55 protein-coding genes (2 of these 55 cut by a window edge) are annotated in these 55,102 nt (G+C 64.9%); 34 read left to right on the top strand and 21 right to left on the bottom strand.

The window, feature by feature from the left end:
- On the bottom strand, positions 1-248 hold the 5' portion of the coding sequence (locus CK627_RS03390) for a YicC/YloC family endoribonuclease (protein ID WP_017781293.1). It extends 616 nt beyond the left edge of the window; only the first 248 of its 864 coding nucleotides appear in the window; the start codon lies at positions 246-248; the stop codon falls past the left edge of the window.
- 416 nt (positions 249-664) lie between these two features.
- On the opposite strand from CK627_RS03390, the gene rph reads away from it, so the two are divergent.
- From rph to CK627_RS03345, 9 genes are all read left to right on the top strand, one after another.
- Complete coding sequence (rph, locus tag CK627_RS03385) at positions 665-1,381, top strand: ribonuclease PH (RefSeq protein WP_005306873.1); 717 nt, start codon at positions 665-667, stop codon at positions 1,379-1,381.
- A gap of 75 nt (positions 1,382-1,456) precedes the next feature.
- On the top strand, positions 1,457-2,110 hold the full coding sequence (gene pyrE, locus CK627_RS03380) for an orotate phosphoribosyltransferase (RefSeq protein ID WP_042050022.1): 654 nt from the start codon (positions 1,457-1,459) through the stop codon (positions 2,108-2,110).
- Between the two features lie 176 nt (positions 2,111-2,286).
- Positions 2,287-4,719, top strand: coding sequence for a heavy metal translocating P-type ATPase (locus CK627_RS03375; protein WP_095591682.1), 2,433 nt, complete (start codon positions 2,287-2,289; stop codon positions 4,717-4,719).
- Positions 4,720-4,729: 10 nt separating this feature from the next.
- Entirely contained in the window at positions 4,730-5,119 is a 390-nt protein-coding gene (cueR, locus tag CK627_RS03370) for a Cu(I)-responsive transcriptional regulator (RefSeq protein ID WP_095591681.1), read from the top strand.
- Positions 5,120-5,245: 126 nt separating this feature from the next.
- Positions 5,246-6,400, top strand: a complete 1,155-nt coding sequence (locus tag CK627_RS03365) for a GGDEF domain-containing protein (protein ID WP_005306862.1) — start codon at positions 5,246-5,248, stop codon at positions 6,398-6,400.
- 30 nt (positions 6,401-6,430) lie between these two features.
- Complete coding sequence (locus tag CK627_RS03360) at positions 6,431-6,694, top strand: YihD family protein (RefSeq protein ID WP_005306857.1); 264 nt, start codon at positions 6,431-6,433, stop codon at positions 6,692-6,694.
- 198 nt (positions 6,695-6,892) lie between these two features.
- Positions 6,893-8,341 (top strand): cytochrome c oxidase accessory protein CcoG, encoded by a 1,449-nt coding sequence (gene ccoG / locus CK627_RS03355; RefSeq protein ID WP_005306854.1) that lies wholly within the window; start codon positions 6,893-6,895, stop codon positions 8,339-8,341.
- A 74-nt stretch (positions 8,342-8,415) separates the two neighbouring features.
- The gene (locus CK627_RS03350) at positions 8,416-9,405 is read left to right on the top strand and encodes a serine/threonine protein kinase (protein ID WP_095591680.1); all 990 of its coding nucleotides are present in this window, start codon (positions 8,416-8,418) and stop codon (positions 9,403-9,405) included.
- A gap of 227 nt (positions 9,406-9,632) precedes the next feature.
- Entirely contained in the window at positions 9,633-10,241 is a 609-nt protein-coding gene (locus CK627_RS03345) for a thiol:disulfide interchange protein DsbA/DsbL (RefSeq protein ID WP_005306845.1), read from the top strand.
- Between the two features lie 70 nt (positions 10,242-10,311).
- Here the strand turns inward: CK627_RS03345 and phnE are convergent, their stop codons facing one another.
- From phnE to CK627_RS03320, 5 genes are all read right to left on the bottom strand, one after another.
- Positions 10,312-11,859 (bottom strand): phosphonate ABC transporter, permease protein PhnE, encoded by a 1,548-nt coding sequence (phnE, locus tag CK627_RS03340; protein ID WP_095591679.1) that lies wholly within the window; start codon positions 11,857-11,859, stop codon positions 10,312-10,314.
- Positions 11,847-12,608, bottom strand: a complete 762-nt coding sequence (locus CK627_RS03335; RefSeq protein ID WP_095593447.1) for a phosphonate ABC transporter ATP-binding protein — start codon at positions 12,606-12,608, stop codon at positions 11,847-11,849. Before CK627_RS03335 ends, phnE begins: the two co-directional genes overlap by 13 nt.
- A complete protein-coding gene (locus CK627_RS03330) occupies positions 12,605-13,450 on the bottom strand; it encodes a putative selenate ABC transporter substrate-binding protein (RefSeq protein WP_010635703.1) in 846 nt (281 codons plus the stop codon). Before CK627_RS03330 ends, CK627_RS03335 begins: the two co-directional genes overlap by 4 nt.
- A gap of 124 nt (positions 13,451-13,574) precedes the next feature.
- A complete protein-coding gene (pncB, locus tag CK627_RS03325; RefSeq protein ID WP_095591678.1) occupies positions 13,575-14,753 on the bottom strand; it encodes a nicotinate phosphoribosyltransferase in 1,179 nt (392 codons plus the stop codon).
- 1 nt (position 14,754) lies between these two features.
- Entirely contained in the window at positions 14,755-15,390 is a 636-nt protein-coding gene (locus tag CK627_RS03320) for a nicotinamidase (RefSeq protein WP_017764914.1), read from the bottom strand.
- A gap of 75 nt (positions 15,391-15,465) precedes the next feature.
- On the opposite strand from CK627_RS03320, the gene CK627_RS03315 reads away from it, so the two are divergent.
- Both CK627_RS03315 and CK627_RS03310 read left to right on the top strand, forming a co-directional pair.
- Complete coding sequence (locus CK627_RS03315) at positions 15,466-16,116, top strand: NUDIX hydrolase (RefSeq protein ID WP_017764913.1); 651 nt, start codon at positions 15,466-15,468, stop codon at positions 16,114-16,116.
- A 100-nt stretch (positions 16,117-16,216) separates the two neighbouring features.
- Entirely contained in the window at positions 16,217-16,702 is a 486-nt protein-coding gene (locus CK627_RS03310; RefSeq protein WP_095591677.1) for a 2-thiouracil desulfurase family protein, read from the top strand.
- On the opposite strand, the gene yihG (CK627_RS03305) is transcribed toward CK627_RS03310, so the two are convergent.
- The 3 genes from yihG (CK627_RS03305) to CK627_RS03295 form a co-directional block, all read right to left on the bottom strand.
- Positions 16,648-17,601, bottom strand: a complete 954-nt coding sequence (yihG, locus tag CK627_RS03305; RefSeq protein ID WP_162518725.1) for a 1-acylglycerol-3-phosphate O-acyltransferase, YihG family — start codon at positions 17,599-17,601, stop codon at positions 16,648-16,650. The genes CK627_RS03310 and yihG (CK627_RS03305) overlap by 55 nt on opposite strands.
- Entirely contained in the window at positions 17,595-18,509 is a 915-nt protein-coding gene (gene yihG, locus CK627_RS03300) for a 1-acylglycerol-3-phosphate O-acyltransferase, YihG family (protein ID WP_017787026.1), read from the bottom strand. The genes yihG (CK627_RS03305) and yihG (CK627_RS03300) overlap by 7 nt, the downstream gene beginning before the upstream one ends.
- A gap of 115 nt (positions 18,510-18,624) precedes the next feature.
- The gene (locus CK627_RS03295) at positions 18,625-20,139 is read right to left on the bottom strand and encodes a YifB family Mg chelatase-like AAA ATPase (protein ID WP_017787027.1); all 1,515 of its coding nucleotides are present in this window, start codon (positions 20,137-20,139) and stop codon (positions 18,625-18,627) included.
- 384 nt (positions 20,140-20,523) lie between these two features.
- On the opposite strand from CK627_RS03295, the gene ilvG reads away from it, so the two are divergent.
- From ilvG to ompA, 6 genes are all read left to right on the top strand, one after another.
- The gene (ilvG, locus tag CK627_RS03290; protein ID WP_095591675.1) at positions 20,524-22,185 is read left to right on the top strand and encodes an acetolactate synthase 2 catalytic subunit; all 1,662 of its coding nucleotides are present in this window, start codon (positions 20,524-20,526) and stop codon (positions 22,183-22,185) included.
- Entirely contained in the window at positions 22,182-22,433 is a 252-nt protein-coding gene (gene ilvM / locus CK627_RS03285) for an acetolactate synthase 2 small subunit (protein ID WP_005306810.1), read from the top strand. Before ilvG ends, ilvM begins: the two co-directional genes overlap by 4 nt.
- Positions 22,434-22,445: 12 nt before the next feature.
- Positions 22,446-23,390 carry a branched-chain amino acid transaminase gene (locus tag CK627_RS03280; protein WP_095591674.1) on the top strand — a complete coding sequence of 315 codons (945 nt, stop codon included), beginning with the start codon at positions 22,446-22,448 and terminating at the stop codon, positions 23,388-23,390.
- A 146-nt stretch (positions 23,391-23,536) separates the two neighbouring features.
- Entirely contained in the window at positions 23,537-25,378 is a 1,842-nt protein-coding gene (gene ilvD, locus CK627_RS03275; RefSeq protein WP_042005587.1) for a dihydroxy-acid dehydratase, read from the top strand.
- 104 nt (positions 25,379-25,482) lie between these two features.
- Positions 25,483-27,003, top strand: a complete 1,521-nt coding sequence (ilvA, locus tag CK627_RS03270; protein WP_095591673.1) for a threonine ammonia-lyase, biosynthetic — start codon at positions 25,483-25,485, stop codon at positions 27,001-27,003.
- A 245-nt stretch (positions 27,004-27,248) separates the two neighbouring features.
- Positions 27,249-28,388 carry a porin OmpA gene (gene ompA, locus CK627_RS03265; RefSeq protein WP_095591672.1) on the top strand — a complete coding sequence of 380 codons (1,140 nt, stop codon included), beginning with the start codon at positions 27,249-27,251 and terminating at the stop codon, positions 28,386-28,388.
- 56 nt (positions 28,389-28,444) lie between these two features.
- Here the strand turns inward: ompA and CK627_RS03260 are convergent, their stop codons facing one another.
- Positions 28,445-28,900 (bottom strand): HPP family protein, encoded by a 456-nt coding sequence (locus tag CK627_RS03260; protein ID WP_095591671.1) that lies wholly within the window; start codon positions 28,898-28,900, stop codon positions 28,445-28,447.
- A gap of 80 nt (positions 28,901-28,980) precedes the next feature.
- Here CK627_RS03260 and CK627_RS03255 point away from each other — a divergent pair, with 80 nt between their 5' ends.
- On the top strand, positions 28,981-29,535 hold the full coding sequence (locus tag CK627_RS03255) for a TetR/AcrR family transcriptional regulator (protein ID WP_095591670.1): 555 nt from the start codon (positions 28,981-28,983) through the stop codon (positions 29,533-29,535).
- Between the two features lie 76 nt (positions 29,536-29,611).
- Positions 29,612-30,712 (top strand): SPM autocatalytic domain-containing protein, encoded by a 1,101-nt coding sequence (locus CK627_RS03250; protein WP_095593446.1) that lies wholly within the window; start codon positions 29,612-29,614, stop codon positions 30,710-30,712.
- A 79-nt stretch (positions 30,713-30,791) separates the two neighbouring features.
- Here CK627_RS03250 and priA read toward each other — a convergent pair whose 3' ends face one another.
- Entirely contained in the window at positions 30,792-32,999 is a 2,208-nt protein-coding gene (gene priA, locus CK627_RS03245) for a primosomal protein N' (protein WP_095591669.1), read from the bottom strand.
- 148 nt (positions 33,000-33,147) lie between these two features.
- Here priA and rpmE point away from each other — a divergent pair, with 148 nt between their 5' ends.
- From rpmE to CK627_RS03230, 3 genes are all read left to right on the top strand, one after another.
- A complete protein-coding gene (gene rpmE, locus CK627_RS03240) occupies positions 33,148-33,363 on the top strand; it encodes a 50S ribosomal protein L31 (protein WP_005306787.1) in 216 nt (71 codons plus the stop codon).
- A 127-nt stretch (positions 33,364-33,490) separates the two neighbouring features.
- On the top strand, positions 33,491-34,924 hold the full coding sequence (locus tag CK627_RS03235) for a DUF2867 domain-containing protein (RefSeq protein WP_095591668.1): 1,434 nt from the start codon (positions 33,491-33,493) through the stop codon (positions 34,922-34,924).
- A 180-nt stretch (positions 34,925-35,104) separates the two neighbouring features.
- A complete protein-coding gene (locus CK627_RS03230; RefSeq protein WP_010635721.1) occupies positions 35,105-36,361 on the top strand; it encodes a malic enzyme-like NAD(P)-binding protein in 1,257 nt (418 codons plus the stop codon).
- Between the two features lie 76 nt (positions 36,362-36,437).
- On the opposite strand, the gene CK627_RS03225 is transcribed toward CK627_RS03230, so the two are convergent.
- From CK627_RS03225 to trmA, 4 genes are all read right to left on the bottom strand, one after another.
- Positions 36,438-36,620 (bottom strand): hypothetical protein, encoded by a 183-nt coding sequence (locus tag CK627_RS03225; protein WP_010635722.1) that lies wholly within the window; start codon positions 36,618-36,620, stop codon positions 36,438-36,440.
- 54 nt (positions 36,621-36,674) lie between these two features.
- The gene (rstB, locus tag CK627_RS03220; RefSeq protein WP_095591667.1) at positions 36,675-38,000 is read right to left on the bottom strand and encodes a two-component system sensor histidine kinase RstB; all 1,326 of its coding nucleotides are present in this window, start codon (positions 37,998-38,000) and stop codon (positions 36,675-36,677) included.
- A 116-nt stretch (positions 38,001-38,116) separates the two neighbouring features.
- Positions 38,117-38,827 carry a two-component system response regulator RstA gene (gene rstA, locus CK627_RS03215; protein ID WP_010635724.1) on the bottom strand — a complete coding sequence of 237 codons (711 nt, stop codon included), beginning with the start codon at positions 38,825-38,827 and terminating at the stop codon, positions 38,117-38,119.
- 149 nt (positions 38,828-38,976) lie between these two features.
- Complete coding sequence (gene trmA / locus CK627_RS03210; RefSeq protein WP_095591666.1) at positions 38,977-40,110, bottom strand: tRNA (uridine(54)-C5)-methyltransferase TrmA; 1,134 nt, start codon at positions 40,108-40,110, stop codon at positions 38,977-38,979.
- A gap of 170 nt (positions 40,111-40,280) precedes the next feature.
- On the opposite strand from trmA, the gene CK627_RS03205 reads away from it, so the two are divergent.
- The 7 genes from CK627_RS03205 to CK627_RS03175 all read left to right on the top strand — a co-directional run bounded on the left by CK627_RS03205 (position 40,281) and on the right by CK627_RS03175 (position 46,556).
- Positions 40,281-41,423, top strand: a complete 1,143-nt coding sequence (locus tag CK627_RS03205; RefSeq protein WP_095591665.1) for a DUF5610 domain-containing protein — start codon at positions 40,281-40,283, stop codon at positions 41,421-41,423.
- A gap of 90 nt (positions 41,424-41,513) precedes the next feature.
- Complete coding sequence (locus CK627_RS03200; protein ID WP_095591664.1) at positions 41,514-42,047, top strand: cobalamin adenosyltransferase family protein; 534 nt, start codon at positions 41,514-41,516, stop codon at positions 42,045-42,047.
- 96 nt (positions 42,048-42,143) lie between these two features.
- On the top strand, positions 42,144-43,826 hold the full coding sequence (locus tag CK627_RS03195; RefSeq protein ID WP_167385254.1) for an HAD-IIIC family phosphatase: 1,683 nt from the start codon (positions 42,144-42,146) through the stop codon (positions 43,824-43,826).
- The gene (locus tag CK627_RS03190) at positions 43,819-44,043 is read left to right on the top strand and encodes an acyl carrier protein (RefSeq protein ID WP_019840338.1); all 225 of its coding nucleotides are present in this window, start codon (positions 43,819-43,821) and stop codon (positions 44,041-44,043) included. The genes CK627_RS03195 and CK627_RS03190 overlap by 8 nt, the downstream gene beginning before the upstream one ends.
- Positions 44,040-44,804: an AAC(3) family N-acetyltransferase gene (locus tag CK627_RS03185; RefSeq protein ID WP_095591663.1), complete on the top strand. Its 765-nt coding sequence runs from the start codon at positions 44,040-44,042 to the stop codon at positions 44,802-44,804. Before CK627_RS03190 ends, CK627_RS03185 begins: the two co-directional genes overlap by 4 nt.
- Complete coding sequence (locus CK627_RS03180) at positions 44,794-45,198, top strand: VOC family protein (protein ID WP_095591662.1); 405 nt, start codon at positions 44,794-44,796, stop codon at positions 45,196-45,198. Before CK627_RS03185 ends, CK627_RS03180 begins: the two co-directional genes overlap by 11 nt.
- Positions 45,195-46,556: a DUF4910 domain-containing protein gene (locus tag CK627_RS03175; RefSeq protein ID WP_095591661.1), complete on the top strand. Its 1,362-nt coding sequence runs from the start codon at positions 45,195-45,197 to the stop codon at positions 46,554-46,556. Before CK627_RS03180 ends, CK627_RS03175 begins: the two co-directional genes overlap by 4 nt.
- Here CK627_RS03175 and CK627_RS03170 read toward each other — a convergent pair.
- The 6 genes from CK627_RS03170 to pseF are packed head-to-tail and all read right to left on the bottom strand — an operon-like array spanning position 46,538 to position 51,823.
- Positions 46,538-47,284, bottom strand: coding sequence for a crotonobetainyl-CoA--carnitine CoA-transferase (locus tag CK627_RS03170; RefSeq protein WP_017779498.1), 747 nt, complete (start codon positions 47,282-47,284; stop codon positions 46,538-46,540). The genes CK627_RS03175 and CK627_RS03170 overlap by 19 nt on opposite strands.
- Positions 47,284-47,544 (bottom strand): hypothetical protein, encoded by a 261-nt coding sequence (locus CK627_RS03165; RefSeq protein ID WP_095591660.1) that lies wholly within the window; start codon positions 47,542-47,544, stop codon positions 47,284-47,286. Before CK627_RS03165 ends, CK627_RS03170 begins: the two co-directional genes overlap by 1 nt.
- Positions 47,541-48,836, bottom strand: coding sequence for a motility associated factor glycosyltransferase family protein (locus CK627_RS03160; protein ID WP_095591659.1), 1,296 nt, complete (start codon positions 48,834-48,836; stop codon positions 47,541-47,543). Before CK627_RS03160 ends, CK627_RS03165 begins: the two co-directional genes overlap by 4 nt.
- The gene (gene pseI, locus CK627_RS03155; protein WP_095591658.1) at positions 48,829-49,875 is read right to left on the bottom strand and encodes a pseudaminic acid synthase; all 1,047 of its coding nucleotides are present in this window, start codon (positions 49,873-49,875) and stop codon (positions 48,829-48,831) included. Before pseI ends, CK627_RS03160 begins: the two co-directional genes overlap by 8 nt.
- Before the next feature lie 6 nt (positions 49,876-49,881).
- A complete protein-coding gene (pseG, locus tag CK627_RS03150; RefSeq protein ID WP_095591657.1) occupies positions 49,882-51,138 on the bottom strand; it encodes a UDP-2,4-diacetamido-2,4,6-trideoxy-beta-L-altropyranose hydrolase in 1,257 nt (418 codons plus the stop codon).
- Positions 51,128-51,823: a pseudaminic acid cytidylyltransferase gene (gene pseF, locus CK627_RS03145; RefSeq protein ID WP_095591656.1), complete on the bottom strand. Its 696-nt coding sequence runs from the start codon at positions 51,821-51,823 to the stop codon at positions 51,128-51,130. Before pseF ends, pseG begins: the two co-directional genes overlap by 11 nt.
- 164 nt (positions 51,824-51,987) lie before the next feature.
- Between pseF and CK627_RS03140 the strand changes: the two genes are divergently transcribed.
- The 5 genes in view from CK627_RS03140 to CK627_RS03120 are tightly spaced (each overlapping or abutting the next) and all read left to right on the top strand, a layout consistent with a single transcriptional unit that may run on beyond the window.
- Positions 51,988-52,524: a GNAT family N-acetyltransferase gene (locus CK627_RS03140; protein ID WP_095591655.1), complete on the top strand. Its 537-nt coding sequence runs from the start codon at positions 51,988-51,990 to the stop codon at positions 52,522-52,524.
- Positions 52,521-52,754: an acyl carrier protein gene (locus tag CK627_RS03135; RefSeq protein ID WP_005306726.1), complete on the top strand. Its 234-nt coding sequence runs from the start codon at positions 52,521-52,523 to the stop codon at positions 52,752-52,754. Before CK627_RS03140 ends, CK627_RS03135 begins: the two co-directional genes overlap by 4 nt.
- Positions 52,754-53,503, top strand: a complete 750-nt coding sequence (locus CK627_RS03130) for an SDR family NAD(P)-dependent oxidoreductase (protein ID WP_095591654.1) — start codon at positions 52,754-52,756, stop codon at positions 53,501-53,503. The genes CK627_RS03135 and CK627_RS03130 overlap by 1 nt, the downstream gene beginning before the upstream one ends.
- Positions 53,503-54,873 (top strand): AMP-binding protein, encoded by a 1,371-nt coding sequence (locus CK627_RS03125; RefSeq protein ID WP_095591653.1) that lies wholly within the window; start codon positions 53,503-53,505, stop codon positions 54,871-54,873. Before CK627_RS03130 ends, CK627_RS03125 begins: the two co-directional genes overlap by 1 nt.
- Positions 54,873-55,102, top strand: partial view of a LuxE/PaaK family acyltransferase gene (locus CK627_RS03120; protein WP_095591652.1) — the start only. Its footprint extends 829 nt past the window's final position; 230 of the gene's 1,059 nt are visible here — the first part of the coding sequence; it begins with the start codon at positions 54,873-54,875; the stop codon falls past the right edge of the window. Before CK627_RS03125 ends, CK627_RS03120 begins: the two co-directional genes overlap by 1 nt.

The following is a 55,102-nucleotide window of genomic DNA, read 5'->3' as shown; positions in this document are numbered from 1 at the left end:
TCTTCATTGATGTGCAGCTGGCTGGCGGCAGCCTGCGCGGCCTCGAAGCGCAGGTTGCACTCCACCTTGCCGCGCTGCAGCTTGGCGCGGAAGCGCTCACGCAGAACCGGCTCCAGGCTGCGCAGTTGTTCCGGCAGGCGAATGTAGGTCTCCAGATAGCGCTGGTTGACCGAACGAATTTCCCAAACGGCTGTGCCCCAGTCGCCCTTGAGTTCCTTGCGGGCGTAGGCGGTCATGCTGTGAATCATTGATTGTTCCGGGCTTGATGAAGTGTGGGGCCAGTATACTCAGCCAGGCCTGCTCCGTCAGCCGACAGCGTGGTTTTAGCGGCTGATATTTGGGCTGGGATGGCTTAGGGTCTGCTGGTGCTTTGTCACGACCGCGACGGGGTCAGTTTTTGTGCTGGACTAGGCGCGAGGCGTGAAGTGTGGTCGTTCACATGAGCCGCCGAGTAACGACGTTACGCGCAAAAAACTGGCCCGTCCCTACGGGTTGCGCTGCAAATGACGTCATGCGTTGTTGCAGGGCTTGTCAAGGGAGTGGTGGCCATTGCCTGCGCCCCGCGCCTCGCTTGACGTCATTTGTCGCAGCAACGCGGCTTGCGCCAAAGCGCCAGCAGACCCTATACTCCTGCGCCAATTCAGCCAGCCCAGAGGTCCGTCCCATGTCACGTCCCAGCGATCGCACTGCCGCGCAGCTTCGTCCGGTCACCATTACCCGCCACTTCACCAAGCATGCTGAAGGGTCCGTGCTGGTGGAATTCGGCAACACCCGCGTGCTCTGCACCGCCAGCGTCGACACCAGCGTGCCGCGCTTCCTGAAAGGGAAGAATCAGGGCTGGGTCACTGCCGAGTACGGCATGCTGCCGCGCTCCACCCACTCCCGGATGAACCGCGAAGCGGCCTCCGGCAAGCAGAGCGGCCGCACCCTGGAGATCTCCCGCCTGATCGCCCGCTCCCTGCGCGCCGCGGTAGACCTGACCGCGCTGGGCGAGCACTCCATCACTGTTGACTGCGACGTGCTGCAGGCCGACGGTGGCACCCGTACCGCCGCCATCACTGGTGCCTGCGTGGCGCTGGTGGACGCGCTGAACTGGATGGTGGAGAAGGGCATGATCAAGCAGAGCCCGCTCAAGCAGATGATCGCCGCCGTCTCCGTCGGCATGTTCGAAGGGGAAGCCATCTGCGATCTGGAGTACATCGAAGACTCCGCCGCCGAGACCGACATGAACGTGGTGATGACCGAGGATGGTCGCATCATCGAGGTGCAGGGCACCGCGGAGGCCGAGCCCTTCACCCACGAAGAGCTGCTGGAGATGCTGGCGCTCGCCAAGGGCGGCATCGCCGACATCATTGCGCTGCAGAAGCAGTCGCTTGCATGATTTTAAAAACGCGGCATTGTCCGCGTTTTTTTATACCCCCACACCAGTAAACGACAAGCCAAGCAAGGAGCCAGAATGAAAGCCTACCAGCGTCAATTTATCGAATTCGCCCTGGAGAAACAGGTCCTCAAATTCGGTGAGTTCACCCTGAAATCCGGCCGCAAGAGCCCCTACTTCTTCAACGCCGGTCTGTTCAACAGCGGCCGCGATCTGGCCCGTCTCGGGCGTTTCTACGCCGCCGCCCTGATGGATGCCGGCATCGCGTTCGACGTGTTGTTTGGCCCGGCCTACAAGGGGATCCCCATCGCCTCCGCCACCGCCGTGCAGCTGGTGGAGCAGCACGACGTGGACGTGCCCTGGTGCTTTAACCGTAAGGAAGCCAAGGATCACGGCGAGGGCGGCAATCTGGTGGGCAGCCCGCTCAAGGGGCGCATCATGCTGGTGGATGACGTCATCACCGCCGGCACCGCCATCCGCGAGTCCATGGATCTGATCCAGGCCAACGGTGCCTCCCTGGCCGGCGTGCTGATCGCGCTGGACCGTCAGGAGAAGGGCAAGGGCGAGCTCTCCGCTATTCAGGAGGTGGAGCGTGACTACGGCGCCCACATCATCGCCATCATCCAGATGAGCGACCTGATCGCTTATCTGGAAGAGAAGCAGGCCGAGCAGCCGGAGCTGGCTACGCAACTGGCTGCCATGAAGGCGTACCGCGCCCAGTACGGCATCTGAGCCGATCACACCGCGCAATAGTTGAAGTCGGCGCCCGTTTGCTCCCTGGCAGCAAACGGGCGCCGTTTTTTCATCTGCAAAAAGTGAGTCAGATGGCTTGAGCTTACCCTTACAGTAAAGGTTAGGGTTTGCTGGTCGGCGCTCGTTCTGGCCGACGGGTTCCGGGGAGGAACAAGATGACCACTCATATTCAATTACCCATCCATCTGCAGTTGCCGCTCACAGGCATGAGCTGCGCCAACTGTGCCAGCCGCATCACGACCGCCCTCAACAAGCTGGAGGGGGTCGAGGCGACCGTCAACTTCGCGCTGGAACAGGCCGCCATCGACCTGGCCAGCCCCGACCGTTTGCCGGCGGTGCTGGAGAGCATTCAGGCACAGGGCTATGACTATGGCCACGAGACGCTCTCCTTCCAGATCAGCGGCATGACCTGTGCCGGTTGTTCGGCTCGTCTGAACAAGATGCTGGCCGCGCTGCCCGGCGTCATCTCAGCCGACGTCAACTTCTCGCTCGAGCAGGCCCGTATCGTGCTGGTGCCCGGGATGCAGACCCCCGCCGCATTGCGCGAGCAGATCGAAGCCCTCGGCTTTGGTGCCCAGCTGGCGCAGGGCTCGGCCAGTGGCCGCCGCCAGCAGTTGCTGGAACGGGAAGCGCAGGAGGCCGCCAGTGCCCGTCAGGCGCAGACCCGGGTCATCGTCTCGGCGCTGCTGACCCTGCCGCTGTTGGTGGGCATGTTCTCAATGGCCGGTCTGCTGCCCTGGCATCTGCCCGCCTGGCTGGAGCTGGTGCTCGCCACCCCGGTGCAGTTCTGGATCGGGGCCCGCTTCTATCGCGGTGCCTGGCTCGCCATCAAGAACCGCTCCGCCAACATGGACGTGCTGGTGGCGACCGGCACCAGTGCGGCCTACTTCTACAGCCTCTATCTGCTGCTGACCCTGGGGATGGCTGCCAGCGGCCAGCTCTATTTCGAGGCGAGCGCCATCATCATCACCCTGATCTCCCTCGGCAAGCTGCTGGAGGCCCGCGCCAGACGCAGCACCCAGTCTGCCATTCGCGAACTGATGGCGCTGCGGCCGGAAACCGCGACCGTCTGGCGCGGTGAGAGCTGGCAGAGCGTGGCCATCGACGAGGTGCTGCGCGGCGATCGGCTGCGGGTGCTGGTGGGTGAGCGGGTGCCGGTGGACGGCAAGATCCTGAGCGGCGAGAGCGAGCTGGACGAGTCGATCCTCACCGGCGAGAGCCTGCCGGTGCTACGCGGCGAGGGCGACAAGGTGCTGGGCGGTGCCATCAACCGCTCCGGCGTGCTGGAGATCGAGGCCACCACGGTGGGGGAGGACTCCAGCCTCAGCAAGATCATCGCCCTGGTGGAGAGCGCCCAGATGGGCAAGGCCCCGCTACAGCAGTTGGTGGACAAGGTCTCCGCCGTGTTCGTGCCGGTGGTGATGGCCATCGCCCTCTTTACCCTGCTGGTGTGGTACGCCATCGGCAACGACTTCGGTCAGGCGCTGCTGGCGGCGGTGGCGGTGCTGGTGATCGCCTGCCCCTGCGCGCTGGGACTGGCCACGCCGGCCGCCATCGTCACCGGCACCGGGGTGGCGGCGCGCTACGGCATTCTGATCAAAGATGTCGATACCCTGCAGAAGGCCCACGCCATCAAGGCGCTGATCTTCGACAAGACAGGTACGCTCACTCAGGGCCGGCCGGTGCTGGCGAGCTGGAGCGGCAACGACGAGCAGCTGCGCCTCGCCGCCGCTCTGCAGCAGGCGAGTGAGCACCCGCTGGCGCTGGCCATGCGCGAGGCGGCCGGCAAAGATGCCGTGCTGCCCCAGCCGGAGGCGGTGGAGGTGCGGGTCGGGGCTGGTATCCTCGGCCAGGTGGTGGATCATTCGGTCGCCATCGGCAATGCCAGTCTGCTGGCCCAGCTCGGCATTGACGTACCACAACAGGATGAACAAGCCGCCGACGGCGCGACCCGGGTCTGGGTGGCTATCGACGGCGTGGTGGCCGGCATAGCGGCCCTGGCCGATACCCTGAGACCGGAGAGCCCCGAGGCCATCGCTACCCTGCGCCAGCGCGGCATCGCCAGCTGGCTGGTGAGCGGTGATGCGCCGGCACCGGTGGCTCATATCGCTGCCAAGCTGGGGCTGGACGGGGCGTTTGACTCCGTGCTGCCGGCCGGCAAGGTGGAGAAGGTCGAGGCGCTGCGGGCGCAAACCCGCGGGCTGGTCGCCATGGTGGGGGACGGGGTGAACGATGCCCCGGCGCTGGCGGCGGCGGATGTGGGGATCGCCATGGGTTCCGGCTCCGACGTGGCGATGGAGACCGCCGCCATCACCCTCATGCGCTCTGATCCGCGGCTGGTGGCCGATGCCATCGACATCTCGGCGGCCACCTGGCGCACCATCCAGCAGAACCTGTTCTGGGCCTTCGTGTTCAACATCATCGGCATTCCGCTGGCGGCGCTGGGTTACCTCAGCCCCGAGCTGGCGGGGGCGGCCATGGCCCTGAGCAGCATCACCGTCTTGAGCAATTCCCTGTTACTGAAACGCTGGCAACCGCGGGCGCTCGCCCAGGCCAGCCACCATGTCAGCACTGAATCGAACCGTTAAGGAGTCATCCATGAACATCAGCAAGGTAGCCAAGGCGACGGGACTGACCGCCAAGACCATCCGCTACTACGAGAGCATCGGCCTCATCTCGGCGCCGGTGCGCAGCGACAATGGCTATCGCAATTACACCGATTCGGCCCTGCGCGAGCTGCGCTTCGTCAAGCGGGCGCGGGAGACCGGCTTCAATCTGGAGGAGTGCCAGGAGCTGTTGGCGCTCTATCGGGACGAGCACAGAACCAGCGCCCAGGTGAAAAAGCTGGCGCAGGAGAAGATCGTCGATCTGCGCGCCCGCATCGCTGGCTTGCAGGCCATGCTCAGCTCTCTCGAGGGGCTGGTCGGTTGCTGCCACGGGGACGAGAATCCCGAGTGCCCGATCCTCGACGAGCTGGAGCGCGGCTGAGTCGCCCCTGCCGGCAGGCTGGGGTCTGGCATCATCGACTGACTAACCGCTTAATAACGGACGTTTTATTGTTGGCTCCGAAGGGGTAGTGGTAGACTGTGCGGCTCTTGTACAGGGAGTACGCAGTTGACCCAGAGTGTGACACGTCAGGTAAAGCAGGCCATCATGGCCCAGCTCTATACCCACGCCTCATTCAGCCTGCCTTGCCTGGGTCTGCTGGCACTTGGCTGGAGCCTGCTGTTCCACGACTACCTGCCCGCCAGCGAGGCGCTTGGCTGGTTGGCGAGCGTGATGCTGCTGCTGCTCTGCCGGGGCTGGCACCTGCGCTGGCGCCAGCCCAGGCTGGCACAGATCCCGCTGCCGGTGCTGGAGCGCGAACTCTTCATCGGGGTGACCATCACCTCCATCATCTGGGCGCTGGGCGTGCTGCTCTACATGGACAAGCTGCCCGATACCTACCGCGCCGCCATGATGATGCTCGCCAGCCTGATCCTCACCGGCAGTGCCATCATGCTGTTTGGCAGTCGCCGCTCCCTCTATGGCGCCGTGCTGCCGCTGGGGCTCGCCATGGTGTTCGAACTGGGGGCGGGCAACGAGCAGGAGCGGATCGTCTCCAGCATGCTGGCCGGCTACCTGTTCGTCTTCCTGCCGACCCTGCTGCGTCGCCTGCGGCGGGATCAGGTGGCCTCCCTCTATCACCGTTTCTCCAACGCCGACCTGGTGGCCGAGCTCAAGGCGGTCTCCGAGCACCTCAAGCTCACCTCCCGGCTGGACGGGCTGACCGGCATCGCCAACCGGGCCCATCTCGACTACTGCCTCGAGCGCGCCTGGCGGCGCTGCCACCGTGCCCGGGCTCCCCTGTCGCTGGTGCTGGTGGATGTGGACTACTTCAAACAGTTCAACGATCTCTACGGCCATCAGCTGGGGGATGAGTGTCTGCAGCAGGTGGCGGGCCTGCTGGCCGAGGTGCAGCGGCGGGAGGACGATCTCGCCGCCCGTTACGGTGGCGAGGAGTTTGCGCTGCTGCTGCCCTGCACCAGCATGCAGGGGGCCATGCAGATCGCCGAAAACGTGCGGGTGGCCCTCAAGGAGTTGAGCATTCCCCATCAGAAGTCCCTGGTTTCCGGTCGGGTCAGCTGCAGTTTCGGGGTGGCGACCCTGGTACCGGATCAGACCCTCTCCATCAGCGAGCTGATACAAAAAGCGGATGCGGCCCTCTATCAGGCCAAGCATAATGGGCGGGATCGTATCGAAGTAGCCTTGATGGGTAAGGTTGCCTGAGTTTCACAAGACAGATTAAAGAGGTCGTCTATGCAATGTCATCGTATCGAAGAGCTGCTGGAGTTGCTGCAGCCTGCCTGGATCAAGGAACAGGATCTCAGCCTGGTACAGTTTGTTGCCAAACTGGCCGAAGAAGCGGGATTTGAAGGGCCTCTGTCCGAGCTGACCGACGACATGCTGATCTACCACCTCAAGATGCGTGAATCCGACAAGCAGGCGATGATCCCCGGTCTGGCCAAGGACCACGTGCCCGACTTCAAGGAAGCCCTGCTCAAGGCCCGCGGCATCAAGTAAAGAGTGTGCTTGCTGGAAGCTTGAAGGTTTTCAAAGGAATCTCTTAAAAAGACGTTTCGTCAACTGGCGATGCGTCTTTTTTGTTGCTTGAAATTGCGACACCACTCGAACATTAGATACATTTTACCCACACAATTAGCAGGCTGTTTAAGATATAATCCGCCCCATAACAATTAATTAATGGAGCGAAGTGTTGCAATGGCCGACCAGGACAAGATCGATATCAAGGATGTCACCGGCGATGTAACGGGGACGTTCAACCCCAATACCTTCAAAGCCAGCGACGACAGGTTCAACCCCGGCAACCGCATCTATGTCCGGGCCCAGACCGGCTACTGGCAGCGGATGCGCAAGGCCATGGGCTGGTTCTTCGTGGTGCTCTTCGTCGCCATTCCCTGGTTGCGCTATGACGGTCGACAGGCCGTGTTGTTCGATATCGGCCATCAGCAGTTCCACATCTTCGGCGCCACCATCTGGCCGCAGGATCTCACCCTGCTGGCCTGGGTCTTCATGATCGCCGCCTTTGCCCTCTTCTTCGTGACCACCTTCCTGGGGCGGGTCTGGTGCGGCTACCTCTGTCCGCAGACGGTGTGGACCTTCATGTTCATCTGGTTTGAAGAGAAGCTGGAAGGCTCCGCCAACAAGCGCCGCAAGCTGGACGCCTCGCCCTGGAACGGCGAGAAGCTGGCCCGCAAGGGGGCCAAGCACCTGGCCTGGCTCCTGCTGTCGCTGGGCACCGGCCTCACCTTCGTCGCCTACTTCCAGGATGTGTTCCAGCTGGTGCCTGACTTCTTCACCCTGCAGGCCAGCGGCTGGGTCATCTTCTGGGTGGTGCTCTTCGCCGCCTGCACCTACGGCAACGCCGGCTGGATGCGCGCCATCATGTGCATTCACATGTGCCCCTATGCCCGCTTCCAGTCCGCCATGTTCGACAAGGACACCTTCATCGTCGGCTATGACACCAAGCGCGGCGAGACCCGGGGTGCCCGTTCCCGCAAGGCCGATCCCAAGGCGCTGGGACTGGGGGACTGCATCGACTGCGACCTCTGTGTGCAGGTCTGCCCGACCGGCATCGACATCCGCGACGGCCTGCAGTACGAGTGCATCAACTGCGGCGCCTGCGTCGACGCCTGCGATCAGACCATGGAGCGGATGGGTTATCCGAAGGGGCTCATCAGCTATACCACAGAGCACAAGCTGGCCAATGACTCCACCCATGTGGCGCGGCCCAAGCTGATCGGTTACGGCCTGGTGATGGCCATCATGCTGGGGGTGTTCGTCTACAACGCCATGTCCATCATGCCGATGGGGCTCGACATCCTGCGGGATCGCAACCAGCTGTTCCGCGAGAACAGCGAGGGGCTCATCGAGAACACCTATACCCTCAAGATCCTCAACAAGACCCTGCATCCCCAGACCTATCAGCTGGATGTGGAGGGGTTGCCGGAGCACGAGTGGTTCGGCCCGCGCGAGGTGACCCTGAAGGCCGGCGAGATCTATACCCTGCCGGTGAGCGTGGCCGTCGATCCCTTCAACCTGAAGAAGCCGACCCTGGACATCCGCTTCGTGCTCAAACGCGAAGGGGCGGCGCCGGACGACAGCAAGGGGACCCTGCGCCAGCCCAGCAAGTTCATCAGCCGGTTGTGACGGCAAGGCACACCGCCATGCACGGCAACGGCGGACAGTAGTGATAGAATGGGGCGCAACGGCGCCCCTTTCTCATGGTGGATGACATGCGTTTCAACTATTCCGATCTCACTCCCGACCTCATCATGGATGCGCTGGACCTCAGCGGTCTGCGGCTCGACTCGGGCCTCATCGAGCTCAACAGCTACGAAAACCGGGTTTATCAGTTCCAGGACGAGGATCGTCGCCGCTACGTGGTGAAATTCTATCGTCCCGGCCGCTGGAGCCGGGCCCAGATCCTCGAGGAGCACGAGTTTGCCGCTCGCCTGTGCGAGGCGGAGATCCCGGTCGCCGTTCCGCTCGCCTTTGCCGGCGAGACCCTGCTGGAGCATCAGGGCTACCCGTTTGCCATCTGGCAGAGCGTGGGGGGGCGCCAGTTCGAGGTGGACAACCTCGACCAACTGGAGTGGGTGGGGCGCTACCTCGGCCGCATCCATCAGCTCGGTGCCAGCAAGCCGTTTCACCATCGCGTCCGGCTCGACGTGGAGACCATGCTGCACGAGCCGCGTCAGCTGCTGGCGTCCGGCGAGTGGCTGCCGAGCGGGTTGGCCAAGCAATTCTTCGGGGTGCTGGACGAGCTGATCAAGCACGTCGGCGACGCCATGACCCTGGATGTGGCACAGATCTCCCTGCATGGCGATTGCCATCCGGGCAACATCCTGTGGCGCGACGGTCCCATGTTTGTCGATCTCGACGACTGCCGCACCGGCCCCGCCATCCAGGATCTCTGGATGATGCTGAACGGCGAGCGCAGCGAGCAGCAGATCCAGCTCGACACCCTGCTGGCGGGCTATGAAGAGTTCATGGAGTTCGACCCGCGCGAGCTGTCGCTGATCGAGCCGCTGCGGGCCATGCGCATCGTCCACTACATGGCCTGGCTGGCGCGGCGCTGGGAGGATCCCGCCTTCCCCCGCCATTTCCCCTGGTTCAACACCGAGCACTACTGGCGCCAGCAGATCGCCACCCTGCACGATCAGCTGGAGGCGCTCAAGGCGCCGCCCCTGACCCTGATGCCTGGCTGGTGATGCGGCGGGTTGCCGGCCGCTCGCCATGTCTGCCGCAGACCCGCGGCAGGCTATCAAGGCGTTCGCGCTGACGCGGGCGCCGGGGAGAGAACTTGACGACCTGGTGAGCGAGGGATGGGACTCGCACCCCCTGCTTGATCATTGACTGTGCAGTGGTGACGCAATAGGCTTGGCACTGCTTCGGTTCGCCGGGCGTGCCTCACAGTGATCCCTTAACAGGAAACGTCATGAAAAAAATTCTGTTTTTCCTTGCTGCCATGCTGATGATGCCCATGGTTCACGCCGCCCCCGAATTCAAGGAAGGCGTCAACTATGATGTGGTCAAGCAGACCGGTAGCGCCCAGCCGGAAGTACTGGAGTTCTTCTCCTACTACTGCCCCCACTGCGCCAAGTTCGAGCCGATTGCCGAGGATCTGAAGAAGAACCTGCCGGAAGGCGTGCCGATGAAGAAGAACCCGGTGGCCTTCCTGGGCCGCGAAATGGGTCCGGAGATGCAGCGTGCCTACGCCGTTGCCAGCCTGCTGAACGTTGAAGGCAAGCTGACCCCGGCCATCTTTGACAAGATCCACACCCAGCGTCAGATCCCGCAGAGCCGCGCCGACGTGAAGCAGATCTTCGTGGACAACGGCGTACCGGCCGAAGAGTTCGACGGCGCCGTCGACAGCTTCGCCGTCTCCGGCATGGTCTCCCAGTTTGACCGCAACACCGAGAGCTACAACATCCGCGGTGTGCCGGCCTTCCTGGTCAACGGCAAGTACATGGTGAAAATCGAATCCATTACTTCCCAGGAGCAGTTCAACCAGCTGGTGAAATTCCTGCTGGCCAAGAAAGACTGACCTCGTCTGATCCCATGAAAAAAGCCCGCCGGTGCAAACCGGCGGGCTTTTTGTTTATCAGGAGCTTGCGTCAGATCTGGCAATCCCGCTGAGTGGGGGCCGGGCGCGGCAAGCGGGTGCGGCGGCTGATGGCCTCCGCCAACCAGACCAGCAACAGGATGGCCAGCAGCAGGGTGGCGGTCTGATCGTAACGGAACAGGCTCAGGGAGACATAGAGCTGCTGCCCCAGCCCGCCGGCGCCGACCACGCCGAGTATGGTGGCGGCCCTCAGGTTCATCTCGCCGCGATAGAGGCTATAGGCCAGCCACTGGCGCGTGACCAGGGGAAACAGCCCGTACCAGAAGCTGGCAATGGGCCCGGCCCCGCTCAGCTGCAGGGCGAGGCGGGGGGCGGGATCGGCGTTCTCCAGGGTCTCCACGAACAACCGTGCCAGCACCCCGGTGGTGTGCAGGGTCAGCGCCAGTATGCCCGCCACCGGCCCCAGCCCGACCGCGATCACCAGCAGGCTGGCGAAGATGAGCTCGGGTACCGAGCGCAGCAGGTTGAACAACAGCCGCAGCGGCCAGCAGTGGCGAGCGAGGCAGGCCAGCGGCAGGGCCAGCAGGGCGCTGAAGAGGGTACTCAGCAGCGCCATCTGCACCGTATCGAGCAGGCCGCTGGCCACCGTCTTGAGGAAGGGCCATGACCAGTCCGGTTGCAAGAACTCCCCCAGAAAGGTGCCCAGCCCCCCGAAGGAGAAGCTCAGCATGCGCCAGTCGAGTTGATAAAGAGCGAGAGTTGCGGCCAGCCCCAGGCAGATCAGCAACAGCAGGCCGGGGGAGCGGCTGTGGCGCAACCAGGCGCTGAGGCCATCCGCCAGGGTTACCAGCAGGATAAAGGCCAGCAGCAGGGTCACCACCTCGCCACCGGCAAACATGCGCAGGGAGAGCTCGAGCTGCTGGCCGAGCCCGCCGGCGCCGACGAAGCCCATGATGACGGAGGCGCGCAGGGCGCACTCCCAGCGGTAGACGGTGTAGGAGAGCAGCTCCTGGCGCACTGCGGGCAGCACGCCGTACCAGAGTGCCTGCAGCCGGCCACTACCGCCGAGCAGCAGGGTGCGGGCCGGTTGCAGGGCGCCGCTCTCCATGATCTCGTTGTAAACCTTGGCCAGCATGCCGCCGTAACTGACCGCGATGGCCAGGATGGCGGCCAGCGGCCCGAGCCCGGACAGGCGCACGAACAGCAGTGCCCAGATGAGCTCGGGCAGGCTGCGCAGCACGATGGCGACGAGGCGCGAGAGGGCCCGCAAGGCGCTGCGCAGCGGGCTGGGAATCGGGCCCAGTTCGGCCAGCGACAGGGCGCGCGAGCCGAGCAGGGCAAACGGCACGCCGAGCAGCAGGGCGCCCGCCAGCCCCAGGGTGGCGACGGCCAGGCTCTCCAGGGTCGCGGTCAGGGTCAGGGCGAGAAAGTCCCGATCAAAACGGGGTGGCCAGCTGGTGGCGAGGAAGTTACCCATCTGCCGCCAGCTCTGGCCGTCGAACAGGCCGAGCCAGCCGTCGGCCTGCTGCCACAGGCTGTAGCCGACCAGCAGCAACAGCCAGGGCAGGGGATGGCGCCAGCGGTGGGTCAGTTCAAACACGTAGCCGCCTCGTCATCACCGGCGTAGAGCTCGGCCAGCATGGCCGGCGTGACGGCTGCAGCCGGGCAGTCGAACTGCACCCGCCCCTCGCGCAGACCGATGATGCGAGGGAAACGGCCGAGCGCCAGCTCGACCGCATGCAGGTTGGCGATGAGTGTGCTGCCCCGGGCTCTAGCCTGGGCCAGCAGGGCATCCAGGCTGCTCTGGGCGAGCACGGGGTCGAGGGCGGAGACGGGCTCGTCGGCCAGGATCAGATCAGGCTGCTGATAGAGCACCCGGGCGATGCCGACCCGCTGCAACTGGCCACCGGAGAGCTCGCCGCAGCGCTGTTGCCACTTGTCGGCAAGGCCGAGGCGGGCCAGTTCGGCCCGCGCCCCTGCGGGGTCGCAGGGGCGCAGCAGGGAGAGCAAGGAGCGGCCGAGGGACCACTGGCCGAGCCGACCGGCCAGCACGGCGGTCACCACCGGCTGGGAGGCGGGCAGCGGGGGTTGCTGCCAGACCATGCCGATCCGGCTGCGCAGCCGCTGGCGGTCCCGGGTGGAGAGGGTCCAGGGATCCTGCTCCCAGAGGGTGAGCCTGCCCTCGCCACGCAGCTCGGTGCCGATCAGCCGCAGCAGGCTGGTCTTGCCCGCGCCGCTTGGCCCTATGATGGCCACGCACTCGCCCGCGGCTATCTGCAGGTTGAACGGCTGCAGGATGCGACTCTGGCCGAGCCGCAATCCTTCCCCGTCCAGCGCGACGGCGATCACTTCAGCAGGCCGGCCTGGGTGGCGGCGGCTTCGATGCCCAGGTAGTTCTCGGGCTTGGTCTCGATGAAGCGGCTGGCGCGTTGCAGCTTGAGGATCTCGGCCTGGGCGGGCACCGCCGGATCCAGGCTGAGGAAGGCCTGCTTGATCTTCTCTTGCAGGGCCGGATCCAGGCCGCCGCGCACGGTCCAGTTGTAGTCAAAGTAGGTCGGTGTGGTCCAGATCACCTTGACCTTGGCGGTGTCGACCTTGCCCTCTTCCACCAGCTTCTCCCACACGGAGGCGTTGAGCGCACCGGCCGGCACCTTGCCGGAGGCGACCCAGGCGACGGTGGCGTCGTGGGCGCCGGAGAAGGCGACGTGGGCGAAATCACGCTCCGGGTTGATGCCCTGCTCGGCCAGGAAGTGGCGTGGCATCAGGTGACCGGAGGTGGAGGAGGGGGAGCCGAACGCAAAGTCCTTGCCCTTGGTGTCGGCCAGGGTCTTGATGCCGCTGTCGGCATTGGCGATGAACTTGGAGGTGAACTGGGCATCCTCCTGGCGCTGAACTAGGGGCACCACCTTGTCGGCACGACGATGGGCCTGCACATAGGTGAAGCCACCGAGCCAGGCCATGTCCAGCTTGCCGGCGGCCAGCGCCTCGACCACGGCGGCGTAGTCGTTGACCGGCACGAACACCACCTCGCGGCCGGTCTTCTCGGCCAGGTAGTCACCCAGCGGGGCAAACTTGCGTTGCAGCTCGGTGGGGGCCTCGTCCGGGATGGCGGAAACCCGCAGCGGTTCGGTGGCGATGGCGCTCAGGCTGGTGAACAGGGTGGTGAGGGCGAATATCCATTTGCGGGTCATGGTGCATTCCTTGGTGGGCTGTCGTTCGGGCAATAGAAAGGCCCGACACCAGTCGGACCTGACGAGGAGAGAATGGTAGGGGGCCACTGGCCACTGGCGCAAGATGCGCCCCCAAAAATAGGCGTTAGACCCCGACGTGGAAGGCCTGCTTGAGGTTGCGGATGAAGTCCGCGTCCCGGCACAGGGTCTTGCCCGGGCTGTCGGAGATCTTGGCGACCGGGCCGCCGTTGCACTCGATCAGCTTGAAGACGATGTTCATCGGGCTGACCCCGGGCAGATCGCAGGTGAGCTTGGTGCCGATGCCGAAGCTGGTGTTGATGCGGCCGCGGAAGTGACGGAACAGCTCGACGGCCTTGTCGAGATTGAGGCCATCCGAGAAGACCAGCGTCTTCTCGGTGGGGTTGATGCCGAGCCGCTGATAGTGGCTGATGGCCTTCTCGCCCCACACTACGGGATCGCCGGAGTCGTGACGCAACCCCTGATAGCGGCTTGCCAGCTCGAAGTCGAAGTCGCGCAGGAAGGCATCCATGGTGATGCAGTCGGTGAGCGCGATGCCGAGGTGGTTGGTGAACTCATCCAGCCAGCTGGTGAGGGCCGCACGCTGGCTGTGCTCGAGCGGGAAGCCGAGCTGCTGATGGGCCTGGAACCACTCGTGAGCCTGGGTGCCCACCGCCGGCAGGCCGTACTTCTGGGCCAGCAGGTAGTTGCTGGTGCCGCGAAACGCTGGCAGCCGCTCCTGGAGGCGACCCACCACCGCATCCTGCACCGCGAGGGAGAAGCGGCGCCGGGTGCCAAAGTCGATGAGGTTGAACTCGCTCATCTCTTCCCGGCTCAGCTCCCGCTCCAGCTTATCGAGCTTCTGATCGAGCCGATCCAGCGCCTGGCTGACGCCAAACTGGGGGTAGCGGAAGCGGTTGCGCATCTCGCTGATGATGGCGAGCACCGGGATCTCCCACAGGATCACGTCCTGCCAGGGGCCCTCGACCCGCACGTTGATGCGACCATCCTGCTCGAACACCTTGAGCAGGGAGGCATCCAGCGGCTTGCGGCGCAGGTGGTCGAGGTAGTCAGGGGTAAAGAAGGGGCGCTCCGCCAGGAAGTTGAGCTCGGGCCGGGTCAGCCGCAGGGAGCCGGCGAGGCGCAGCTGCTCCTCGATCTGGCCCATCATGGGCAGCAGATCTTCCTCGTTGCGGCTGTGGAACTCGGCCACCACCTCGGCATCCGGATAGCGATGGAACACCGCCTGCTGCATGTGCAGCTTGTAAGCATCTGTATCGAGCAGGCTGTTGAGAATAGGAGGCATATCAGGCGTCCAGCAGGCGTTGTACATCGGCAAGGGTCTGGGCCAGTTCGGCGCCGGCCTCGATCATCTGGGTGTGGGCCTGAGCGACCGTTTCGGGGGCGATGCCACGACAGGCATCGAGATGGACGATCACCCGGAAACCGGCGCGGCGCAGCTGCAGCACGCTGGTCTTGACGCAGTAGTCGGTGGCGAGACCACCGGCCAGCACGGTCGTGACGCCGCGGGCTTGCAGAAACTCGATGAGCCCTGTGCTGCGGCGCTCGGCCAGATCGTGGAAGCAGGTGCCGTAGGGGTGCAGATCCGGCTCGACCCCCTTCCAGACGAAGAAGTCGTAATCGACCGGGGCCGGCAGGCCGTCGAGCAGTTCGAAGCCGCGAGTGCCCGGCACGCAGTGCACCGGCCAGGTGAGGTCGGCGTTGGGCAGATCCAGCGGCAGCAGCATGCCGGCAGGGTCGCTGACGGCCCAGGCGGCGTTGGCCGGGTGTGAATCCTTGCTGCCGACCCGCAGGCTGGCGAGGGTGGCCTGAGCGTTGAGCGCAGCCACAATATCATCCCCGCCCGCGACGGGCAGTTCGTTCGGGCAGAGGGGGGTAAACCCCTTCTGCGCATCAATATCCAGGCTGGCGACGGTTCCCATTGAGTGGCTCCTGCACATACTATTCGTGTGATATTATCTACCAAACATTAATCGAAGGCGAGCAGGGCGATCGGCATGTTGAGAATGAGTCTGGATATGGTGGTGCTGCGGTTGAACGAGGAGCGGCTCGAGCTGCTGCTGGAGACCCGCGATCGCCCGCCCTTTGCCCACTGCTGGCAACTGCCGGCCCTGCGCATCGACGAGACCCGGGATCGGGATCTGGACGCGGCTCGCCATCGCCTGCTGACCGAGTGGGGGCTGGGCCACTGCTACAGCGAGCAGGTCTGCACCCTGGGTAATCTGGAGCGGGATCCCCGTGGCTGGTCCACCACCCTGGTCTACCTCTGTCTGGTGGATCCCGAGGTGGAGGTTCTCCACGGCTGTTGGCACCCGCTCTCTGCCCTGCCGGGGCTCAGCCTGGCATTTGACCACACCCAGCTGATCGCCAGAGGGCTGGAGCGACTGCGCATCAAGAGTCGCTACAGCACCCTGCCGCTGCAACTGCTGGGGGCCGAGTTCACCCTCTCCGAGGTGCAGCGGGCCTTCGAAATCATCCTGCAGACACCGATGAACACGGCCGCCTTTCGCAAGCGCATCCATCGCGCCGATATCCTGGTGGACACCGGCCGCAAGCGCACCGGCAAGCAGCGTCCCGCCATCCTCTACCGGCTGGAGAGCCCCTGCTGCGTGATGTTCGATCAGGTGATGCACGGAGCGGAAGCATGAGTGGTGCAGGTGTGCACAAGGTATTGGTAAGCGCCTGCCTGCTGGGTCCATGTTCGTTGCGCTACGAGGGCCCAGGTTTTAGCCAGCGGGGGAGCAAAGCATGAGTGAGACCAGCGTGCACAAGGTACTGGTGAGTGCCTGCCTGCTGGGTCAGCCGGTTCGTTACGACGGCCAGAGCAAGGGCATCGTCAGCGACTGGCTGCAGACGCTGGGGGCCGAGGGGCGGGCATTGGCCTTCTGCCCCGAGGTGGCGGGCGGTCTGCCGACGCCACGCCCCCCTGCCGAGCGGCAGGGGGAGCTTGTGATGACCGCAAGTGGGCTGGATGTGACGGCGGAGTTTGCGCGTGGCGCCGCGCTGGCGCTGGCGACTTGTCAGCAGCAGGGTATTCGCTTCGCTCTGCTCAAGGAGGGGAGCCCCTCCTGCGGCAGCGGCCGCATCTACAACGGCCGCTTCGAGGGGCAGTCCGTGGCGGGCGAAGGCATGACCACTGCCCTGCTGCGTCGCCACGGCATCGCCGTGTTCAGCGAGGATCAGCTGCCCGAGCTGGCCTCGGTACTCGCCTCGGCGGCCTGCGGCTCGGTCTGAGCCGCCGCATCGGCCGCCTGCCACTGCGCCAGCACGGCATCCTTCTCCTGCCAGCGCTGGTTCAGCCACTCCTGGAAGCCGCGCTTGAACTGCTTGTCATTGAAGTAATCCCCCACCAGCTGCTCGTCCACCGGCAGCTCCTCGATCCGCACCCGGATGCGCTTCATCCGCCCCATCAGGAAGTCCTTGAAGGGGGTCTCGACGTTGTCCGGATAGCTGATGGTGACGTTGATCAGGCTGTCGAACTGCTCCCCCATGGCCGCCAGGGTGAAGGCCAGCCCCGCCGCCTTGGGCGGCATCAGATGCTGGTATCGGGAGCGGGAGGCATCGCGCTTCGCCTCGGTGAAGCGGGTCCCCTCCACGAAGTTGATGACGGTGGTGGGGATGTGGCGAAACTGCTCGCAGGCGTTGCGGGTGGTCTCGATATCCTTGCCCCGCAGATGCGGGTTGCGCAGCAAGAACTCCCGCGAGTAGCGACGCATAAAGGGCATGTCCAGCCCCCAGCAGGCCAGTCCCAGCAGCGGGATGTAGATGAGCTCGTGCTTCATGAAGAACTTGGGGACCGGCAGCCGGTCGCGAAACAGGTGGCCGAGCACGACTATGTCGGTCCAGCTCATGTGGTTGCTGATGATGAGATACCAGCCATCCTTGCGCAGCCGGGTGTCGTCCTCCACCTGCCAGTCGATGCGGGTGGTGAGGCGGATCACCAGGGCGTTGCAGGCCAGCCACAGCCGCATGAAGCGGTTGTTGAGCCGGCTGCAGGCATGGGCCAGGGGCGGAACGGGCAGCAGTTTGACCAGCGACACCAGCAGGATCAGGCTGGCGCACAGGGCGGTAAACAGTATGGTCAGGCTGGCGCTGATGAGCAGCACCAGCGGACCCGGGAGCAGGCTTAGCATGGCGTAGTTTGGGGCGTCTTGTCTGCCAGCAGCTGGTTCAGGGTCTGGTCCTTCTCGTGCCAGATCCCGTTCAACCACTGCTGAAACTCTTGTTGGAACTCGGGGTCATTGAAGTAATCCCCCACCAGATTGCGTTCGATCGGCAGAAAGCGGACCCGAACCTTGATCTCCTTGACCCGACCGCACATGAAGTCCCAGTAGCTGGGGATGCCGCCCGGATAGGCGATGGTCACATCCACCAGCTTGTGCAGCTGATCGCCCATGGCTGCCAGGGTGAAGGCAATGCCGCCAGCCCTCGGATGCAGCAGGTGGCGATAGGGCGCTGCCTGTTTGTCGTGTTTGCGGGCGGTGAAGCGGGTGCCCTCCACGAAGTTCATCACGCTCACCGGCATGTGGCGGTACTTGGCACAGGCCTTGCGCGTGGTCTCTATATCTTTTCCCTTCAGATGGGGCTTCTTTTCCAGCAGTTTGCGGGAATATCGCTGCATGAAGGGGAAGTCCAGTGCCCACCAGGCCAGACCGAGAAAAGGTACCCAAATCAGTTCTTTCTTGAGGAAAAACTTCAGGAAGGGGATTTTTTGATTAAAAACCCGCTGCAGTACCAGTATGTCGACCCAGGATTGATGGTTGGCAATCACCATATACCACTCATTCCGGTGCCCTTTGTCCACTCCGACCACATCGAAAGGGGTTCTGATGATGGTTTTCTGGATCAGGTTGTTGAAACCGATCCAGCAGCCGGCGCTGCCATCCAGCAGGGCATTGCAGAAGGTGCGCCAGCCCTTGAGGGGCAGCACCAGCTTGAGCAGGCCCAGCGAGAGGATCGGGATAAACCAGAACAGGGTGTTGAGAAAATAGAGCAGGGTCGAGAGGCTGCCGCGCAGTCGCTCAATCAGCTTGTTGGGCATGGGTCGGGTCCGTCTTGCTGTCGATAAAGGGCCATCAAGTGGTCAGATCTGTGGCCATAATATCAGCCGATGGCCCGCGAGACCATGCAGTGCCGTCAGGTGCGCTTGCGACCCATCAACCGCTGCGCAGCCGTGACAGCAGCCGATCCATGGCCCGATAGCCGAGCGCCTCGATCAGGTGCTCTCTTTCGATGGCGGCGTGCCCCGCCAGATCGGCGATGGTGCGCGATACCCGCAGGATGCGGTGCCAGGCCCGGATGCTGAGCCCCAGCTTCTGGATGGCGTTCTCTAGAAACTCGGCATCTTGCGGCGACAAGCGGCAAATTTCTTCGATTTCGCGGCTATCAAGCAAATTGTTGAGCTTGCCGTTGCGGCTCAGCATGCGCTCCCGCGCGCCCAGCACCCGTTCGCGGATCTGACCGCTCGACTCCCCCCGCTCCGCCTTGCCGGTCAGGCTCCCCTTGGGCAGCAGCGGCACCTCCACCGTCAGGTCGAAGCGGTCGAGAAAGGGGCCGGAGAGCTTGCCGAGGTAGCGCAGGATCTGATCCGGGCTGGAGCGGGTCTGGCCATCGCCATAGTGGCCGCATGGGCTGGGGTTCATGGCGCCGACCAGCTGGAAGCGGGCGGGGAAATCGACCTGGCGGGCGGCCCGGCTGATGGTGATGTGGCCGGTCTCCAGCGGCTCGCGCAGGGAGTCGAGCACCTTGCGCTCGAACTCCGGCAGTTCATCCAGAAACAGCACCCCGTTGTGGGCCAGGGATATTTCACCGGGCCGCGGGTGGCTGCCACCGCCCACCAGCGCCACGGCCGAGGCGCTGTGGTGCGGCGTGCGATAGGGTCTGTGGTGCCAGTGGCCGGCGCGAGGGGTGAGGCCGCCGATGGAGTGGATGGCGGCGGTCTGCTGCGCCTCCTGCTCGCTCAGCGGTGGCAAGATGCCGGGCAGACGGCTCGCCAGCATGCTCTTGCCGGTACCGGGCGGGCCGATGAACAGCAGGTTGTGGCTGCCGGCGGCGGCGATCTCCAGCGCCCGCTTGGCCTGGGATTGGCCGATCACATCCTGCAGATCCGGCACATCGGGCAGGGCCTCCGTGGTCTGGGGATCCGGCAGCGGCAGCTCGTATTGACCCGCCAGCCAGGCAGTGACGGCCAGCAGCTGATGGGCGGTGCGTACCTCGGCGTCCTGGATCAGCGAGGCCTCGGGGCCGTTCTCCCGCGGTACCAGCAGGGTGCGCCCGGCATCCCGGCAGGCGAGCACGGCGGGCAGCACGCCGAGCACGGGGCGGATCTCGCCGGTCAGGGCCAGCTCGCCTAAAAATTCGTGATCAAGCAGGTATTTTGCGGGTATCTGCTTGGAAGCGGCGAGAATACCGATGGCGATGGCCAGATCGAAACGGCCCCCCTCCTTGGGCAGATCGGCGGGAGCCAGATTGACCGTGATGTGCTTGCTCGGGAACTCGAAATTGCCGTTGAGCAGGGCACTGCGCACCCGGTCCCGCGACTCCTTCACCGAGGTTTCCGGCAGGCCCACCATATTGAAGGCGGGCAGACCGTTGGAGAGGTGCACTTCCACCGTGACTTGCGGGGCCGCTATTCCCAGGCTGGCACGGCTATAAACCACAGCTAATGACATAAATCCCGTCCTTGGTTTGATGTATATGCTGGTTAACCGTTTTTTATTAGTTTTTTGTTCCAACTGACGCGATTGGACTCAGTGAAAATCAGAGTCTTGTCAGGCAAAAAACGCTTGCCCAATAAAATTCACCGTGCTAGTTCTAATAGCCATTCGCGGTAAAAACCGCCCCAATTTCACAGGATTTCCGGTTGTAACTATGAACATGGCCTCCCGTTTCGTCAGCATTATTGTGGTCCTAGTGGTGATTATTATCTCACCGCTCGGGGCTCGTTTAGCTGCACGGAACAAGGGATAGACCCACCACCGGACAGAACGAAACAAGCGACCCCCGAGCCTCACGGCCCGGGGGTTTTTTTTCGACCAAAGGACAGGATTTTCCAGATGAACGGCGCGCAGTTTTTGGTACAGGCTCTCAAGAAACAGGGTGTGACCCAGGTGTTTGGTTACCCGGGCGGGGCCATCATGCCGGTCTACGATGCCCTGTATGACGGCGGTCTGGCGCACCAGCTCTGCCGCCACGAGCAGGGGGCCGCCATGGCGGCGGTGGGGTATGCCCGCGCCTCCGGTCAGGTGGGGGTCTGCATCGCCACCTCGGGCCCCGGCGCCACCAACCTGGTGACTGGCCTTGCGGAGGCGCTGCTCGACTCGGTACCGCTGGTGGCCATCAGCGGCCAGGTGCCCTGCGCCGCCGTGGGAACCGATGCGTTCCAGGAAGTGGACGTGCTCGGCATGTCCCTCTCCTGCACCAAGCACTCCTTTATGGTGACGGACGTGGCGGATTTGCCTCAGGTGATTGCCGAGGCTTTCGCCATCGCCAGTGAAGGGCGCCCCGGCCCAGTATTGATCGACCTGCCCAAGGACGTGCAACTGGCCAATGTTCAACTGACCAAAGCGCCGGCCCAGAGTCCGCTGTTTGCGGTGGCGGAGCCCGAGCATCTCAATCCGGCCGAGCTGACGGCCGCTCGCTCCCTGCTGGCTGCTGCCGAGCGCCCGGTGCTCTACGTCGGTGGTGGGGTGGGTATGGCCAATGCCGAGCAGCAGCTGCGCGAGTTTGCCGCCGCCACCAGCATGCCTGCAGTCACCACCCTCAAGGGAATAGGCGCGCTCGACCCCGACAGCCCCGTTTATCTGGGCATGCTCGGCATGCACGGCACCAAGGCCGCCAACTATGCGGTGCAGCAGTGCGACCTGCTGGTGGTGGTGGGCGCTCGTTTCGATGATCGGGTGACCGGCAAGCTGGAGGAGTTCGCCCCCGAGGCCAAGGTGATCCATCTGGATGTGGATGCCGCCGAGTTCGGCAAGCGCCGCGCCGCCGAAGTGGGCATCACCCAGGATCTCAAACAGGTGCTGCCGCGCCTCGCCATGTCTCTCTCCATCGACCCATGGCGTGAGCACTGTGCGAACATGGCCCGCGAGTACGCCTTTCGTTACGACCATCCTGGCCAGCCCATCTATGCTCCGGCGCTGCTCAAGCAGCTCTCTGCCAGGTTGCCGGAGAGCAGCGTGGTGGCCTGCGACGTGGGTCAGCACCAGATGTGGGTGGCCCAGCATATGCGCTTCACCAGCCCGCGCAACCACCTCTCCAGCGCCGGTCTCGGCACCATGGGCTTCGGCCTGCCCGCCGCCATCGGCGCCAAGATGTCGCGCCCCGAAGATGAGGTGGTGCTGGTGAGCGGCGATGGCTCCTTCATGATGAACGTGCAGGAGCTCGGCACCATCCGCCGCGCCCAGCTCAAGGTGAAGATGGTGCTGCTGGACAACCAGCGCCTCGGCATGGTGCGCCAGTGGCAGGAGCTGTTCTTCGACGGCCGCTACAGCGAGACCATCCTCTCCGACAATCCCGACTTCGTGGCCCTGGCCGCCGCCTTCGGTATTCCGGGCGAGACCATCACATGCAAGGAGGAGATAGCCCCGGCCCTCGACCGTCTGCTGGCGAGTGAGAGTGCCTATCTGCTGCATGTGGCCATTTCAGAGGAAGAAAACGTCTGGCCCCTGGTTCCGCCAGGAGTCGCCAACCACCAGATGATGGAGCAACGCCCATGAGTCAGTTCAATACCTTGCAAATCCATGCCCAGCCCAGACCCGAAGTGATGGAGCGGGTGCTGCGGGTGGTGCGCCACCGCGGTTTCAACCTCTGTGCCCTCAACATGGAGCAGGATTGCCAACAACTGCGGATCACGGTTACTGTCGAGTCGGTGCGTCCCATCCAGCAGTTGTGGAGCCAGCTGGTCAAGCTGGTGGACGTCTCCCGGGTCGATGCACTGGAACAGCAACCCCGGATCAGAGCTTAAGGAGCCAAGCCAATGTCACAGCCTTCCCAATCCGCCACTCATCCCCAATACATCTGGTTCAACGGCAAACTGGTGCCCTGGCAGGATGCCCAGGTGCACGTGATGAGCCACGCCCTGCACTATGGCTCCTCGGTGTTTGAGGGAGTGCGTGCCTACGACACTCCCAAGGGAACCTGCATCTTCCGCCTGCAGGAGCACACCCGCCGCCTGTTCGACTCCGCCAAGATCTACTGGATGGAGGTTCCCTACCACGAGGCCGAGATCAATGAGGCCTGCCGCACCGTGGTGCGCGAGAACGGCCTGAAAAGCGGTTACCTGCGCCCGCTGGCTTTCATCGGTAACGTGGGCCTTGGCCTGCATCCTCCCAAGGATGCCAAGGCCGACGTGATCGTTGCGGCCATTCCCTGGGGCGCCTATCTGGGGGAAGAGGGACTGAAGAACGGGGTGGATGTGTGCGTCACCTCCTGGAACCGGCTCGCTCCCAACACCATTCCCACCGGTGCCAAGGCGGGTGGCAACTATCTCTCCTCCCAGCTGATCAGTCGCGAGGCCAAGCGCAACGGCTTCGCCGAGGGGCTGGCGCTGGACGTGAACGGTTACCTGAGCGAAGGGGCGGGAGAGAACCTGTTCCTGGTGAAGAACGGCGTGCTGTTCACCCCGCCCGCTACCGCGGCCATCCTGCCCGGCATCACCCGCGACACCATCATGACCCTCGCGCGTGACTTGGGATACGAGGTGCGCGAGCAGGCGCTGCCCCGTGAGGCTCTGTATGTCGCAGACGAGATCTTCATGACCGGCACCGCAGCCGAGGTGACCCCGGTGCGCTCCGTCGATCGGATGCAGGTGGGTGCTGGTTGCCGCGGTCCGGTGACCGAGCAGCTGCAAAACGCCTTCTTCGGCCTGTTCAACGGCCAGACCGAAGACCAGTGGGGCTGGCTGACGCCGGTGGCGGACTGACAAGCGAGGGGAGGCGATGTGCCTCCCCGAGTCGCTTCCGGTGAGGGCACTGCGCGGTGCCCTCACCAGGATCGATTCCCGATCCGAGAGTCACTTTTTCATTTCCAAAGATAATGAGCCCGCTGGGCATTCAGGGAGTAGAGACAATGCCGAAGTTGAGATCCGCCACCACCACCCACGGACGTAACATGGCCGGGGCCCGCGCCCTCTGGCGTGCCACCGGCATGACCGATCAGGATTTCGGCAAGCCCATCATCGCCGTGGTCAACTCCTTCACCCAGTTCGTGCCGGGCCACGTTCACCTCAAGGACTTGGGTCAGCTGGTGGCGCGGGAGATCGAGGCCGCCGGCGGGGTGGCCAAGGAGTTCAACACCATCGCCGTGGATGACGGCATCGCCATGGGCCACGGCGGCATGCTCTACTCCCTGCCGTCGCGCGAGCTGATTGCCGACTCGGTGGAGTACATGGTCAACGCCCACTGCGCCGACGCCATGGTCTGTATCTCCAACTGCGACAAGATCACCCCGGGGATGCTGATGGCCGCCCTGCGCATCAACATCCCGGTGATCTTCGTCTCCGGCGGCCCGATGGAAGCGGGCAAGACCAAGCTCTCCGATCAGATCATCAAGCTGGATCTGGTGGACGCCATGATCCAGGGCGCCGACCCCAAGGTTTCCGACGCCCAGAGCGAACAGGTGGAGCGCAGCGCCTGTCCCACCTGCGGCTCCTGCTCCGGCATGTTTACCGCCAACTCCATGAACTGCCTGACCGAGGCCCTGGGCCTCTCCCAGCCGGGCAACGGTTCCCTGCTGGCGACCCACGCAGACCGTGAGCAGCTGTTCAAGCTGGCGGGCCAGCGCATCGTCACGCTGGCCAAGCGTTGGTACGAGCAGGACGATGCCTCGGCACTGCCGCGCAACATCGCCACCAAGGCGGCGTTCGAGAATGCCATGGCGCTCGACATCGCCATGGGCGGCTCCACTAATACCGTGCTGCACCTGCTGGCTGCGGCCCAGGAGGCTGGCGTCGACTTCACCATGGCCGACATCGACCGCATGTCGCGCAAGGTGCCCCAGCTGTGCAAGGTGGCGCCCTCCACCCAGAAGTACCACATGGAAGACGTGCACCGCGCCGGTGGCGTCATCGCCATCCTGGGCCAGCTGGAGAAAGCGGGCCTGGTGCACGGCGACGCCCGCAACGTGCTGGGCACCTCGCTGGTGGAGCTGCTGGCCGAGTATGACGTCAGCCGCCAGCCGAGCCAGGAGGTGGTGGACTTCTACCGCGCCGGCCCGGCCGGCATCCGCACCACCAAGGCGTTCAGCCAGGATTGCCGCTGGCCGGAGCTGGATCTGGACCGCACCGAGGGCTGCATCCGTTCGCTGGACAACGCCTACAGCCTGGAGGGCGGCCTCGCCGTGCTCGCCGGCAACCTGGCGCTGAATGGTGCCATCGTCAAGACCGCCGGGGTGGACGAGGAGAACCTCACCTTCCGTGGCCCGGCCCGGGTATTCGAGAGCCAGGACACGGCGGTCGCCGGTATCCTGGATGGCACAGTCCAGGCAGGTGAAGTAGTGGTGATCCGCTACGAGGGTCCGAAAGGGGGCCCCGGCATGCAGGAGATGCTCTACCCCACCACCTATCTGAAATCCATGGGCCTGGGCAAGGCGTGTGCGCTGATCACCGACGGCCGCTTCTCCGGCGGCACCTCGGGTCTCTCCATCGGTCACGTCTCGCCGGAGGCGGCCTCCGGCGGCACGATCGGTCTGGTGGAGGATGGCGACATCATCAACATCGACATCCCGGCCCGCAGCATGGTGCTGGAGGTGGCTGACAGCGTGCTGGCCGCCCGCCGCGTCGCCGTCGAAGCCCGTGGCTGGAAGCCGCTCGATCGTCAGCGTCAGGTCTCCTTTGCCCTGCGCGCCTACGCCATGTTCGCCACCAGTGCCGACAAGGGTGCGGTGCGCGATCGCACCCTGTTGGGGGAATAAAGATGAATTCCAATATGAACTATGAGCAGTCGACCCGACTGGTCGGTCTTTGCGCCGACAAAGGGGTGATGTGGCGCGATCGCTCGATGCTGGGGGAATAAGTCATGGTCTCTGTGGCGGATTATCTACGCAAGGTGCTGCTCTCCCCCGTCTATGAGGCGGCGCGGGTCACCCCTTTGCAAACCCTGAAAAAACTCTCCGAGCGGCTCGGCAATCACGTCAGCCTGAAGCGGGAGGACCTGCAACCGGTCCACTCCTTCAAGCTGCGCGGCGCCTACCACAAGATCGCTACCCTGACCCAGGAGCAGAAGGAGCGCGGCGTCATCGCCGCCTCCGCCGGCAACCACGCCCAGGGGGTCGCCCTGTCGGCCGCCAGGCTCGGTATCAAGGCGATCATCGTGATGCCCAAGACTACGCCGGACATCAAGATCGATGCGGTGCGCCGCCAGGGCGGCAACGTGCTGCTGTTTGGCAACAGCTTCGACGAGGCTTACGGCGAGAGCCGCCGCCTCGCCGAGTTGGAGGGCTACACCCTGATCCCGCCGTTTGACGACGTCGAGGTGATCGCCGGGCAGGGCACCATCGGCAAGGAGCTGCTGGAGCAGGACACCCATCTCACCCACGTCTTCGTGCCGGTGGGGGGCGGTGGGCTGGCCGCCGGGGTGGCGGTCTACATCAAGCAGCTGCTGCCGGATGTGAAGGTGATCGGGGTGGAGGCGGAGGGCTCCGCCTGCCTCAAGGCCGCGCTGGCGGCCGGTGAGCCGGTCAATCTGGAGCGGGTCTCGCTGTTTGCCGACGGGGTGGCGGTCAAGCGCATCGGTGAGGAGACCTTTCGCCTGTGCAACCAGTATCTGGACGAAGTAGTGACCGTCTCCAACGACCAGATCTGCGCCGCGCTGAAAGACATCTTCGACGACTGCCGCGCCATCGCCGAGCCGTCGGGGGCCCTGTCGCTGGCCGGTCTCAAGGCCTACAGCGAGCGGGAGCAGGTGAAAGGGGGGCGGATGGCGGCCATTCTGTCCGGCGCCAACGTCAACTTCCACAGCCTGCGCTACGTATCGGAGCGCTGCGAGATCGGCGAGAAGCGCGAGGGCATGCTGGCGGTGACCATCCCCGAGCGCAAGGGGGCCTTCCTCGACTTCTGCCGCAATCTGGGGCCGCGCATGGTGACCGAGTTCAACTACCGCTACGCCGATGCCGAGCAGGCGTCGCTGTTCGTCTCGGTGCGCCTCAGCGGCGGTGACGAGGAGCTGGGCCAGATCATCGATCAGCTCGGCGGCAACGGCTACCCGGTGGTCAACATGACCGAGAGCGAGCTGGCCAAGAATCACGTGCGCTACATGATTGGCGGCCGCCCGGCCCGGCCCCTCGGTGAACGTCTCTACAGCTTCAAGTTTCCGGAGCAGCCTGGCGCCCTGATGCGCTTTCTGGAGACCCTGGGCTGTCGCTGGAACATCAGCCTGTTCCACTACCGCAACCACGGCGCTGACTATGGCCGGGTGCTCTGTGCCTTCGAGCTGCCGGACGAGGACGTGGCGGCTTTTCACGACTACCTGCACGAGATTGGCTACGGCTGGAAAGAGGTGAGCGACGACCCCGCCTATCGGCTGTTTCTGGCCAGCTAGGCGCGCTGCAAGCAGCAAAAGGGAGGCCATCGGCCTCCCTTTTTCATGGTGCTGCCGGCGCACCCGCGGATACCCCTGCATGGGGCGTTTTGCGGTAGGGAATGCCGAGCGCTTCACACTCTTGAGTCCCAAGTCATTTGAGGCTGACAACAGATGGGATAACCTGATGGGCGGGGCCGGGTTTGCCCCATCAGGGAAGAGAGGCGCAAGAGCGCCCATCACGACTCATTGCAGAGGCTTTTACCATGAACAAATCGATACTTGCCGTGCTGGTCAGCGGCCTGCTCGTCAGCGGGGCCGTGCAGGCTGCCGCTCAGGACAACACCTGGTACGTCGGCGGCAAGGCCGGCTGGTCCAATTTTTACGGTGTGGACTACAACGAGCAGGTCAAAGCCGTTGTCGACCTTGTTGAACCAGACAAGAAGCACAGTGATCTTGGCGTGGGGGCATTTGTCGGTTACCAGCTCAATCCCAATCTGGGTTTCGAGCTGGGCTATGACTGGCTGGGCAAGTACAAACTGGACAAGACGGTATCACAGGGTACCCAGTCTGCCGGGCTGAATGGCGAAGCCAAGGCGCAGATGGTGCAGGCCACGATGAAAATGAGCCTGCCGGCAACCCCGGTGCTGGATGTATATGGCAGGCTGGGGGGGGCTTACGCCTGGACTGAGAGCGCTTATTCCGGGTGGTATAGAGACTCCGCCAATCCGGCCAACGATCGCTCATTCGATAGCAAGGGGCACAAATATCATGGTGCCGCATTTGTGGGCGCGTTGGGCATTGAATACGCGATCGATCGTGATTGGGCCGCTCGTCTCGAATATCAATACACAACGCCGCTTGGCAAGACCTCTCCCGAGGAGTCAGGCATCGAGATGGACAACGGCCTGCTGGCCTTCGCCATGCTCTATCGCTTCGGCCAGCAGGGCGGCGAAGTGGCGGCGCCCGCGCCGGCCCCGGCGGCGACACCTGCTCCCGCGGTGGTGGTGGTGCCCAAGACCTTCAGCCTGAGCTCGGACGTGCTGTTCGAGTTCAACAAGGCGACCCTGAAGCCGGCTGCCAGCCAGGCGCTCGACAATCTGTTCAGCCAGATAGTGGCGGCCAATCCGAAAGACGGGGTGGCGACCGTGATCGGCCACACCGACCGCATCGGCTCTGATGCTTACAACCAGGCGCTCTCCGAGCAGCGCGCCCGCAGCGTGGCAGACTATCTGATTGCCAAGGGGCTGTTTGCCGACAAGGTGCGGGTCGAGGGGCGTGGCAAGTCCTCACCGGTCACCGGCAACAACTGCAGCGGCGGCTCCAAACCGGCGCTGATCGCCTGTCTGGCACCGGATCGGCGGGTGGAAGTGCGGCTGGAAGGGGTCTCCCAACCGGCGCAATGACCAGGGTGACAGCATGAACGACGAGGGAGGCCCAGGCCCAGGCCTCCCTCGGCTGTTTAACCGGTACCAAGCCGTCGCTGCCATTTGACTCGCTGGAAGCCATAACCCAGCAGGATCAGCAGCAGGGCGCCGGGCAGTACCGTGTGCCACAGAAAGGGCCACTGCTGCCCCGTCATCAACACCAGCAGGGGGTTGGCGCCGGCGGGAGGGTGGATCAGATTCAACCCCTGCATCAGCGCGATGGCCAGCCCCACGCCCAGGGCCAGTTGCAGCTCCAGCGGCAGGGGCAGCTCCTGTACCAGCAAGCCGACGGTGGCCGTCAGCAGATGGCCGCCGAGCACGTTCCACGGCCGTGCCAGCGGGCTCGCCGGCAGGGAAAACAGCAACACGCAACTAGCCCCGAAGGGCGCCATGATCAGGGCGGTATGCCAGCTGATGTTCAACCAGCCCAGCACACCTATCGCCAGTGCCGCCCCCACTCCTGCCCACAAGGGGCCATACCATCTCGTCATCACGGTTTCCTTCTTGGTTTGTCAGCCGTGATTAGGCACATTAGGTAGACAGATCGGTGTACTTCAAGGGGGGAAACGCGATGAGCGAAAAACGGCAACAGCTGGTGGAGACGGCCTACCGTCTGTTCAACCGCCATGGCTTTCACGCCACCGGCATCGACCGCATCTGGGCGGAGGCCGGCAGTACCAAGCGCACCCTCTACCGTCATTTTCCCACCAAGGATGCCCTGATCGAGGAGGTGCTGCAGTCCCGCGAGCGGGAGTTCTTCGCCCTGCTGGAACAGCGTCTGCAGGGGCTGGAAGGGCGGGAGAGCCGGCTGCACGCCCTGTTCGACGGTTTCGGGGAGTGGTTTGGCCGCAGCGACTTCTATGGCTGCAACTTCATCAACGCCAGCGCCGAGTTTGCCGATCCCCGTCACCCGGTTCGCAAGCTGGTGGTGGCGCACAAGCAGGCGCTGCTGGACTGGGTCAGCACCAGGCTCGATTGCCACGAGGCGCAAGCCACCGGCATCTGCCTGTTGCTGGAGGGGGCCGTGGTGATGGCACACAGCTATCAGCAACCGCTGGCACTGGTGCAGGCAAGGTCGCTGGCATTGGCGCTGTTATGTGCCGATGGCGAGGTGCCTGCCGGCTGATATAGCCAATCGGTGTTAAGCCCGCCCCGGCAGCTGGTCGATAACTGACCAGATGTATGGCGCCGAGGGCGAAGATATGCGCATCGATCACTACGACCTCCAGGGGGAGGTGCAATACCAGCAGCAACAGGCCCAGGCCCGCAAGGTACGCCGGCTCGGCCCCGTGCCGCCAGCCAGCCAGGTACAGTCCCCTGCCACGGCGCCGGCGGACTCTGCACCCGTTGCTGCCAGCGGCAGCCAGCTCACCTTCACCCGCAGCAGCCTGCTGACGCTGCAGATGGCCAGCCGCAGCGCCGCCGGCTCGGTTCAGAGCGCTCCTGAACCTGCCTCGGCCAAGCCCGCCGAGACCGGCAAGAGCGAACAGGATGGCATGCCCAGCGACGGGCTCGACAATCGCCAGCGGCTCATCAAGCTGATGATCGAGGCCATGCTGGGCCACAAGATAGAGCTGCCGGATCCCATCAAGCCAGCCGAGCAGGGCGCGGAGGGGGTGAGTGCCCCGACGGGTGAGGGGGCCCAGCCTGCCGCCGAGCCGGATCAGCTGGTGGAGGTGACCGACAGCCTGCTGCAGAAAGAGCAGCTCAACGTGGTGGCGGCGGCGAACTTGCAGACCCAGGATGGCCAGACCCTGCAGCTGGATCTGGGCTTTGTGCTGGACTGGCGCCAGCTCGACATCAGCCAGCGCCGCACCACCCTCAATGCCTTAAAGGATCCGCTGGTGCTCAGCCTGGACGGCAAGATAGCCGGCCTGACCGACGCCCGGGTCAATTTCGACCTCGATCAGGATGGCAAGGCCGACAGCCTGCCCGGCCTGAGTGAAGGGAGCGGCTTCGTGGCGCTGGATCGCAACGGCAACGGCACCATAGATGACGGCGGCGAGCTGTTCGGGGCCCGCTCCGGCAACGGATTTGGCGAGCTGGCGACCCTGGATGAGGATGGCAACGGTGTGCTGGACGAGCGGGACAGCCAGTTCTCGGCGCTGCAGTTCTGGCAGCCGGACCAGTCACCCATCGCCTTGGTGGAGCTGGGGATCGGCGCCATCCTGCTGCATCCCCTCGACACCCCCTTCAACCATCTGGGGGAAAGCGGCAATCAGGGGGTGCTGCGCCAGTCCGGCCTCTATGTGACCGAGCAGGGCAAGGGCGGCTGGGTGCAGCAGGTCGACCTGCGAGTCTGAACCCTGCACCCGCATGGCAAACCCGGTTGCTGACGTTGCACGTTGGCGACCGCTTCACCCTCAGCAACCAGCACCTGACTCAATTCAGCTCGGTGGGGTCTATGTCGAGGCTCCAGCGTACCCGCTTGGTCTCGGGCCACCCCTCCAGCTCCTTCACCGCCCAATCCAGCAGTTGGGCCAGTGGCGCCCGGCTGGGCCCCTGTACCAGCAACTGCATGCGGAACTTGCCCGCCTTGCGCTCCATGAAGCCGCTGATGGGCCCAAGCACCTGCACATGTGGGTAGCGGGCGCTGCGCAGGGTGTCGGCGAGGCGGGCGAGGAACAGCTGCACCTCGTCGCGGCCGTTGGCCTCGGCCCGAAACAGCCCCTGATAGCTGAATGGCGGCAGTCCCAGCAGGCGGCGCTCTTTCAGCGCCGTGTCGGCGAAGTGGCCGTAGCCGTTCTGGGTCAGATCCTGCAGCAGGGCGTGCTCCGGGTGATGGCTCTGCAATACCACCAGACCCGGCTTGCTGGCGCGACCGGCACGACCCGCCACCTGGGTGTAGAGCTGGGCCAGTTTCTCGGCGGCGCGAAAATCGGCACTGAACAGGGCACCATCCACATCCAGCAGTCCTACCAATGTCACGTCCGGGAAGTGGTGGCCCTTGGCCAGCATCTGGGTGCCGATCAGGATCTTGTACTTGCCGGCCTTGATGTCGCCGAGGTGGGTCTCCAGCTCCCCCTTGCGTCGGGTGTTGTCCCGATCGATGCGCACCACCGGATATTGCGGGAAAACGGTGCCGAGCAGCTGCTCCAGCTGTTCGGTGCCGACCCCGGATCCGATCAGTTCGTTGCTGCCACACTCGGGGCAGTGGTGGGGCAGCGGGCGCACGCTGTCGCAGTGGTGGCAGTGCAGCCGCCGCCCGGCCTGGTGCCAGGTGTACCAGGCATCGCAGCGCTCGCAGGCGGCACTCCAGCCACATTGATGGCAGATGAGGGCCGGCGCATAGCCACGGCGGTTGAGAAACAGCATCACCTGGTTGCCGGCCGCCAGATGCTCTGCCATCAGCTGTTCCAGCTGGGGGGAGAGCCCCGCCTGCAGCCGCACGTTCTTGATGTCCAGGATCACCTGGCGGGCGGTCTGGGCGTTGCCGGCGCGCCGGGTCAGGCTGAGGTGGTGATACTTGCCGCTGCGGGCGTTGTGCAGCGTCTCCAGCGACGGGGTGGCCGAGCCGAGCAGGATGGGAATGCCGGCACGGTGGGCCCGCATCACCGCCAGATCCCGAGCGTGGTAGCGAAAGCCATCCTGCTGTTTGAAGGAGCCGTCGTGCTCCTCGTCGATGATGATGATGCCGAGGTCGTGAAACGGGGTGAACACCGCGGAGCGGGTGCCGATAAGTATCGCGGCACCGCCGTCGCGGCAGGCCAGCCAGGCATCGAGCCGCTCCCTGTCGTTCATGGCCGAGTTCATCGCCACCACGGGCACGTTGAAGCGGCGGCGAAAGCGGTTGATGGTCTGCGGGGTGAGGCCTATCTCCGGCACCATCACCAGCGCCTGCTTGCCCGCCTTGAGCAGGGGCTCGAGGATGCTCAGGTAGACCTCGGTCTTGCCGGAGCCGGTGATGCCATCCAGCAAAAAGGCGCCGAACCTGTCGCTCTGGCTGGTGACGGCAGAGACCGCCAGCGCCTGCTCACCGTTGAGACGCAGCCCCTCGCCCGGCTCGAAGCGGGCGGCCCAGTCACCCTCATGGCTTGGCTCCAGCGAGCGTTTCTCCAGCAGCCCCTTCTTCTCCAGTGCGCTGAGTGCTGCACTCTGGATCTCCTCCTGCTTGAGAGCGGAGGGGGTCTGCGGCCCCTTGCGCAGCAAGGCGAGCGCCTGCTGCTGCTTGGCCGCCCGCTTGAGCTCGTTGAGATCGACCGCCATGCCGGCCTCGGTGGCAAACCAGAACTCCAGCTCCCGATAGGCGGCGGGCTCCCCCTTGCGCACCAGCACCGGCAGGGCGTGGGGCAGCACCTCCCCCAGCGGATGCTGGTAGTAGCTGGCACTCCAGTTCATCAGTGCCAGGATATCCGGCCCCAGCACTGGCGCCGCATCCAATACCCGCTTGATGGGTTTGAGCTTGTTGCGCGGCACCTGGCTCTCGGCCGGGTGATCCACCACCAGTCCGACCAGGGTTTGCGGGCCGAACGGGATCTCGACCCGGCAGCCGGGGGCAGGCAAGGGCAGGGGGGAGAGATAGTCGAAATGACGGCGTAACGGCACCGGCACAGCCACACGAACCAGATCCAGCGTTTGGGAAGAATTCACCAGAGATTGCCTATTTTTTCTGCGAAGCCACTTGCCTGATCTCAGGCATTTCCTATATTATTCGCAGCCTTTGAAACTGTGTTCAACAATCGTGTGGTGTCCGACAGAAGATCGGATGGCGACACGGCCTATTACTTTGAGGTTGTCCATGAAAGCTGGTATCCACCCTGACTACGTAGCCATCACCGCCAAGTGCTCTTGCGGTAACGTCATCAACACTTTCTCTACCGTTGGTAAAGATCTGAACCTGGACGTGTGCTCCGAGTGCCACCCGTTCTACACCGGCAAGCAGAAAGAAGTTTCTAGCGGCGGCCGCGTAGACAAGTTCAACAAGCGTTTCGGTGCGATGACCACCAAGAAGTAATTTTACTTCTGAAGAATTCTGAAAAAGGCGCCCACTGGGCGCCTTTTTTATTGGTCGGCGTTCTGTCAGGGACCGCTTTGCCCTATGGTGGTGTGGTTGACGAGGGATGCAGAGCAGGAGCGAGTGAATGAGGAATTGTCTGGTGATGGGGGCGGCGGGTTACATAGGTTCTTACCTGGTGCCCCATCTGCAGGAGCTGGGTTATCGGGTGATTGCCGGGGCGCGGCGCCCCTGCCGGTTGCCGCCCGGGGTGGAGTTTCGCCTCGCCGACAGCCTCAAGCCCATCACCCTGCTGCCCGCCCTGGCCGGCATCGACACCGTCTTCTATCTGGTGCACGCCATGGGGGCGGGGGCCGACTTTCACCGGCTGGAGCAGCAGGGGGTGAAGAACTTCGCCGCCGCCGCCCGCGCCGCCGGGGTGCGCCGCATCATCTATCTCGGCGCCATCCAGCCCGAACCCTGCAACAGCCGCCATCTCAACTCCCGCCGCCACTGTGGCGAGCTGTTTCGGGGCGCCGGCGTGCCGACAGTGGAGCTGCGCGCCGGCATCATCATTGGCCCCGGCTCGGCGGCGTTTGAGGTGATGCGGGATCTGGTGTTCAACCTGCCGCTGATGGTGACCCCCAAGTGGGTGCGCTCGCGCACGCCTCCTATCGCGCTTTCCAACCTGTTGCACTATCTGGGCGGGCTGGTGGAGGCCGACGGGGTGGACGGCCAGATCTTCAACGCCGCCGGCCCCGAGCTGCTCAGCTACCAGCAGCAGTTGCAGAAATTTGCCGCCCATATCGGCAAGCGCTGCCCCATCATTCCCATCCCCTTCCTGAGCCCGCGCCTCTCCGCCTGGTGGCTGCAATTCGTCACCTCGGTGCCGCAACCTGTGGCCAAGGCGCTGGTGGGCGGCCTCAAGCACGACATCCCGGCCGACGACGGCCCGTTGCGGGCCCTGCTGCCGCAAACCCTGCTCAGCTTCGACGAGGCGCTGGCCGAGAGCCTCTCTCTGGAGCAGCGGCTCGGTGCCGAACAGCAGGGGGAGGAGACCCCGCTCGGCCTGCGCTGGCGCCATCCCGAGTACGGCTTCTATGACCGCACCGCCAGCGGCGATGCCCTCAGTCTCGCCTCGCCGGAGGTGGTGTGGCAGGTGCTGCAGCAGCTGGGGGGCGAGCAGCGCTACTTCTACATGAACCAGCTGTGGGTGGTGCGTGAATGGATGGATCACCTGATCGGCGGGCCGGCGCTGACCCGTGGGCGCACCAACCCGGATCGCTTCGTGAAGGGGGACATGCTGGACTCCTGGCAGATCCTCGGGGTGGACGAGGGGCGCAGGCTGGATCTGCTGTTCAACATGCGGGCCCCCGGTGTCGGCCGGCTGGAGTTCAACATACTGCCGGAGGAGTCGGGGTTGACCCGGCTCAAGGTGACGGCTCACTGGCATCCGCAGGGGGCCTGGGGGCTGGCCTACTGGCTCGCCATGCTGCCGTTCCATCTCTTCATCTTTCAGGGAATGACGGAGGCGATCGCCCGGAAGGCGGAGGCCAGGGCGGGAATCCCCGTCATGGATTGAAACCATATCTATAACTAAATAGGTATTGGTGGGTGGTATGACATGCTAATTACTGGCTTGTCATTGGCGGGTTGGCGATACTTTCCTCTGTGAAAGCCCGGTGGTTTTCTTTATGATCCCCAGCCCTCGCCCGTGGGCGAGCCAATGCACCACTCATTCACTACCGTATCGGGGTCCCCCATGTCCGATCAGCAGCACGATCTCCGCCAACAGGCACTCGACTACCACGCCCAGCCCGTGCCGGGCAAAATCGCCATCGCCCTCACCAAGCCCGCCGAGACCGCCCGCGATCTGGCACTGGCCTACAGCCCGGGCGTCGCCGAGCCGGTGCGCGAGATCGCCGCCAACCCGGCCGATGCCTACCGTTATACCGGCAAGGGCAATCTGGTGGCCGTCATCTCCAACGGCACCGCCATTCTGGGGCTGGGCAATCTGGGCCCGCTGGCCTCCAAGCCGGTGATGGAGGGCAAGGCCCTGCTGTTCAAGCGCTTTGCCGGCATCGACGCCATCGACATCGAGGTGAAGCACGACACCAGCGCCCAGTTCATCGACACGGTCGCCGCCATCGCCGACACCTTCGGTGGCATCAACCTGGAAGACATCAAGGCCCCCGAGTGCTTCGAGATTGAACAGGCGCTGATCGAGCGCTGCGACATTCCGGTGTTCCACGATGACCAGCACGGCACCGCCATCGTCACCGCCGCCGGCCTGCTCAACGCGCTGGAAGTGCAGGGCAAGCAGATTGGCGACAGCCGCATCGTCTGCATGGGTGCCGGCGCCGCCGCCACCGCCTGCATGGACCTGCTGATCAAGTGTGGTGCCAAGCCCCACAACATCTTCATGCTGGACCGTCAGGGTGTGATCCACAGCGGTCGTACCGATCTGAACCAGTACAAGCAGCGCTTCGCCAACGACACCCCTCTGCGCACCCTGATGGAGGTGATCGACGGGGCTGACGTGTTCGTCGGCGTCTCCGGCCCGGACGTGCTGCCTGCCGAGGCGGTAGCGCTGATGGCCGCCAATCCGGTGATCTTCGCCTGCTCCAACCCGGACCCGGAGATCAAGCCGGCGCTGGCCCACGGGGTACGTGGTGACCTCATCATGGGTACCGGTCGCTCCGACTACCCGAACCAGATCAACAACGTGCTCTGCTTCCCCTTCATCTTCCGTGGTGCCCTCGACGCCCGTGCCAGCCGCATCAACGATGCCATGAAGATTGCGGCGGTCGAGGCGATCCGTGGTCTGGCCAAGGAGCCGGTACCGGCCGAGGTGCTGACCGCTGCCGGCGTCAGCGAGCTCGCCTTCGGCAAGGACTACGTCATTCCCAAGCCGATGGATGCCCGTCTGCTGCCGCGCGTCGCCCGCGCCGTGGCGCTGGCAGCGGTGGAATCCGGTGTTGCCCGCATCGCCCTGCCGGCGGACTACATGCTGGGTTGAGTCACGGCAAGCGCGCAGAAAACAGAAGGGGCCCCATCTCGGGGCCCCTTTTCATTACGGGAAGCTTGCTGGTCGATCACTTGGTCTTGGGAGCAACCTTGACGGCCGGCGCCTTGGCGTGGGCAGCCTTGTGGTGTTTTTTCACGACCTTGGTCTGGGTAGCCTGGGGAGCGGCAGCCTTGGTCGGGGTGGCAGCCATGGTGAAGCCGGAGGTCAGGGCGAAGACAGCAGCCAGGCTCAGGGGGATCAGCTTGTTCATATTCCAGTTCCTCATTCGGGTTGATGACATGGAGCGTTTCTCCATGACTTCATCCTAGGGCTGTTCGACCTGTGGTTCAGTGAGTGACTGGTGACGGTTTGTATCCAAATGTACAGGCAGCATCAGGCAGAAACGGGCACCGCTGCTGCTTGGCAGCAGCTGCACCTCGCCGCCGTGGTGGCGGGCGATGCTGCGTACGATGGCGAGCCCCAGCCCGGCACCGCCGGTGCGCCTGTCCCGGCTCTGATCCAGCCGCACGAAGGGCTCGAAGATCTGCGGCGCCAGCGCGGGATCGATGCCGGCACCGTCGTCGGCCACCTCCAGCAGATAATGATCCTGCTGGCGCGCCATGCTGAGGGTCACCAGGCCGGCGGCGTGGCGCAGGGCGTTGCCGATGAGGTTCTCCAGCGCCCGATCGAGCAGGCGGATGTCGCCGCGCCAGGGCAGGGCCATGGCTGGGCGCACGAAGTCGAGCCGCTTGTCCGGTCGCAGCGCCTGCCAGTCGGCGAGGCGGCTGCCGGCCCAGCTGCCGAGCTCCAGCTCGCTGCACTGCAGCGGCAGCTCGGGGCGATCGAGCCTGGCGTAGGTGAGCATCTCCTCGATGAGGGCGTCCAGCGCGCCGAGATCCCGCTCCAGCCCCTGCTGCTCCTCGGCCGAGGGGGCGGGATCCAGCATGGCGAGCCGGTAGCGCAGCCGCACCAGCGGGGTGCGCAGCTCGTGCGCGATGGCGTCGGTCAGCTGCTTGCGGCTGGCCAGCATGGCCTGCAGCTGCTCGGTCATCTGGTCGAAGGTGCGGCCGACCCGGCCCAGGCTGCTGCCGGGCGGCAAACGGGTGCGGCAGGAGAGATCGCCGTCACCGACCCGGCGGGCGGTCTGTTCGAGCTGCTGCAGGCCGCGCCAGTGCGGGCGCAGCCAGAGCAGGATCGGCAGCCCCAGCGAGAGACCGATGGCCAGCAGCAGTCCCACGTCGACCCAGTGCAGCTCGTGCAGGTAGGAGAGATAAGGCACGGGGCCGACGATCAGCACCTGATCGGTGCCCGGAATGCGCTGCAGGAAGGTGTCATCCTCCTCGACGATGACGATGTTGCCGGCCTCCAGGAAGGCCTGATCCTCGTTGGCCAGCGGCTGGTTGGCGAGGGCGCCGATCTGCAGCGGCAGGGTGAGCTGGCGGCTCTGCTCCGCCATGCGGGCGGGCCAGTGTTCGGCCGGCAAGCGGGCCAGCTCGCCGGTGAGCAGGCCGAGAGAGCCCTGCATCATCCGCTCCAGATAGCGATCTCCCGCCCGCTCGGCGGTGACCTGATAGACCATGCCGACCAGCAGGATGGCCAGGGTGAAACAGCCGATCAGCAGCAGATAGAACTGGATAAACAGGCGTCGCATCGGGCTCTCCTCTTGCCTGGATTGCGTCTGGGCATTGCCTTGTTGCCCCCTCATCCCCAACCCTTCTCCCGCAAGGGGAGAAGGGAGCAGAGAGCATCAAGGTCATTCGGCGGGGCTTATTCCCAAGCCTGGGGTACTAGCAGGTAGCCCTTCTGGCGCACCGTCTTGATGCGGGTCGGGTTGCTGGTGTCGTCCCCCAGCTTGCGGCGCAGGCGGGAGATAGCCACGTCCATGCTGCGATCCTGGCCGTCGTAGTCGCGACCGCGCAGGCTGCGAAACAGCGCCTCCCGCCCCAGGATCTGGCCGGCGTGGCAGGCCAGCTCCCACAGGAGATCGAAATCGGCGGTAGAGAGCGGAATGCTGTCGCCGTCGAGGCGCACGTCCCGGCCCGGCCCGTCGATCTGCAGCCGGCCGAACTGCAGGCGCTGGGGCGGCGTACCGGCGACCACGGGTTGCGGGGCCTGTTGCCCCTGCTGGCGGAACTGGACCCGCAGCCGGGCCAGCAGCACGGGAGGCGGCGTGGTCTTGAGGATGTAGTCGTTGGCCCCCAGCTCCAGGCTGAGGATCTGGTTCATGTCGCTGTCGAGCGAAGTGAGCATGACGATGGGGCCGGCAAAGCGCGGGCGCAGATCCCGGCACAGGGAGAGACCATCCTGACCCGGCAGCATGATGTCGAGCAGCACCAGGTCCGGCTGCTCGGCCTCGACCCTGGCCAGCGCCAGATCGCCCCTCGGCTCCAGCAGCACTTCCATGTCGTGGCGGGCCAGCCAGCTGCTGATGAGCTGGCCTATCTCGGGATCATCTTCAACAAAAAGAATGCGTTGCATGGTGGCATGACACCCAGACTGTGGCGCGGATGCGCGTGCCGCCAGCATAGCGGCTCCGGCCGCCCCATGCACTGGGATAAATAATCAAACAGGGCCCGCGGGCCCTGTTCTTGTCTTGCTGGCCGAGCGGGGGCTCTGCCCCGGCGGCATCAACCCGCCTTGCGCTTGAGATAGACGCCGGCTTCCATGTGGTGAGTCCAGGGGAACTGATCGAACAGGGCGAAGCGGGCGATCTCGTGGGTTTCGCCGAGCACCTGCATGTTGGCCTGCAGGGTCTCGGGGTTGCAGGAGATGTAGAGAATGTTGTCGTAATCCTGCACCAGCTTGACGGTGGCGTCGTCGAGGCCGGCTCGGGGCGGGTCGACGAAGATGGTGTTGCACTGGTAGGCGCCCAGATCCACCCCCTTGAGGCGGTTGAACTCCCGCTCGCCGCGCATCGCCATGGTGAACTCCTCGGCCGACATGCGCAGGATGATCAGGTTGTCGACGCCGTTGGCGGCGATGTTGAACTGGGCGGAGTCCACGCTCGGCTTGGCGATCTCGGTGGCCAGCACCTTGCTAAAGTTCTGCGCCAGGGCGATGGAGAAGTTGCCGTTGCCGCAGTAGAGCTCCAGCAGGTCGCCCTCGCTCCCCCTGGTCACGTCCAGCGCCCAGCCCAGCATCTGTTCGTTGATGGCGGCGTTGGGCTGGGTGAAGCTGTTTTCCACCTGCTTGTAGATCAGCTCGCGCCCCTGCACGGTCAACCGTTCGATGACGAACTCCTCCCCCAGGCAGATCTTCTGCTTGTGGGCGCGGCCAATCAGCTGCAGCTCGAACCCCTTGGCCCGCAGGTCGGCCTGCAGCGCCTCGGCGGCCTGCTGCCACTCGCTCTCCAGCTTGCGGTGGTAGAGCAGGCTGACGCAGATCTGGCCGGACTGGGTGGAGAGGTAATCGATCTGGAACAGCTTGCGGCGCAGTACGGGGTGCGGGCGCAGCCCCTCCAGCAGCACCGGCATCAGCTGGTTGATGAGGCGGCTGGCGGTGGGGAACTGGTCGACCCGGATGATCTCCTTGGTGGCCGGCGCATACATGCAGTGGTACAGGTCGTCACCGTCGTGCCAGATGCGAAACTCGGCGCGCATCCGGTAGTGTTCGGCGGGGGAGGCGTGCACTTCCAGCGCAGGCAGGGTGAAGTCGGCGAACAACCCGCAGAGGCGCTCGCGCTTCTCGTCGAGCTGGGCCTGGTAGTCGGCCGGGGTTCGAAGGGGCGCCGGGTCGGCGGAAACCTGCTGGGATTGGGTCATGATTTACCTCACATGCACACCGGTCTGGCCGGGACGAAATCGGGGGAAGCCTGCGGCCACCCAAAGGGGCCCGATTTTAAAAGGCCGCTGCGGATTGTCCAGCATTTTGTGGTCAAGAAGTGTGCAGTCAGGCCGATAGCTGATCTACAGGCATGGTGGGAGGACACATTATGCAGATCGACGGAGTGGGCGCGGCCCAACCCAAGGGAGTGGGTGTTGCTCCCAAATCGCCCCAGCAGGCGGAAGCAAAGCAGACCAACAACGAGGATGAAGTCTCGTTGCACAAGGCGCCGAAATGGGCGCAGGTGCTGGTGCAGCAGGCGCTGCAGTTCGCGCTGGAGATCAACGGCCAGGGCTACAAGGCGCCCAAGGCACAGGATCAGCCGGAGGCGGTGACCCCGGATACCCTGTTCGACTTCCAGTCGGTGGCCGACAACGTGCTGCAGTTCGTCACCGGCCGGCTGGGGGCTGCCCGGGCCGACGGCAAGTCGGACGACAGCCTGACCGGCATGATGGAGCAGGCCCGCAAGGGGGTGGACAAGGGCTTTGGCGACGCCAGGAAACAGCTTGGCGACTGGGCAGACAACGAAGACATCAAGACCGGCATGGATCAGAGCTACAAGCTGATCCAGGAGGGGCTCGACCAGTTCGAGAAGGAGTTCTTCGGCAAGGTCTCCACCACCGACATGGGGCAGGCCGAGATGGCCAGCCGCCAGCAGGGCTCGCTGGAGATCCAGACCAAGGATGGCGACAAGGTGGTGCTGCGTTTCAACGACAGCTGGCAGACCAAGTCCCAGAAGGATGACAGCGGCAGCCAGTTCAGCCTCAAGTCGAGCCAGAGCTTCAGCTTCTCGCTGGAGGGCAACCTGAGCAGCGAGGAGATGGACTCCATCGGCAAGCTGGTCAAGGGGATCGACGATCTGGCCGGCAACTTCTTCTCCGGCAATTTCGACGACCTGTTGAAGAAGGCGGGCGAGCTGAAGCTGGATGACAGCCAGCTGGCCTCCTATTCGCTCAAGCTCAAGCAGAGCCTCAAGCTGAGCCAGACCTATCAGGGGGCGCACTCCCTGCAGGAGATGCTCAAGCCGCTGGCCGACTACCTGCCCAAGCTGGATCAGGTGCAGCAGCAGGCGGATGCCCTGCTGCCGGCATCCCAGCAGCAGGCGCTGACGCCGGCGGTGCTGGCGGCCCGTGGCCAGAGCGATCCGGCCCAGGTGGGCAGCTTCACCAGCTTCAACCAGCGGATGCTGGATGCGCTGCGGATGATCGGCCAGTTCCAGCCGGCGACGGATGCCAGCAGCAAGAGCGTTTGAACCGTTTTGGATCGAGAAGGACCATGACCGGCCGTTTGCCAGCTCCCGCGGGGGCTGGCAAACTGGCCTTTTTCCCGATCCGGCCAGCCCATGAACCCGAAAAAGCCCAGAGACAAGCGCGAGCTTTGCTACCCCTTCATCTTCGAAACCCAGTTCCAGTGTGACTACGAGATCGCCACCGACGAGCTCTGCTGCCAGGTGGGCGCCGTGTTGTCACTCCTGGCGCCGGATGCCGAGCTTGCGCCCATGCAGGCGGATCTCGCGGCGCTGCAGCGGCTTATCTACAACCTCAACGGCTCGGTGCGCGGCCGGCTCGGCATCTTCGAGGAGGATCTGGCGTGGCTTAAGGGGCGTTACGATCACTACAACGAGGCGAGCCGCGGCCGGGTGACCGGTTTCGTGCTGCCGCAAGGGCCGCAGCCGATCCCGACCCTGCACCTGTGCCGCTGTGGCAGCAAGAAGGTGGTGCGGCTGCTGGTGCGGCTGGAGGAGAGCGGGGGGCGCTTCGACCCCATCCTCTATCGTTTCGCCAACTTGCTGGCCAACTTCTTCTTTGTGCTGACCGTCTACCTCAAGCAGCTGTGGCAGGTGGACGAGGTGCCCTACGTCAGCATCAACTACTGAATACGGCCAAAAAAGCTTTTGTTTTTCATGAAGATCAAACACGATCATCCCATTTGTCGGTCGCCGGGATGGTCCCGGTAGTGCAGGGGGAAGGTCATGACCATGCTTCATCTCAGTGGCAGTTCGTTCTTGATGCCGGGCAACCTCGCCTGGCGCCCCCTGGCTGAATACGGCGAAGTGCAGGTGGCCCCCCATGGCCAGTGGTTGCAGACCCTGATGCACCAGAGCGCCGATGCCGCGGCCGGAACCCACATCATCATCTGGTTGTGGGAAGATCTGGTGCCCGCCCGGACCCTGCAGGAGTGGGGCCGTCTGGCGCAGGACGATCAGCAGCTGGCGGTCGCCGCCTTCGTCGACGCGCTCTGCCAGCCTCTGTTGCAGCATCTGCAGCGCCGCCCGCAGGATCATCTGCTGGTGGGGGCCTGCAGCCATGCCCCGCTCTGTGTCTATGGCCCGGCCCCTGCCGTGCTCGCCGCGCTGGCCAGTGCGTTCGAGCAGCAGATGGCCCGCCTGCGCCTGCAGCAACCCGGCCTGGACGACCTGCACCTGCCGCTCTGGCTGCAACAGCATGGCCGCCAGCACTGCTTCGATCGGCGCAACCTCTATCTGATGTCCTGCCCCTTCTCCATGGCCGGTCTGGCCAGCCTGGCGCAGTGGATGCTCCCCTTGCTGCAGCGGTTGCAGCAACCCGCCCACAAGGTGCTGGTGCTCGACTGCGACAATACCCTGTGGAGCGGCGTGGTCGGCGAAGACGGTGTCGGTGGCGTCCTGCTGGGACAGGACGGGATGGGCCGGCTCTACCAGGCCTTCCAGCAGGCGGCCAGCCACTGGCACGGGCAGGGCATAGTGCTGGCGCTCTGCTCCAAGAATCTGGCGGACGATGTGTGGCGGCTGTTTGACGAGCATCCGGGCATGGTGCTGACACGGGCGCAGATCGCCGCCGCCGAGATCGGCTGGGAGCCAAAATCCCAGGGGCTGCGGCGGCTGGCAGCCCGCCTCAATGTCGGGCTGGACAGCCTGGTCTTCTGGGATGACAGCGAGCTGGAGCGAGCCGAGGTGCGGGCCAACTGCCCCGAGGTGCTGGTGATTACCCCGCCGGCCGATCTCTGGAGCTGGCCGGATGTCCTGCTGACGCTGCCGGCCCTGTGCAGTCGCCACCAGAGCCGGGATGACGGCCTGCGGCAGCACTCCTATCAGGCCCAGGCCGAGGCCGAGGCGGTGCGCCGGCAACTGGGCGACGAGCACGCCTTCCTGCGGCAATTGGCGCTGCAGGCCGACTGGCAGCCGCTCTCCCCGGGCAACCAGTTGCGAGCCGAACAGCTCAGCCAGAAGACCAATCAGTTCAACCTCTCCGGCCGCCGCTATCAGGCGGCGGAGCTGGCCCGGCTGGCCGCCGAGGGGGGCTACGTCTGGCTGGCCGGCCTGCGAGACAGATTCGCCGATCACGGCATGACGGCGCTGCTGGTGGTGCGCCCGCTCGACGAGGGCAGGGCGCTGCTGGATACCCTGGCCATCAGCTGCCGGGTGCTGGGGCGCGGTTTCGAATACTGGCTGCTGGCGCAACTGGCCAACCATCTGCGGGCGCAAGGCGTGACCGAGCTGGTCATCAGCCTGGTTGCCACCACCCGCAACCAGCCGGCACGGGATTTTCTGGCGAGCCTGCCAACCCGGCCGATAACCACTCCAGCGGGCTTGCTGCCGCTGGCGGACGAGCTGTTCCTCAGTCTGGATCTCTGCTCTCTTTCTCTCCCGTTTTTGGAGTTCTACGCCAATGAATGACCTTATCGCGCTGGCACACCAGCAGTTCCCCCAGGCCAGCATCAACGCACAATCTGCCCTCGGCAGCTTTCCCGAGTGGGACTCTCTGGGTCACTTCAACCTGCTGTTGTTGGTCGAGCAGCACTATGCCGTGCGGTTCGAGCCGCAGGAGCTGGCCGAGTTGAAGAGCCTGGCCGACATCCAGCAAGTCCTGCAGAGCAAAGGGGTTGCCGTGTGAAACAGGCGCTCGAGCAGGCGCTGACCGAGCTGGGGATCCCCAGAGGCGGCGCCCTGATGGTGCACTCGGATGCCATGGTGGTGGCCCAGTTTGCCGGCATGGGCAACGCTGCAGGCATCGCGGCTTTCTGGACATGCCTCGAACAGTGGCTGGGCGGGCACCTGCTGGTGCCGACCTTCAGTTACAGCCCGATGGCGGACGAGTGCTTCGACCCTGCGCAGACTCCGAGCAAGGTGGGCTTGATGACGGAGCTGTTCCGCCAGCGTGAAGGGGTGGTGCGCACGCGGGATCCCGTCTTCAGCATGGCGATCAGCGGCCCGCAGGGGCCAGCGCTGGTGGCGCGGGAGTGTCACGACTGTTTCGGTCAGGAGAGCCCGTTCGGCTGGCTGGCGGAGCAGGACGGCTGGCTGCTGGGGCTGGGTTGCCACCCCGACCGCATCACCTTCACCCACTACGTGGAGCAGCGGCTGGCCGTCTCTTATCGCTATCACAAGGGGTTTGCGGGCCGGGTGCGCGTCGACGGCCAGGTGCGGGAGTGGCAGGCGGATTACTATGTGCGCGACCTGTCGCTGGCCAGCGAAATCGACCTCTCCCGGTTGGTAGCTTTGCTGCAGGAGCGAGGCGCCTGGCGCCAGACGCTGTGCCAGCGGGTGCCGGTCTGGGCGGTGTCGTGCCGCGACTTCATCCTGGCTGCCGGCGAGTTGCTGGCGGCGGCCCCATACGCCCTGATCCGGGCGGGAGGAGAGTCCCATGCAGTTTGATCACATCGGACTGGTGGTGCCGGACCTGGCGAGCGGTGTGGCCTATTGTCGCGACGTGCTGGGGCTGAGCCGCTTCTCGGCGGCGGTGGAAGATCCGCTGCAACGGGTCTGGGTGCAGTTCGTGCACGACGACCATGGCCTCTGCTACGAGCTGGTCGCCCCGGCCGGCGAGGAGAGCCCGGTCGCCCAGGTGCTCAAGACCCGGCGCAACGTCATCAACCACCTTGCCTATCGGGTGAGCAACCTGCAGGAGATCGCCGAACGGCTGCGCGCGCAGCGCCACCTGCCCCTCGGGCCCAGCCAGCCGGCCATCGCGTTTGGCGGCGCCCACGTCCAGTTTTTCCTGAGCCCCCTTGGCCACATTGTCGAATTGATCGAGGCACCCACCCCATGAGTTTTTCACCCAAGAGCAGCTATCTGCCCACCGACTGGGACGACCAGGCACAGATCGGTGAGCAACTGCATCGGCTGCTCACCCTGCTGTTTCCGCTCAATCGCAGCCTGACCGGGGACGGGGTTCGGCAGTCGCTGGCCCTGTGGCGCGAGCACTGCCTGCCCGAGCTGCAGATCCATGAAGTGGCCAGCGGCACCGAGTGCTTCGACTGGACCGTGCCTGACGAGTGGAACGTGCGGGAGGCCTACATAGTGGGGCCGGATGGACGCAGGGTGGTGGACTTCCAGGATCACAACCTGCATCTGGTCGGCTACTCGGAGCCGGTGCGCTGCACCCTCTCGCTGGCCGAGCTGCAGCCCCACCTTCACTCTCTGCCCGAGCAGCCGGACGCCATTCCCTATGTGACCTCCTACTACAAGCGCCGCTGGGGCTTCTGTCTGCCCCATCGGCTGCGTCAGGCGCTGCCGGAGGGGGAATATCAGGTGGTGATCGATGCCACCCTGGCACCGGGCTCGCTCACCTATGGCGACTGGGTGCTGCCGGGGGAGAGCGAGCAGGAGATCCTGCTGTCGAGCTACACCTGTCACCCCTCCATGGCCAACAACGAGCTCTCCGGCCCCTGCGTCGGCGTCTTCCTGATGGCCTGGCTGGCGTCACTGCCCACACGTCGCTACAGCTACCGGCTGATGCTGGTGCCTGAAACCCTGGGGGCCATCGTCTATCTCTCCCGCCACCTGGATCAGCTCAAGCAGCGTACCCTGGCCGGCTTCAACCTGACCTGCCTTGGCGATGATCGCAGTTACTCCTTCCTCCCCTCCCGCCAGGGCAACACGCTGGCGGACCGCATCGGTCGGCATGTGCTCGGCCATCTGGCGCCGGGCTACAAGGCGTACAGCTTCCTGGAGCGGGGCTCCAACGAGCGGCAGCTGTGCGCGCCCGGCATCGATCTACCGGTCACCTCGGTGATGCGCAGTCGATACGGCTGTTATGCCGAGTACCACACCTCGCTCGATGACCTCTCGCTGGTGACGCCGGCCGGTCTGGCGGGGGGATTCCTGGCGCTGCGCCGGGCCATCGAGTGTCTGGAGCGGGACGAGCGCTGCGAGGTCACCGTGCTGGGCGAGCCCCAGCTCGGCAAGCGGGGGCTCTACCCGGACTTGTCGACCCGCTATTCGGGCTGGCGGGTGCGGGAGATGATGAATCTGCTGGCCTACAGCGACGGCAAGCTGACCCTGTTCGAGATCGCCGAGACCATAGGGGCGCCGTTCTGGCGGGTGGAGCCGCTGGCGCGGATGTTGCTGGATGCCGGGCTGCTGCGTCGCCTCAGCCCGCAACCGGACTACTCGATCACCAGATAGGCCGGGCCCGGGTTGTGCGGGGTGCGACGGATGGCGTAGCGATCCAGCCCCAGCACCTCCTTGAGGGCCAGGGTCTCCCCCGGAAAGGCGGGCCAGTTGAGCTCATCGAATGCCAGCACAGATCCCTTGGTCAGGTGCGGCTTGATGAGCTCGAGGCAGCGGCGGGTCGGCTCGTAGAGATCAAAGTCAAAATAGGCCAGTGCAACCATGGTCTCCGGCTGACGAGCCAGATAGGCCGGCAGCGTCTCGGTCACATCCCCCTTTACCAGCTCATGCTTGACGATATGGTCCAGCGGGCTTTCCGCCTCATGGGCGGCGAGCAGTTGGGCCAGATGCTGCTCATAGCCCGGCGTCACCCCGTAGGCGCCGGGCTGGATGGCGGCGTCGCTGCCATCTTGCGGAGCGTGGGAAGGGAAGCCGCTGAAGGTATCGAACCCCACCAGTTTGCGGTTGTAGTTGTAGGGTTCATACATGCCTCGAAACGAGGAGAAGAGCGCCAGGTTCTGACCCCAGCGGGTGCCGAAATCCATGATGACGCCGTGGACCGGCACGATCTTCTGATACAGCTCGTGCATGAACAGGATGCGGGAGAGCGACTGGCGCTTGAGGTAGAGGCCCAGGTTGTTCTGCAGCTCGGCCGCGGGCAGCGGGCTGGCGTGCAGCAACTCGCTGAAGGTCTGGCGGCGTGACAGCTCCTGCTCGGAAGCGTTGGACATGGCCTTGATCATCAATGGTCTCCTGTGGGGGGGTCGCCGGCCGGTGCCGACAGGCAGTGCACCACTTCATATTCGAGGTAGTCGGCCAGTCCCAGCCAGTCCTGGCGCTCCTGGCACTGCAGCAGGGCGGCTACCAGTCCGGGCGGCAGGTTGCCCTGTTCGGTGAGCACCTCTTGCAGCAGCTCCGGCAATGCCTGACTCGCGGCGACCGACTGCCCCAGTCGAAACTGGTGCGCCAGGGCGGTGAGGCGGGTGATCTGGCCGTTTTTCATTGCACGTACTCCGGGTGATAGCGGCAGCCGGCGATCTCCGCCCCCTCCCTGCTGCAGTTCCAGAACTGCACCTCGGGGTGGCGCGCTATGTAGCGCTCGAGCTCGGTGCGGTAGGCGGAAAAGTTCGGATTGGTCTTGACCCGCCGGCCATGGCCGTCGAGGGTCCAGCTGAGCGCCAGCGCGGCGCTGGGGCCGAGGGCGCCGTCGGCCCAGCCCGAGTGGGTGAGCTCGCCGGGAAAAGCGAAGTCGGTGCCCAGCAGGATGACCTGGTGGCAACCCATCTGCACGGCGAGATCCACGGCGGGATGAATGACGCTGCCGCCCGAGTGCAGCACGCCCTTGGGGAGCGTCTGCCGCAGCTGCTGATACATGGGGCTGCGGGAGTAGGCGGTCTTGCGCGGCCCCTGCCAGGCCAGCAGGGCCGCCGTGGGTACCGTGGGGTAATAGACCAGGGTGGTCTGGGCCGACTGGGCGGCGGGTAGCCGGTTGCCGTCGATGGCGTCATCTATGGTGACGACGATGTCGGGTCGGATGCCGTGGCCAAGCAAAAACGCCAGCGCGGTATCGACGCTGATCAGCAGGAAATCTTGCCGACGGCGCTGCAACTGGGCCTGCAGGGTGGTCAGGTTGTGCTGCAGGGTCGGGCCGCTCGCCACGATCAGGGCCTGCTTGCCCTGAGCCAGACCGAACAGGGAGGCCACATCGCCGTCGCCGGCCAGCAGATCGCGGTTTTCGGCCAGCCGCCTAGTGACGTCGGGGTGCTCGGCGTCGAACCTGGCCCGGGCGAACGGCAAGTCTATTTCACTCACCAGCCGGTCGCGGATGCGGGCGGCGGCATCTTCCACCAGCAGCAGCTCGGGCGGCAGGGCGAAGAAGGGCAGCCGCACCTCCCCTTCGTCGCCGGCCATCATCAGCTCGATCCTGGGATCCGTCAGCCAGTCCTGCTGGTCCAGCAGCCGCAGCACCAGGGCAAACAGGGCGCCATTCATGATCTTCACTTCCAGCCGCTTGAGGCTGCTGCGCCCCAGCAGGGCGCGCGGCAGATCGCCAAGCCCGGTGCCGTATAGGTGCAGCACTGGCTGCTCGGGTAGGCTGGCGGCCTGCAGTTCAGCTTCTTTCACCCGGTCGTGCCGGCTGGTGAGCTGGATACCGTGTAGGCTGAGGGTGGAGCCGAGCCCCTCGGTCAGCTCGGCCGGCAGGCTTTCCGCATCCTGTGCCAGCAGGCGGGGCCAGAGGGCGGGCCAGCGCTGGCTGATGAGCCTGCCGTGCTGGTTGAACAGATCATCACTCATCGTTGTCTATCCACTCCCAGCTCAGCGGTTGATTGGCACTCAGGCTGCGGTTGACCCGCTTGCCGATGAGCCGATCGTAATCGGCCGGGGGCAGGCCGAGGGCGGGGCGCACCGACTTGATATGTTCTGCGGTGAGCACCTCGCCGGCTGCCATCTCCTTGACCAGATAGAGGGAGCGGCGAAACGCGCGGTTGCCCTGTTCACTGGCGGTGAGCTGGTAATCGGCCACCCCGAGGGCGGCATGGGCGGTTTTGACCGAGGCCACCAGCTCGGTGAGTTCGGCCGGCTCCATGGAGAAGGCGCAATCCGGCCCGCCGTCGGCGCGGGCCAGGGTGAAGTGCTTCTCGATGAGGGTGGCCCCGAGCGCGGTGGCGGCGATGGCCGTGGCCGACCCCAGGGTGTGATCGGAGAGCCCCACCTCGACCCCGAAGCGCTGGCGCAACATGGGGATGGTACGCAGGTTGTATTCGGCTGCCGGCGCCGGATAGCCGCTGACGCAGTGCAGCAGGGCCAGCTGGCCGTTGCCGTGCTTGAGTGCCATCTCGACCGCGGCGGCGATCTCGGCCTCGTTCGCCATGCCGGTGGACATGATGAGCGGCTTGCCGGTCTGGGCGGCGTAGCGGATGAGGGGCAGGTCCACCAGCTCGAAGGAGGCTATCTTGTAGGCCGGGCAGTCGAGGGATTCCAGCAGATCCACCGCGCTGAAGTCGAACGGACTGCTGAAGACCGTCAGGCCCAGCTCGCGTCCCTTGGCAAACAGCGCTTGGTGCCACTCCCAGGGGGTGTGCGCCCACTCGTAAAGGTCGTACAGGTTGTGACCATCCCAGAGGCCACCGTGGATCTGGAACTCGGGCCTGTCACTGTTGAGGGTGATGGTGTCGGGCCGGTAGGTCTGCAGCTTGACCGCACTGGCCCCGGCCACCTTGGCGGCGGTCATGATGGCCAGTGCGCGATCCAGGTTGCCGTTGTGGTTGGCCGACAGCTCGGCGATCACATAGGGAGCCTGCGCCGGGCCGATGGATTGATGGGCGATCTGCATCTGTGTTCAGACTCCTGTGCCAAGTTGCCAGCCTTGCGGCGCCGGCTGCCAGGGGGCAGGGGGCGCTATCTGCGGTGGCTCGGCAAGATAGAGGGGAAATTGGGAGAAAATTGTCTGCAAGCGATATGCCAGCTCTTGCCACGCCGTGGGCTGAAGTGGCTGAGTGGCCTGCCATGTCAGCCGCTGGCCGTTCAGGGTCAGGGTGAGCAGCAGTTTGCCATCATGGCGTAGTTGCCACTGTTGGCCATCTGGTAACAGCTGATAATCCGGTTGTTGCAGCAACCGGGCGGTGAGCCGATCCAGCCCCAGCCCGTCCACCTGCTGCTGGCCGCGGCGGCGGTAGTCGTCTGACTGTTGTTCAAGCCGTTGCAGGGCCTGCAGCAGCCGCTCAGGCTCGGCCAGCTCGCTCAGGGTCAGCCGCTCGGCCAGTTGGAAGCGGGCGATCACCTGGTCGTTGAACTGCTGGTTGTCGACGATGGGCACCGCCAGGGTCGGCAGGCCGAGACAGGCCCGCTCCCAGGTCATGCCGCCGGCGGCGCCGATGGCGAAGTCGTGCCGGCTCATCAGGTCGGCCATCTGGTCGCTCTGGCGCAGCAGCACCAGGTCGAGGTCGGCCAGCTCGGCCACTCTCTGTTCCAGCTCGGGCCAGAAGGGATTGGCCCCGCCCGCCACCAGGGTCCACTGGATGGTGCGGGCCCAGGGTAGTCGGGCCAGGCTGTTGAGGGTGATGAGGCAGGCGCCGGCCGGGTCGGCGCCGCCAAAGCAGACAAGCCCCAGTCGCCACTGACTGGCGTGTTGCTGCGCCAGCTGGCGATAGGCGGGGCGCAGCAGGGCATAGTCGGTGCCCAGCAGCAGCCGGCAATCGGCGGGGGTGAGGGGTTGGTAATCGGCGGCGCGGCGCAAGGGCCCCTGATCCAGCAGCAGCTGGCAGTGGTGCGGTCGGTCGGCCAGATCATCGATCACCAGCACGCGGCCGCAGTGGGCGGCCAGCTGGGTTTCGAGCCGCTGGTCAATCTGGTAGTGATCGAATACCAGCCAATCGGGCTGCAAGCCGGGCAGCGGGCCGGCGTCATCCAGCGCGCTCAGGGGATGATGGTGATGGGGCCGCAGCAACGCCAGCAGGTGCGCCGGCAGATTGTGGCAGAGGAAGTGGCACTCGGTCCCGGCGGCGTGCAGCCGATCGGCGATGGCCAGGCAGCGCATCAGGTGGCCCAAGCCGATCTCGGCGCCGGCGTCGAGCCGGAAGGCAACCTTAAGCGTCATCTTGGGCCAGCACTTGATAGAGCAGTTCGGCCAGGTGCCAATCTTCCGGCGTGTCGATGTCGACGACCCTGAGCCTTGGCAGTATGTGGCCGATCCCTTCTCCCCCCACCGGGCTGATCCCTCCCAGCCAGGCCGCGCGGCTGCCCCAGTAGAACTGGCCGGCATCCTGATAGGCGGGCTCCAGATCCTGGGAGCGTTTCGCCATCTGCTCCGGCCAGAACGGTGTGACCCTGCCTTGTGCGTCCATGCGCACCGCCCGCTGGATCGGGAAGCCGAATTCGGCCACCGTGTAGACGAAGGGGGCCTTGCTGGCGAGCAGGCGGTGGTGGGCGGCGCGCAGGTCGGCGGCCTGGATCAGCGGCACGGTGGCATAGATGCAGCAGTAGTGTTCTGCCTGGATGCCGAGCTGGTCGAGCCGCTGGATGGTGTCGATCACCACAGGAGTGGTGCCGGTATGGTCATCGGCCAGCGCGGCGCCCCGCAGGAAGGGCACCTCGGCCCCGAGGCGACGGGCCACCTCGGCGATCTCAGGGTCATCGGTGGAGACCACCACCCGACTGAAACAGCCCGAGTCTCTGGCTGCCCCGATGGCGTAGGCAATCATGGGCAGGCCGCAGAAGGGGCGGATGTTCTTGCGGGGAATGCGCTTGCTGCCGCCCCGTGCCGGGATGATGGCGATGGCCATGATGCTCTCTCCCTGAGGAGCCCGACGTGGTCGCCGAGCCGGATAATTGATGACAACTCGTTGATTATTTTTGAGATTATACCGAGTTTTCATCTTATATTATTGAGCTTTGCTACGGAATTGCCCGGTGATGGTCGATAACATGGGAAAGTGATGGGACGTCGTTGGTATTGAACATGAGTTATGGTGTCGAATTGCGCCCGCTCCAGCCCTGGGATCTGCCCACCCTGCGACGCTGGCGCAACCTGGACGAGGTGCGGTTGCAGATGGTGGAGCAGACGCTCATCTCCCCCCGCCAGCAACGGCAGTGGTTCGTCAGCAGCTTGGAACGGCCTGACCAGCAGCACTGGGTGCTCTGGTGCCGTGGCCTGCGGGCCGGCTACGTCAACCTGAAAGGGGAGATGCGACAATCGCTGCATGGGCAGCCGGTGGCCGATGCAGGCCTCTATTTGGGCCGCTCCAGCGTGCGCCACCCCATGCTGGCCGTCGCCGCCGCCCTGTCACAGCTCGATCAGGGCTTCGATACCTTCGGGCTCGGCTGCATCCGCACCCTGGTGCGCACCGGCAACGACGCCGCCCTGCGCCTCAACGCACAGCTCGGCTATCGCCAACAGGGGCAACAGGGCGACTTCATCGCCCTCGAACTGCAGCCCGCCGATTATTATGCCGCCCGAGAACGGCTACGGAGATTTTTCAGATGACTACAGCGTTGGAACAGGTTTTTGCCGATGCCCTCGGCATCGACGTCGGCAGTGTCAGCGACCAGCTGGCTTACAACAGCATTCCCCAGTGGGACTCCGTCGCCCACATGGGGCTGATCGCCCAGTTGGAGGATTGCTACGGCGTGCTGCTCGATACCGATGACATCATCGACATGAGCTCGGTCGCCAAGGCGCGGGAGATCCTCGCCAAATACGGGGTCGCCCTCTGATGCAGGGGCTGCTGCAAGGCAAGCGGGTGTTGATCACCGGTGCCGGGCGCGGCATCGGGCTCGCCATTGCCCGGTTGTTTGCCGCGCAGGGGGCCGAGCTGTGGCTGGCGGGACGCGACGAGGCGGCCATGAGCCGGCTGGCTGATGAGCTCGGCGCCGAGTTCGGCGTGCCTTGTCACTCGCTCTGTGTCGACGTGGCACAGCCGCAGGCAGTCAAGCAGGCCTTTCAGCAGCTGTTTGCCCAAACGCGCCAGTTGGACGTACTGGTCAATAATGCCGGCATGCTGGAAGAGGGGCTGCTTGGCATGGTCAACCAGGCCCAGCTGGAGCAGACCTTCAGTCACAACACCTTCAGCGTGGTCTATTGCAGCCAGTATGCCGCCCGCCTGATGCAGCGCAGCGGTGGCGGCAGCATCATCAATCTGGCCTCCCTGATGGGGCGGGTCGGTGCCGCCGGGCTTTGCAGCTATGCCGGCAGCAAGGCGGCGGTGATCGGCATCACCCAGTCGCTGGCCAAGGAGCTGGCCGCCAGCCAGATCCGGGTCAATGCCATCGCTCCGGGTTTCATCGATACCGAGATGGCCCACGCCATCCCGGACGACAAGTTTGCCGAGCGACTCGCCAGTATCGCCATGGGGCGCATCGGCACGCCGGACGAAGTGGCCAAGGTGGCGCTGTTCCTCGCTTCCGACCTGGCAAGCTATGTGACCGGTCAGGTTATCGGTGTGGATGGAGGCATGACGGTCTGATGGATCACGCGCACGCACTGCTCGCCCACCTGCGGGAAGACAACCCGTCACCGGCCTGGCGCGACCCGCAAGAGGGCTGGCTCTCCTACGGCGAGCTGGCACGGCGGGTGGCGCGGCTGGCGGCCAGCTATCCGGACGAGCGCAGCCTGGTCTATCTGCCCTTTTTCACCCGCACCACCCACCTGTTGCACTATCTGGCGGCGCTCAAGCTGGGGCATGTCGTGATGTTGGCAGATCCGGCCCTCCCTGCGAGTCAGCACGATGCCAGTTGCCGGCAGTTTGGCGTGAGCTGGTGGGTCAATGATGTCGGCCAGCTGGAGCGGTTCGCCGCGGCGACGCCCGCCCTGCACCCGGCGCTGGCGGTAATGCTGCCGACCTCGGGTAGCACCGGCAGCGCCAAGTGGGTGCGGTTGTCGGGGCGCAATCTGGCGGCCAACGCCGCCTCCATCGCCGATTATCTGGCGCTGACCGCGGCCGAGCGGGCCATCACCAGCCTGCCGCTGTACTACTCCTATGGCCTGTCGGTGCTCAACAGCCATCTGCTGGTGGGCGCCTCCCTGGTGCAGCACGAAGGGAGCGTGTTGGAGCGTGACTTCTGGCAGCAGGTCGATCTGCACGAGGTGAGCAGCTTTGCTGGGGTGCCCTTTACCTATCAGATGCTGGCCCGGCTGCGCTTTGACTGGGCCCGCTACCCCTCGTTGCAGACCCTGACCCAGGCGGGCGGGCGTTTAGAACCCGCGCTGGCGCAGCAGTTTGCCGAGCAGGCCCTGCGGCTGGATCGGCGCTTCTTCGTCATGTACGGCCAGACCGAGGCCACCGCCCGCATGGCCTGGCTGGCGGCGCCCGAGGTGGCCGCCCATCCCGATGCCATCGGTCGCGCCATTCCCGGCGGCCAGTTCGCCTTGCGCGCGCTGGAGGGGGGCAAGCCCGGGGAGGGGGAGCTGGTCTATCGCGGCGACAACGTCATGCTGGGTTACGCCGGTGCGGCCGCAGATCTGACGCTGGGCGCCCAGCTGCAGGAGCTGGCTACCGGCGATCTGGCCCGCTGTGACGAGGCGGGCCGCTACTACATCTGCGGCCGGCTCAGCCGTTTTCTCAAGCTGTTCGGCAAGCGGGTCAGCCTGGCGGAGGTCGAGAGCCAGCTCCATCGCTGGGGCTGGACGGGGGCCTGCGGCGGGCGTGACGACTTCCTGCTGGTGGCTGTCGAGCCCCGCGATGACTTGACGATCGACGGCTTGCAGCGCGAGCTGGCGCAGTGGCTGCAAGCCCCGCCGCGGGCGGTGCAGGTGGTACAGGTGACACAACTGCCGCGCACCGCCAATCACAAGATTGACTACGCCGCCCTGGCCAGACTGGCGGGGGAGGCGTGATGGAGCAGTTGCTGAGCGCGCCGGTCTTCGCCCTGCCCCAGGCCGCCAAACAGGCGCTGCTGCTGGCGCGGCTCAACGCGTTGACTGCGCACCATCAGGCCCACTGCACGGCCTATGACAATGTGCTGCAAGCCTTCGGCTGGACGGCCGCGGCGACCGACTACGATGCGCTGCCCTACCTGGCAGCCCGGCTGTTCAAACTGGCCCAGTGGCAGAGCGTGCCGCAGAG

Source organism: Aeromonas dhakensis (assembly GCF_002285935.1).
Classification (GTDB): domain Bacteria; phylum Pseudomonadota; class Gammaproteobacteria; order Enterobacterales; family Aeromonadaceae; genus Aeromonas; species Aeromonas dhakensis.
Note: the sequence above shows the minus strand (reverse complement) of the source record. Positions and strands in the feature narration are given on the sequence as shown.

What these genes read in the sequence shown, in the direction of transcription:
- rph (WP_005306873.1), top strand. Translation starts at nt 665, where the DNA reads ATGTCACGTCCCAGCGATCGCACTGCCGCGCAGCTTCGTCCGGTCACC.
- cueR (WP_095591681.1), top strand. Translation starts at nt 4,730, where the DNA reads ATGAACATCAGCAAGGTAGCCAAGGCGACGGGACTGACCGCCAAGACC.
- ccoG (WP_005306854.1), top strand. Translation starts at nt 6,893, where the DNA reads ATGGCCGACCAGGACAAGATCGATATCAAGGATGTCACCGGCGATGTA.
- CK627_RS03170 (WP_017779498.1), bottom strand. Translation starts at nt 47,284, where the DNA reads ATGATCAAGGCCATGTCCAACGCTTCCGAGCAGGAGCTGTCACGCCGC.
- rstA (WP_010635724.1), bottom strand. Translation starts at nt 38,827, where the DNA reads ATGCAACGCATTCTTTTTGTTGAAGATGATCCCGAGATAGGCCAGCTC.
- yihG (WP_017787026.1), bottom strand. Translation starts at nt 18,509, where the DNA reads ATGCCCAACAAGCTGATTGAGCGACTGCGCGGCAGCCTCTCGACCCTG.
- CK627_RS03315 (WP_017764913.1), top strand. Translation starts at nt 15,466, where the DNA reads ATGTTGAGAATGAGTCTGGATATGGTGGTGCTGCGGTTGAACGAGGAG.
- rpmE (WP_005306787.1), top strand. Translation starts at nt 33,148, where the DNA reads ATGAAAGCTGGTATCCACCCTGACTACGTAGCCATCACCGCCAAGTGC.
- CK627_RS03345 (WP_005306845.1), top strand. Translation starts at nt 9,633, where the DNA reads ATGAAAAAAATTCTGTTTTTCCTTGCTGCCATGCTGATGATGCCCATG.
- CK627_RS03375 (WP_095591682.1), top strand. Translation starts at nt 2,287, where the DNA reads ATGACCACTCATATTCAATTACCCATCCATCTGCAGTTGCCGCTCACA.
- trmA (WP_095591666.1), bottom strand. Translation starts at nt 40,110, where the DNA reads ATGACCCAATCCCAGCAGGTTTCCGCCGACCCGGCGCCCCTTCGAACC.
- CK627_RS03310 (WP_095591677.1), top strand. Translation starts at nt 16,217, where the DNA reads ATGAGTGAGACCAGCGTGCACAAGGTACTGGTGAGTGCCTGCCTGCTG.
- CK627_RS03280 (WP_095591674.1), top strand. Translation starts at nt 22,446, where the DNA reads ATGTCACAGCCTTCCCAATCCGCCACTCATCCCCAATACATCTGGTTC.
- yihG (WP_162518725.1), bottom strand. Translation starts at nt 17,601, where the DNA reads ATGCTAAGCCTGCTCCCGGGTCCGCTGGTGCTGCTCATCAGCGCCAGC.
- CK627_RS03200 (WP_095591664.1), top strand. Translation starts at nt 41,514, where the DNA reads ATGAACCCGAAAAAGCCCAGAGACAAGCGCGAGCTTTGCTACCCCTTC.
- CK627_RS03320 (WP_017764914.1), bottom strand. Translation starts at nt 15,390, where the DNA reads ATGGGAACCGTCGCCAGCCTGGATATTGATGCGCAGAAGGGGTTTACC.
- pseF (WP_095591656.1), bottom strand. Translation starts at nt 51,823, where the DNA reads ATGGCCATCGCCATCATCCCGGCACGGGGCGGCAGCAAGCGCATTCCC.
- CK627_RS03205 (WP_095591665.1), top strand. Translation starts at nt 40,281, where the DNA reads ATGCAGATCGACGGAGTGGGCGCGGCCCAACCCAAGGGAGTGGGTGTT.
- CK627_RS03330 (WP_010635703.1), bottom strand. Translation starts at nt 13,450, where the DNA reads ATGACCCGCAAATGGATATTCGCCCTCACCACCCTGTTCACCAGCCTG.
- CK627_RS03165 (WP_095591660.1), bottom strand. Translation starts at nt 47,544, where the DNA reads ATGAAAAACGGCCAGATCACCCGCCTCACCGCCCTGGCGCACCAGTTT.
- ilvA (WP_095591673.1), top strand. Translation starts at nt 25,483, where the DNA reads ATGGTCTCTGTGGCGGATTATCTACGCAAGGTGCTGCTCTCCCCCGTC.
- rstB (WP_095591667.1), bottom strand. Translation starts at nt 38,000, where the DNA reads ATGCGACGCCTGTTTATCCAGTTCTATCTGCTGCTGATCGGCTGTTTC.
- pseG (WP_095591657.1), bottom strand. Translation starts at nt 51,138, where the DNA reads ATGACGCTTAAGGTTGCCTTCCGGCTCGACGCCGGCGCCGAGATCGGC.
- pseI (WP_095591658.1), bottom strand. Translation starts at nt 49,875, where the DNA reads ATGCAGATCGCCCATCAATCCATCGGCCCGGCGCAGGCTCCCTATGTG.
- CK627_RS03255 (WP_095591670.1), top strand. Translation starts at nt 28,981, where the DNA reads ATGAGCGAAAAACGGCAACAGCTGGTGGAGACGGCCTACCGTCTGTTC.
- CK627_RS03190 (WP_019840338.1), top strand. Translation starts at nt 43,819, where the DNA reads ATGAATGACCTTATCGCGCTGGCACACCAGCAGTTCCCCCAGGCCAGC.
- CK627_RS03295 (WP_017787027.1), bottom strand. Translation starts at nt 20,139, where the DNA reads ATGTCATTAGCTGTGGTTTATAGCCGTGCCAGCCTGGGAATAGCGGCC.
- CK627_RS03235 (WP_095591668.1), top strand. Translation starts at nt 33,491, where the DNA reads ATGAGGAATTGTCTGGTGATGGGGGCGGCGGGTTACATAGGTTCTTAC.
- CK627_RS03360 (WP_005306857.1), top strand. Translation starts at nt 6,431, where the DNA reads ATGCAATGTCATCGTATCGAAGAGCTGCTGGAGTTGCTGCAGCCTGCC.
- CK627_RS03160 (WP_095591659.1), bottom strand. Translation starts at nt 48,836, where the DNA reads ATGAGTGATGATCTGTTCAACCAGCACGGCAGGCTCATCAGCCAGCGC.
- CK627_RS03125 (WP_095591653.1), top strand. Translation starts at nt 53,503, where the DNA reads ATGGATCACGCGCACGCACTGCTCGCCCACCTGCGGGAAGACAACCCG.
- CK627_RS03180 (WP_095591662.1), top strand. Translation starts at nt 44,794, where the DNA reads ATGCAGTTTGATCACATCGGACTGGTGGTGCCGGACCTGGCGAGCGGT.
- CK627_RS03260 (WP_095591671.1), bottom strand. Translation starts at nt 28,900, where the DNA reads ATGACGAGATGGTATGGCCCCTTGTGGGCAGGAGTGGGGGCGGCACTG.
- pncB (WP_095591678.1), bottom strand. Translation starts at nt 14,753, where the DNA reads ATGCCTCCTATTCTCAACAGCCTGCTCGATACAGATGCTTACAAGCTG.
- ilvD (WP_042005587.1), top strand. Translation starts at nt 23,537, where the DNA reads ATGCCGAAGTTGAGATCCGCCACCACCACCCACGGACGTAACATGGCC.
- CK627_RS03250 (WP_095593446.1), top strand. Translation starts at nt 29,612, where the DNA reads ATGCGCATCGATCACTACGACCTCCAGGGGGAGGTGCAATACCAGCAG.
- ilvG (WP_095591675.1), top strand. Translation starts at nt 20,524, where the DNA reads ATGAACGGCGCGCAGTTTTTGGTACAGGCTCTCAAGAAACAGGGTGTG.
- CK627_RS03130 (WP_095591654.1), top strand. Translation starts at nt 52,754, where the DNA reads ATGCAGGGGCTGCTGCAAGGCAAGCGGGTGTTGATCACCGGTGCCGGG.
- CK627_RS03195 (WP_167385254.1), top strand. Translation starts at nt 42,144, where the DNA reads ATGACCATGCTTCATCTCAGTGGCAGTTCGTTCTTGATGCCGGGCAAC.
- pyrE (WP_042050022.1), top strand. Translation starts at nt 1,457, where the DNA reads ATGAAAGCCTACCAGCGTCAATTTATCGAATTCGCCCTGGAGAAACAG.
- CK627_RS03175 (WP_095591661.1), top strand. Translation starts at nt 45,195, where the DNA reads ATGAGTTTTTCACCCAAGAGCAGCTATCTGCCCACCGACTGGGACGAC.
- ilvM (WP_005306810.1), top strand. Translation starts at nt 22,182, where the DNA reads ATGAGTCAGTTCAATACCTTGCAAATCCATGCCCAGCCCAGACCCGAA.
- CK627_RS03350 (WP_095591680.1), top strand. Translation starts at nt 8,416, where the DNA reads ATGGTGGATGACATGCGTTTCAACTATTCCGATCTCACTCCCGACCTC.
- CK627_RS03230 (WP_010635721.1), top strand. Translation starts at nt 35,105, where the DNA reads ATGTCCGATCAGCAGCACGATCTCCGCCAACAGGCACTCGACTACCAC.
- CK627_RS03135 (WP_005306726.1), top strand. Translation starts at nt 52,521, where the DNA reads ATGACTACAGCGTTGGAACAGGTTTTTGCCGATGCCCTCGGCATCGAC.
- ompA (WP_095591672.1), top strand. Translation starts at nt 27,249, where the DNA reads ATGAACAAATCGATACTTGCCGTGCTGGTCAGCGGCCTGCTCGTCAGC.
- CK627_RS03225 (WP_010635722.1), bottom strand. Translation starts at nt 36,620, where the DNA reads ATGAACAAGCTGATCCCCCTGAGCCTGGCTGCTGTCTTCGCCCTGACC.